General features: G+C 42.4%; 53 protein-coding genes (2 of these 53 only partly in view). 26 read left to right on the top strand and 27 right to left on the bottom strand.

Annotated elements, in window-relative coordinates; translation table 11 throughout:
- A protein-coding gene (locus KXV15_RS02710) for a superoxide dismutase (RefSeq protein WP_476704307.1) crosses the window boundary here: on the top strand, window positions 1–438 show its 3' portion. 303 nt of this gene lie to the left of the window's left edge; only the last 438 of its 741 coding nucleotides appear in the window; its start codon lies off the left edge, out of view; it ends in the stop codon at window positions 436–438.
- 154 nt (window positions 439–592) lie between these two features.
- Here the strand turns inward: KXV15_RS02710 and secA are convergent, their stop codons facing one another.
- The 3 genes from secA to KXV15_RS02725 all read right to left on the bottom strand — a co-directional run bounded on the left by secA (window position 593) and on the right by KXV15_RS02725 (window position 4,746).
- Window positions 593–3,349, bottom strand: coding sequence for a preprotein translocase subunit SecA (gene secA / locus KXV15_RS02715; RefSeq protein WP_240006623.1), 2,757 nt, complete (start codon window positions 3,347–3,349; stop codon window positions 593–595).
- A gap of 153 nt (window positions 3,350–3,502) precedes the next feature.
- Window positions 3,503–4,444, bottom strand: a complete 942-nt coding sequence (locus KXV15_RS02720; protein ID WP_240006624.1) for an alpha/beta fold hydrolase — start codon at window positions 4,442–4,444, stop codon at window positions 3,503–3,505.
- Window positions 4,445–4,449: 5 nt separating this feature from the next.
- Window positions 4,450–4,746: an SCP2 sterol-binding domain-containing protein gene (locus KXV15_RS02725; RefSeq protein ID WP_240006625.1), complete on the bottom strand. Its 297-nt coding sequence runs from the start codon at window positions 4,744–4,746 to the stop codon at window positions 4,450–4,452.
- A gap of 195 nt (window positions 4,747–4,941) precedes the next feature.
- Between KXV15_RS02725 and KXV15_RS02730 the strand changes: the two genes are divergently transcribed.
- The 4 genes from KXV15_RS02730 (at window position 4,942) to KXV15_RS02745 (ending at window position 8,475) form a co-directional block, all read left to right on the top strand.
- Window positions 4,942–5,658 (top strand): FkbM family methyltransferase, encoded by a 717-nt coding sequence (locus tag KXV15_RS02730; protein ID WP_240006626.1) that lies wholly within the window; start codon window positions 4,942–4,944, stop codon window positions 5,656–5,658.
- Window positions 5,655–6,242 carry a glutathione S-transferase N-terminal domain-containing protein gene (locus KXV15_RS02735; RefSeq protein ID WP_240006627.1) on the top strand — a complete coding sequence of 196 codons (588 nt, stop codon included), beginning with the start codon at window positions 5,655–5,657 and terminating at the stop codon, window positions 6,240–6,242. The genes KXV15_RS02730 and KXV15_RS02735 overlap by 4 nt, the downstream gene beginning before the upstream one ends.
- A 112-nt stretch (window positions 6,243–6,354) precedes the next feature.
- Window positions 6,355–7,299 (top strand): bifunctional enoyl-CoA hydratase/phosphate acetyltransferase, encoded by a 945-nt coding sequence (locus KXV15_RS02740; RefSeq protein WP_240006628.1) that lies wholly within the window; start codon window positions 6,355–6,357, stop codon window positions 7,297–7,299.
- Window positions 7,300–7,308: 9 nt separating this feature from the next.
- Window positions 7,309–8,475 carry an acetate/propionate family kinase gene (locus tag KXV15_RS02745; RefSeq protein ID WP_240006629.1) on the top strand — a complete coding sequence of 389 codons (1,167 nt, stop codon included), beginning with the start codon at window positions 7,309–7,311 and terminating at the stop codon, window positions 8,473–8,475.
- A gap of 56 nt (window positions 8,476–8,531) precedes the next feature.
- On the opposite strand, the gene KXV15_RS02750 is transcribed toward KXV15_RS02745, so the two are convergent.
- Both KXV15_RS02750 and KXV15_RS02755 read right to left on the bottom strand, forming a co-directional pair.
- Window positions 8,532–10,304, bottom strand: coding sequence for an acyl-CoA dehydrogenase C-terminal domain-containing protein (locus tag KXV15_RS02750; protein ID WP_240006630.1), 1,773 nt, complete (start codon window positions 10,302–10,304; stop codon window positions 8,532–8,534).
- A complete protein-coding gene (locus tag KXV15_RS02755) occupies window positions 10,304–10,744 on the bottom strand; it encodes a MerR family transcriptional regulator (protein WP_240006631.1) in 441 nt (146 codons plus the stop codon). The genes KXV15_RS02750 and KXV15_RS02755 overlap by 1 nt, the downstream gene beginning before the upstream one ends.
- 180 nt (window positions 10,745–10,924) lie before the next feature.
- On the opposite strand from KXV15_RS02755, the gene KXV15_RS02760 reads away from it, so the two are divergent.
- Window positions 10,925–11,302, top strand: a complete 378-nt coding sequence (locus tag KXV15_RS02760) for a hypothetical protein (protein WP_240006632.1) — start codon at window positions 10,925–10,927, stop codon at window positions 11,300–11,302.
- Window positions 11,303–11,532: 230 nt separating this feature from the next.
- The gene (locus tag KXV15_RS02765) at window positions 11,533–15,312 is read left to right on the top strand and encodes a hypothetical protein (RefSeq protein WP_240006633.1); all 3,780 of its coding nucleotides are present in this window, start codon (window positions 11,533–11,535) and stop codon (window positions 15,310–15,312) included.
- A 19-nt stretch (window positions 15,313–15,331) separates the two neighbouring features.
- Here KXV15_RS02765 and ispG read toward each other — a convergent pair whose 3' ends face one another.
- The 4 genes from ispG to KXV15_RS02785 all read right to left on the bottom strand — a co-directional run bounded on the left by ispG (window position 15,332) and on the right by KXV15_RS02785 (window position 20,667).
- Entirely contained in the window at window positions 15,332–16,444 is a 1,113-nt protein-coding gene (gene ispG / locus KXV15_RS02770; RefSeq protein ID WP_240006634.1) for a flavodoxin-dependent (E)-4-hydroxy-3-methylbut-2-enyl-diphosphate synthase, read from the bottom strand.
- 108 nt (window positions 16,445–16,552) lie between these two features.
- On the bottom strand, window positions 16,553–17,566 hold the full coding sequence (locus KXV15_RS02775; protein WP_240006635.1) for a helix-turn-helix domain-containing protein: 1,014 nt from the start codon (window positions 17,564–17,566) through the stop codon (window positions 16,553–16,555).
- Window positions 17,567–17,870: 304 nt separating this feature from the next.
- Entirely contained in the window at window positions 17,871–20,138 is a 2,268-nt protein-coding gene (gene ptsP / locus KXV15_RS02780; protein ID WP_240006636.1) for a phosphoenolpyruvate--protein phosphotransferase, read from the bottom strand.
- A gap of 106 nt (window positions 20,139–20,244) precedes the next feature.
- Window positions 20,245–20,667, bottom strand: coding sequence for an RrF2 family transcriptional regulator (locus KXV15_RS02785; RefSeq protein ID WP_240006637.1), 423 nt, complete (start codon window positions 20,665–20,667; stop codon window positions 20,245–20,247).
- Window positions 20,668–20,825: 158 nt separating this feature from the next.
- On the opposite strand from KXV15_RS02785, the gene KXV15_RS02790 reads away from it, so the two are divergent.
- Both KXV15_RS02790 and KXV15_RS02795 read left to right on the top strand, forming a co-directional pair.
- The gene (locus KXV15_RS02790; RefSeq protein WP_240006638.1) at window positions 20,826–23,072 is read left to right on the top strand and encodes a nitric-oxide reductase large subunit; all 2,247 of its coding nucleotides are present in this window, start codon (window positions 20,826–20,828) and stop codon (window positions 23,070–23,072) included.
- A gap of 63 nt (window positions 23,073–23,135) precedes the next feature.
- Window positions 23,136–23,528, top strand: a complete 393-nt coding sequence (locus tag KXV15_RS02795; protein ID WP_240006639.1) for a SirB2 family protein — start codon at window positions 23,136–23,138, stop codon at window positions 23,526–23,528.
- On the opposite strand, the gene KXV15_RS02800 is transcribed toward KXV15_RS02795, so the two are convergent.
- The 6 genes from KXV15_RS02800 to purC all read right to left on the bottom strand — a co-directional run bounded on the left by KXV15_RS02800 (window position 23,519) and on the right by purC (window position 28,433).
- The gene (locus tag KXV15_RS02800; protein ID WP_240006640.1) at window positions 23,519–24,196 is read right to left on the bottom strand and encodes a glutathione S-transferase; all 678 of its coding nucleotides are present in this window, start codon (window positions 24,194–24,196) and stop codon (window positions 23,519–23,521) included. The two genes, KXV15_RS02795 and KXV15_RS02800, sit on opposite strands and share 10 nt — an antisense overlap.
- Window positions 24,189–25,010, bottom strand: coding sequence for a heme-dependent oxidative N-demethylase subunit alpha family protein (locus KXV15_RS02805; protein WP_240006641.1), 822 nt, complete (start codon window positions 25,008–25,010; stop codon window positions 24,189–24,191). Before KXV15_RS02805 ends, KXV15_RS02800 begins: the two co-directional genes overlap by 8 nt.
- 16 nt (window positions 25,011–25,026) lie before the next feature.
- Window positions 25,027–25,482, bottom strand: a complete 456-nt coding sequence (locus KXV15_RS02810; protein ID WP_240006642.1) for an OsmC family protein — start codon at window positions 25,480–25,482, stop codon at window positions 25,027–25,029.
- Between the two features lie 65 nt (window positions 25,483–25,547).
- Window positions 25,548–27,344, bottom strand: a complete 1,797-nt coding sequence (locus KXV15_RS02815; RefSeq protein ID WP_240006643.1) for a vWA domain-containing protein — start codon at window positions 27,342–27,344, stop codon at window positions 25,548–25,550.
- 92 nt (window positions 27,345–27,436) lie between these two features.
- Window positions 27,437–27,679: a phosphoribosylformylglycinamidine synthase subunit PurS gene (gene purS / locus KXV15_RS02820; RefSeq protein WP_240006644.1), complete on the bottom strand. Its 243-nt coding sequence runs from the start codon at window positions 27,677–27,679 to the stop codon at window positions 27,437–27,439.
- 4 nt (window positions 27,680–27,683) lie between these two features.
- The gene (gene purC, locus KXV15_RS02825; RefSeq protein WP_240006645.1) at window positions 27,684–28,433 is read right to left on the bottom strand and encodes a phosphoribosylaminoimidazolesuccinocarboxamide synthase; all 750 of its coding nucleotides are present in this window, start codon (window positions 28,431–28,433) and stop codon (window positions 27,684–27,686) included.
- 330 nt (window positions 28,434–28,763) lie between these two features.
- Between purC and KXV15_RS02830 the strand changes: the two genes are divergently transcribed.
- Together KXV15_RS02830 and KXV15_RS02835 are read left to right on the top strand one after the other, a co-directional pair.
- Window positions 28,764–29,075, top strand: a complete 312-nt coding sequence (locus KXV15_RS02830) for a DUF1476 domain-containing protein (RefSeq protein WP_240006646.1) — start codon at window positions 28,764–28,766, stop codon at window positions 29,073–29,075.
- A 193-nt stretch (window positions 29,076–29,268) separates the two neighbouring features.
- Window positions 29,269–29,493 carry a hypothetical protein gene (locus KXV15_RS02835; RefSeq protein WP_240006647.1) on the top strand — a complete coding sequence of 75 codons (225 nt, stop codon included), beginning with the start codon at window positions 29,269–29,271 and terminating at the stop codon, window positions 29,491–29,493.
- 66 nt (window positions 29,494–29,559) lie between these two features.
- On the opposite strand, the gene KXV15_RS02840 is transcribed toward KXV15_RS02835, so the two are convergent.
- A complete protein-coding gene (locus KXV15_RS02840) occupies window positions 29,560–30,627 on the bottom strand; it encodes a ribonucleotide-diphosphate reductase subunit beta (protein ID WP_240006648.1) in 1,068 nt (355 codons plus the stop codon).
- 158 nt (window positions 30,628–30,785) lie between these two features.
- On the opposite strand from KXV15_RS02840, the gene KXV15_RS02845 reads away from it, so the two are divergent.
- From KXV15_RS02845 to KXV15_RS02855, 3 genes are all read left to right on the top strand, one after another.
- Entirely contained in the window at window positions 30,786–31,571 is a 786-nt protein-coding gene (locus KXV15_RS02845) for an alpha/beta fold hydrolase (RefSeq protein WP_240006649.1), read from the top strand.
- Between the two features lie 108 nt (window positions 31,572–31,679).
- Window positions 31,680–32,399 (top strand): hypothetical protein, encoded by a 720-nt coding sequence (locus KXV15_RS02850; RefSeq protein WP_240006650.1) that lies wholly within the window; start codon window positions 31,680–31,682, stop codon window positions 32,397–32,399.
- A gap of 72 nt (window positions 32,400–32,471) precedes the next feature.
- Window positions 32,472–33,170 (top strand): hypothetical protein, encoded by a 699-nt coding sequence (locus KXV15_RS02855; protein ID WP_240006651.1) that lies wholly within the window; start codon window positions 32,472–32,474, stop codon window positions 33,168–33,170.
- On the opposite strand, the gene KXV15_RS02860 is transcribed toward KXV15_RS02855, so the two are convergent.
- Together KXV15_RS02860 and KXV15_RS02865 are read right to left on the bottom strand one after the other, a co-directional pair.
- Complete coding sequence (locus KXV15_RS02860; protein ID WP_240006652.1) at window positions 33,171–33,599, bottom strand: protein tyrosine phosphatase family protein; 429 nt, start codon at window positions 33,597–33,599, stop codon at window positions 33,171–33,173. It abuts the gene before it with no gap.
- Between the two features lie 131 nt (window positions 33,600–33,730).
- A complete protein-coding gene (locus KXV15_RS02865) occupies window positions 33,731–35,641 on the bottom strand; it encodes a ribonucleoside-diphosphate reductase subunit alpha (RefSeq protein WP_338050400.1) in 1,911 nt (636 codons plus the stop codon).
- Between the two features lie 476 nt (window positions 35,642–36,117).
- Between KXV15_RS02865 and KXV15_RS02870 the strand changes: the two genes are divergently transcribed.
- On the top strand, window positions 36,118–36,558 hold the full coding sequence (locus KXV15_RS02870; RefSeq protein WP_240006653.1) for a hypothetical protein: 441 nt from the start codon (window positions 36,118–36,120) through the stop codon (window positions 36,556–36,558).
- Window positions 36,559–36,567: 9 nt separating this feature from the next.
- Here the strand turns inward: KXV15_RS02870 and KXV15_RS02875 are convergent, their stop codons facing one another.
- The 6 genes from KXV15_RS02875 to metX all read right to left on the bottom strand — a co-directional run bounded on the left by KXV15_RS02875 (window position 36,568) and on the right by metX (window position 42,857).
- Window positions 36,568–37,149 carry a hypothetical protein gene (locus KXV15_RS02875; RefSeq protein WP_240006654.1) on the bottom strand — a complete coding sequence of 194 codons (582 nt, stop codon included), beginning with the start codon at window positions 37,147–37,149 and terminating at the stop codon, window positions 36,568–36,570.
- A 97-nt stretch (window positions 37,150–37,246) separates the two neighbouring features.
- Complete coding sequence (gene fba / locus KXV15_RS02880; RefSeq protein WP_240006655.1) at window positions 37,247–38,284, bottom strand: class II fructose-bisphosphate aldolase; 1,038 nt, start codon at window positions 38,282–38,284, stop codon at window positions 37,247–37,249.
- 28 nt (window positions 38,285–38,312) lie between these two features.
- The gene (gene tkt / locus KXV15_RS02885; RefSeq protein ID WP_240006656.1) at window positions 38,313–40,313 is read right to left on the bottom strand and encodes a transketolase; all 2,001 of its coding nucleotides are present in this window, start codon (window positions 40,311–40,313) and stop codon (window positions 38,313–38,315) included.
- Between the two features lie 105 nt (window positions 40,314–40,418).
- Window positions 40,419–41,102 (bottom strand): ribulose-phosphate 3-epimerase, encoded by a 684-nt coding sequence (gene rpe, locus KXV15_RS02890; protein ID WP_240006657.1) that lies wholly within the window; start codon window positions 41,100–41,102, stop codon window positions 40,419–40,421.
- An 11-nt stretch (window positions 41,103–41,113) separates the two neighbouring features.
- Window positions 41,114–41,731: a methionine biosynthesis protein MetW gene (gene metW, locus KXV15_RS02895; protein ID WP_240006658.1), complete on the bottom strand. Its 618-nt coding sequence runs from the start codon at window positions 41,729–41,731 to the stop codon at window positions 41,114–41,116.
- 1 nt (window position 41,732) lies between these two features.
- Entirely contained in the window at window positions 41,733–42,857 is a 1,125-nt protein-coding gene (metX, locus tag KXV15_RS02900) for a homoserine O-acetyltransferase MetX (RefSeq protein WP_240006659.1), read from the bottom strand.
- Window positions 42,858–43,024: 167 nt separating this feature from the next.
- On the opposite strand from metX, the gene KXV15_RS02905 reads away from it, so the two are divergent.
- From KXV15_RS02905 to KXV15_RS02955, 11 genes are all read left to right on the top strand, one after another.
- Window positions 43,025–43,930 carry a response regulator gene (locus tag KXV15_RS02905; protein ID WP_240006660.1) on the top strand — a complete coding sequence of 302 codons (906 nt, stop codon included), beginning with the start codon at window positions 43,025–43,027 and terminating at the stop codon, window positions 43,928–43,930.
- A gap of 1 nt (window position 43,931) precedes the next feature.
- Complete coding sequence (locus tag KXV15_RS02910) at window positions 43,932–44,465, top strand: SH3 domain-containing protein (protein WP_240006661.1); 534 nt, start codon at window positions 43,932–43,934, stop codon at window positions 44,463–44,465.
- 126 nt (window positions 44,466–44,591) lie between these two features.
- On the top strand, window positions 44,592–45,119 hold the full coding sequence (gene fabA / locus KXV15_RS02915) for a bifunctional 3-hydroxydecanoyl-ACP dehydratase/trans-2-decenoyl-ACP isomerase (protein ID WP_240006662.1): 528 nt from the start codon (window positions 44,592–44,594) through the stop codon (window positions 45,117–45,119).
- A gap of 43 nt (window positions 45,120–45,162) precedes the next feature.
- Window positions 45,163–46,377 (top strand): beta-ketoacyl-ACP synthase I, encoded by a 1,215-nt coding sequence (gene fabB, locus KXV15_RS02920; protein ID WP_240006663.1) that lies wholly within the window; start codon window positions 45,163–45,165, stop codon window positions 46,375–46,377.
- Between the two features lie 608 nt (window positions 46,378–46,985).
- Window positions 46,986–47,573: a hypothetical protein gene (locus tag KXV15_RS02925; RefSeq protein WP_240006664.1), complete on the top strand. Its 588-nt coding sequence runs from the start codon at window positions 46,986–46,988 to the stop codon at window positions 47,571–47,573.
- A gap of 51 nt (window positions 47,574–47,624) precedes the next feature.
- Window positions 47,625–48,335: an ABC transporter ATP-binding protein gene (locus KXV15_RS02930; protein ID WP_240006665.1), complete on the top strand. Its 711-nt coding sequence runs from the start codon at window positions 47,625–47,627 to the stop codon at window positions 48,333–48,335.
- The gene (locus KXV15_RS02935; protein WP_240006666.1) at window positions 48,332–49,072 is read left to right on the top strand and encodes an ABC-2 transporter permease; all 741 of its coding nucleotides are present in this window, start codon (window positions 48,332–48,334) and stop codon (window positions 49,070–49,072) included. The genes KXV15_RS02930 and KXV15_RS02935 overlap by 4 nt, the downstream gene beginning before the upstream one ends.
- Entirely contained in the window at window positions 49,069–50,790 is a 1,722-nt protein-coding gene (locus KXV15_RS02940; protein ID WP_240006667.1) for a Gldg family protein, read from the top strand. The genes KXV15_RS02935 and KXV15_RS02940 overlap by 4 nt, the downstream gene beginning before the upstream one ends.
- On the top strand, window positions 50,791–52,434 hold the full coding sequence (locus KXV15_RS02945) for an ArnT family glycosyltransferase (RefSeq protein ID WP_240006668.1): 1,644 nt from the start codon (window positions 50,791–50,793) through the stop codon (window positions 52,432–52,434).
- 84 nt (window positions 52,435–52,518) lie between these two features.
- Complete coding sequence (gene hemN / locus KXV15_RS02950; protein WP_240006669.1) at window positions 52,519–53,850, top strand: oxygen-independent coproporphyrinogen III oxidase; 1,332 nt, start codon at window positions 52,519–52,521, stop codon at window positions 53,848–53,850.
- 253 nt (window positions 53,851–54,103) lie between these two features.
- Complete coding sequence (locus tag KXV15_RS02955) at window positions 54,104–55,624, top strand: VWA domain-containing protein (RefSeq protein WP_240006670.1); 1,521 nt, start codon at window positions 54,104–54,106, stop codon at window positions 55,622–55,624.
- A 159-nt stretch (window positions 55,625–55,783) separates the two neighbouring features.
- On the opposite strand, the gene KXV15_RS02960 is transcribed toward KXV15_RS02955, so the two are convergent.
- The 3 genes from KXV15_RS02960 to KXV15_RS02970 all read right to left on the bottom strand — a co-directional run.
- On the bottom strand, window positions 55,784–56,518 hold the full coding sequence (locus tag KXV15_RS02960; RefSeq protein ID WP_240006671.1) for a helix-turn-helix transcriptional regulator: 735 nt from the start codon (window positions 56,516–56,518) through the stop codon (window positions 55,784–55,786).
- A gap of 66 nt (window positions 56,519–56,584) precedes the next feature.
- Window positions 56,585–57,358, bottom strand: coding sequence for a tyrosine-protein phosphatase (locus tag KXV15_RS02965; RefSeq protein ID WP_240006672.1), 774 nt, complete (start codon window positions 57,356–57,358; stop codon window positions 56,585–56,587).
- A gap of 8 nt (window positions 57,359–57,366) precedes the next feature.
- On the bottom strand, window positions 57,367–57,671 hold the 3' portion of the coding sequence (locus KXV15_RS02970; RefSeq protein WP_240006673.1) for a winged helix-turn-helix transcriptional regulator. The gene runs 49 nt beyond the window's last position; the window shows 305 of its 354 coding nt (coding positions 50–354); the start codon falls outside the window, past its right edge; the stop codon is at window positions 57,367–57,369.

The following is a 57,671-nucleotide window of genomic DNA, read 5'->3' on the forward strand; positions in this document are numbered from 1 at the left end:
GGAACTTTACCGCCAGCAGTTCGCAATAATGCGGGCGGTCATTGGAACCATACTTTTTTCTGGGACAGTATGGCACCAGTCGCAAAATCTGGCACACCTTCACCGGCGCTGAATGCGGCAATTATCAGCAGCTTTGGAAGTATGGATAACTTTAAAGCAGAATTTAAAAAAGCTGGACTTGGTCGTTTCGGTTCTGGTTGGGTTTGGTTGATTGTCGGCGCTGATGGCAAACTTGCAATTACTTCGACCCCAAATCAGGATAACCCATTGATGGACATTGCCGAGGTAAAAGGCACACCTCTGCTTGGCAATGATATGTGGGAACATGCCTATTATCTGAAATATCAAAACAAACGTGGTGATTATATTGATGCTTGGTGGCAAGTGGTAAATTGGGACGCCGTTTCAAAACGTTATGCGAGCGTAACGAAAAAATAAAGCAATTTGCGGGTGGGCAAACGCCCACCATATCGCATGTTTTTATTTTTTGCTTTTTCCGTAAACCGAAGAGCAAGTAAAGTTCGTGCGGGAAGTGCCCCATCCGTCAGCTTCGATGACACCTCCCTCGCTGCGCAAGGGAGGAGAAGTGGGTTTAGGCTATTTTACCGTGGCAATGTTTGAATTTTTTACCACTTCCGCAAGGACAGTCGGCATTCCGCGGGGTATTAAGCCAGCTTCTTGGCATATCGCCCATTGGTGATGGCACAAGGTCATCTGCATCATCGCCCATTTCATCAAGATCGGTATCTGGGCGTGGGTGTGACGCTTTAATATCTGATGGATTGATGAAACCTTCACCAAACTGGGAAATATCCGCACCTTCGATTAAGCCAGGGCTAACTTCTTGTGGTGGGCGTTGCATTATTTGTAGGTTTTGCAGGATTGAAACCACGTCATTGCGCAATTCTTCGCGCATGGTTTCAAACAATGTAAAGCCTTCGGTTTTGTATTCAATCAACGGGTCGCGCTGTCCATAACCACGAAGGTGAATAACTGAACGTAGGTGATCAACAGTTACAAGGTGTTCACGCCATTTTGCATCAATGGTTTGTAGCAATACTTGCTTTTCAACATCGCGTGCTTGATCCGCGCCAATAACCGCAACTTTTTCGGCCCAAAGCTTTTCTGCGGCTTCGATAATGCGTTTTTTAATATCATTATCGTCAACACCTTCTTCGGAAATCCATTCTTTAAGCGGTAAGTCAACACCAAGGCCAGATTTAACCGCCTCATGAAGGCCATCACCGTTCCATTGTTCTGGCAATAGTTTTGGCGGCATAAAGCGGGCGCACAAATCTTCGATAACTTCTTCACGCATAAAGGCGATGGTTTCTTCAACATCATCATCACGCATGAATTCTTTGCGTTCTTCAAAAATTTGCTTACGTTGATCGTTGATAACGTCATCATATTTCAAAAGATTTTTACGAATGTCAAAGTTACGGGCCTCAACGCGTTTTTGCGCGATTTCCATCGCTTTGTTCATCATACGCTCTTCAATTGGTTCATCTTCTGGGATGTTCATTGAAGACATAAGGTTTTTAAATTTATCGCCACCGAAAATACGCAATAAATCGTCTTCGGTTGACAAATAGAAACGTGAACGACCAGGGTCACCTTGGCGACCGGTACGACCACGAAGCTGGTTATCAATACGGCGGCTTTCGTGACGCTCTGTACCCAAAACATAAAGGCCACCTAAATCAAGTGCTTTTTGTTTTGCCTTTTCAATTTCAGGAACGATTTCAGATTTTAATTTTTCGATTTCTTCATGGGTCATTTCACGACCCCACGCAGCCTCACGTTCGCGTTGCTTTTTGGCAAGGCGCATTTCAAAGTTACCGCCAAGCTGAATATCCGTACCGCGACCCGCCATGTTGGTTGCGATTGTTACCGCACCCGGAACACCGGCATCTGCGATAATTTCCGCCTCTTGTTCGTGATAACGGGCGTTAAGAACGTTGTGTGGAATTTTTTTCTTTTTCAAAAGTTCAGAAATAACTTCTGATTTTTCAATTGATGCCGTACCAACCAATATTGGTTGACCTTTTGCATGGGTTTCCTCGATGTCGCGAACAATTGCGCGGTGTTTTGCATCTTCGGTTTGGAATACTAGGTCGTTATCATCAATACGTTGTACTGGGCGATTGGTTGGAATTTCAACAACCGAAAGCCCGTAAATAGATTCAAATTCTGCCGCCTCAGTCTGTGCGGTACCGGTCATGCCGGCAAGTTTTGAATAAAGACGGAAATAGTTTTGGAATGTAATCGATGCAAGGGTTTGGTTTTCCGGTTGAATGTCGGCACCTTCTTTGGCTTCGATTGCTTGGTGTAAGCCTTCCGAAAGACGACGGCCGGTCATCATACGACCGGTAAATTCGTCGATAAGAATTACTTCACCATCTTTAACGATATAGTCTTTATCACGTTGGAATAATACGTGGGCCTTAAGCGCCTGATTCACGTGGTGAACGGTTGACGTATTGGCAACTTCATACAATGAACCTTGGAGTAGGCCATGTTGAACCAACAATTCTTCAATATGTTCGGAACCTTGTTCAGTGAATACAGCAGTACGCTGTTTTTCGTCATGCTCATAATCAGATTTATCGAGAAGATAGATTAATTCATCAACTTTGCGATAAAAATCAGAACGGTCATCGGTTGGACCAGAAATAATTAGCGGGGTACGTGCCTCGTCAACAAGGATAGAGTCAACCTCATCGACAATTGCGAAATGGTGTCCGCGCTGTGCCATTTCATCAAGGCTATATTTCAAATTATCACGCAGATAATCAAAACCTAATTCATTATTGGTTGCATAGGTAATATCGCAATTATATGCCGCACGGCGTTCGCTATCACGTAAATCAGGGACGATGATGCCAGTTGAAAGACCCAAGAAGCCATAAACTTGACCCATCCATGATGCGTCACGTCTTGCAAGGTAATCGTTTACGGTTACGACATGCGCGCCTTTACCTTCTAGTGCATTCAAATAAACAGGTGCAGTCGCCACAAGGGTTTTACCCTCACCAGTACGCATTTCAGCAATTGAGCCAGAGTTCAAAACCATGCCGCCAACAAGCTGCACATCATAGTGGCGTTGACCAAGCGCACGTTTCGAAGCTTCGCGAACAACTGCAAATGCCTCATCAAGGATATCGTCTAACTTTGCGCCGTTTTCCAATTTTTGCTTGAATTCAGCAGTCTTGGCGGCAAGTGCGGCATCAGAAAGTTTGGAAATTTCTGCCTCTAGCGGGTTAATGCGTTGTTGAACGCGTTGCATAAGGGATTTTACTTTGCGATCGTTAGAAGATCCAAAAATTTTAGTAATGGCATTAAGCATGATGTTTTCTTTGCTATATGAATTTTGCGCTTAAATGGCGTATTTATTGTTAATTTGCAAGTTTAAGCATAAGTTTGTTGCCCGAAACTCGTAACATAAAGCAGTTAATTACCTTTTCCCCGAGTTCAATGGGGTTTTTAAAGAATATGCAGTTTAATTGCTTTTCATAAATTCATCGAAATATTGCCAGAATTTTTGCCGATATTCTTCTTTTTCGACCATTATTTCGTGCATCGCGCCATCAATTCGGACTAGGCGGGCGTCAGGAAGATCTGTGGCAATTCGATTTTGGGCATCGTTATCGACAATTAATTCTTCACCGGCCTGATAAATCAAAACTGGCATTTTGACCTTTTCCAATTTTTCTTTGGTAAAACCTGCCATCATTTGAAAAGATTTATTTATCCACTGATTGGTTGGGCCACCCAATTGCAAACGAGGCTCGGAAAGCATTAATGACGAATTGCGCCGAAAATTATGCGGTGAGTGAGTTACGTCAGAGGTTGAAAAAGGTTGCGGTGACCAAATATGGCGTGTTCCCATTGCGGTCTTTTTACGCATTCCAAGGGCGCATACTGCCGCCGATAATTGGCGGGCAAATGGAAGTGGTTTTAACCACCACATAGGCGCATTAAAAATAGCGGCCTTTAACGTTGGGATATAATCTTGCAACAAAATATGCATTGCAATCATGCCGCCCATTGAATGGCTTAGCATGTATAAAGGCTCTGGAAGGCGATCACGAAGTTTTAAAAATGCTGCTTGAATATGTATTGCCGCATTATCAAAACTATCAATATGACCAAGCATTTTGTCATCTAATAACCTATCAGACATTGCTTGCCCGCGATTATCAACAATTAGAACATTAAAACCGCGGTCATTTAATTCTGTGATGGTTTTTGCATATTTTTCAATATATTCGGTACGACCAGGGATAACAATGAATGAACCTTTAGGGATTTGCCTAGTTGGGACAAAGGCAACCCGCATTTTAACTATTTGCCCGTTTTCATTATTTGGCGGTCCATCGACCCAATAAATTTCTGGGTTGTTTAATTGTGCCGTAAGTTCATCAATCAGAAAATCTTGCATTTTTATCACGATAAGAAGGATTGCAATTTCATGGCTGCGCCAATGTCACCATCAATTTTTAATTTCCCGCCCATAAATGCCGCCATTGGGTTTAGATTACCTTTTGCAAGGTCAAGGAAATCAGGAATGCTTATGCTAAGGGTGCAATCAGCCTCTTTATCATCGTTGGAAACTTTGTTTCCATCTGTTCCATCGATAAAAATAATGCCGGCATCAACAAGATTAAGTTTGAATTTTACACCAATTGGGGCATGTGCTTTTGCCTTGGTATCTATTTTTGCTGTTAATTCCTGTAAATTCATGCTTTCATCTCGTACCAGAAAAGAATATTCTAAAGTAAAGAATAATCTATGAATATGAATAATCTTATATTCAATATAAAATCAACTTAATCAGATGTGAAAATGCAAAATTTCGGATATTTCGCTCCCACAAAATTTCAATTATCTCTCATAAATTGGTCACGTGACAATGATGCGAAGGGTGGGGCAAAAATCGTGGCATCAATTGCCCGTCGCCTTACAATGCGTTTAAAGCAACCGCCATATGATTTGGAAACTTTTGGCGTTAAAATGCGCCTCGACCCCAGCCGCAATATTGCGGAGAAACGCCTTGTGTTTTCGCCCAATCGTTTTGACTTTAAAGAGCGTGAGATTTTGTCAGAAACGCTTGTCGATGGTGACGTGTTTGTTGATATTGGCGCAAATATTGGTGGCTATTCGATGTGGGCGGCAAAGTTTGTTGGCTCTGGCAAAGTTATTGCCCTTGAGCCACAGCCAAAAGTTTTTGCCCGCCTTAAGACCAATGCAGACTTAAACCCTGAATTTAATATAATTCCATTGCAAATTGCCGCCGGTGCCGATGATTCGAAAATGATGATGTCGATTTCCGCCGCCAATGATGGTGAGGCTTCTTTGCAGCGCTTGGGACAAGGCGGTGGTTTTGTTGAGGTTGATGTTAAACCATTGCTCGACATATTACGTTCGCAAAACATTACTAAGGTAAAAGCGTTTAAAATTGACGTTGAAGGTTTTGAGGAAAGTGTATTGCTACCATTTTTCAAAACTGCACCCAAAAGCATGTTCCCACAATTAATCATTCTTGAGCGTGGTGACGGTGATTGGGAAACCGATTTGAAACAAAGCTTGATTGGTTTTGGCTATAAAGTCGCCCAAACCCTGCGTATGAATTATGTGATGGAACTTGTTAAATGAAATTATTCTATGCCCCTGCATCGCCCTTTGCCCGTAAATGCAGAATAGTTGCTTTTGAAACCGGACTTTCCGATAAATTAGAGCTTGTGAATGCGCCGCCATCAGAAAACCCGCCTGAATTAATCGCTGTAAACCCAATTGTACAAATTCCAACATTGATTTTAGAAGATGGGCGTTCGGTTATTGGTTCGGATATGATTTGCTCTTATTTAATTGCAATGTCGGGTAATAAATCGCTTTATTCTGATGATTTGGGTCTTGAAGAACGCCGACTTGAAGTTTTTGCCGATGGCGCGTCCGAGGTTGCGGTTAAGTTACGCTATGAATTAATCCGCCCAATTGAAAAGCAATTTACCGATAATATTACCCGCCTACAAAACCATGTTAAACGTGCGTTGGAATTTCTTGATAGTGAAGTAAATCCAGATGCTTATAATCTTGGAACAATTGCCACACTTTGCGCGATTGATTACAATGATTTGCGTCACCCTGATTTAACCGCAACCATCAATATTCCCAATCTCCGGTCATTACAGAAAAATATGGCGGCAAAAGAAATTGTAAAAACCACCGCCCCGCAATAGGTGTTTTTTGCCCTCTCCCCTGCGACAAAGTACTACGACCAAAGTCGTAGATTTGTTAACTAAATTGCATTAATGGGTCTGTTTTATAAATAGTCTTGAGTAGGGGAAAATAATGCATAAAATCGGCGCAAAATATGCCAAAATGATTGATGCTGCAAACGGTCTTGAACCTTTAAGAACCGCGGTTGTGCATCCGGTTGATGTTGCCTCAATCGGCGGCGCAATGGAGGCCAAGGAGGCAGGCTTTATCACGCCAATCTTGGTCGGACCAGAAGCGAAAATCAAACGTGCCGCAGATGAAGCGGGTGTTGATATTTCTGATGTCGAACTTGTGCCAACCAATCACAGCCATGCCGCTGCTGCTGAAGGTGTTAAAATTGTTAGATCGGGGCAGGCCGCAGCATTAATGAAAGGCGCATTGCATACTGATGAACTTATGAGTGCGGTAATGTCATCTACCGAAGGTTTGCGCACTGCGCGCCGTATCACCCATGTGTTTGCGCTTGATGTTCCAAACTATCACAAGCCATTATTCATTACCGATGCCGCAATTAATATTTATCCAACTTTGGAAGATAAACGCGACATCATTCAAAACGCGATTGATCTTTGCCATGCGCTTGATATCAAAGAGCCAAAAGTTGCAATACTTTCGGCGGTTGAAACCATTAACCCGCGCATCAATTCTACTATTGAGGCAGCAGCATTATGCAAAATGGCAGAACGTGGACAAATTACCGGCGGTATTCTTGATGGCCCGCTTGCATTTGATAACGCAATCTCGCGTGAGGCGGCGGACACTAAACACATTGTTTCAGTGGTTGCGGGTGATGCCGATATTTTGGTTGCCCCAGATTTAGAAGCCGGAAACATGCTTGCCAAACAATTGATTTATCTTGCGGGTGCCGATGCCGCAGGGATTGTTTTGGGGGCACGGGTTCCAATCATGCTTACCTCGCGTTCGGATTCGCTTTTTGCCCGTCGTGCCTCTGCGGCTTTGGGTGTGCTTTTGGCACGCTTTAAGGCATTGAATGAAAAAAATGTTGCTGCTGAATAGGGGTGAATGATGAAAGATGTTAAAGGGATAATTGTATTTAACACCGGCTCATCATCCGTTAAATTTGCGCTTTATGGCATGGATTGCCTAAATCAATATTTGCACGGCACGATTGATGAAAAACCTGATGGCGCGGTTTGCAGTTTTGTTGGCGACAAGGCGGATGAATTTATCGATTTTGTGCCGCCAAAAACTGGCGGCCATGCGGTGATGATTGAGGCATTATTGGATGGTTTTAAAACCTATCTCCCAGAAGTAAATACCGTTGCCGCCGGTCATAGGGTGGTTCATGGCGGTGATTATTTTGATGGCCCCGTGATGGTAAATGATGACAGCATGGCAAAAATGGAAGATTTAATCCGTTATGCCTTTGTGCATCAACCCCATAATATTCAGGCAATCAAGGCGGTGAAGGACCATTTCCCCGATTTGCCACAAGTTGCGTGCTTTGACACTGCCTTCCACCGGACGCAGCCACAATTGGCAACCATGATGACGATCCCCAAGGAATTTTATGCTCGTGGAATTAAACGTTATGGTTTTCACGGCTTATCGTATCAAAATGTCGCTGATGTATTGGCAAATGAAGAGGATAAAGGGGGTCGTGTTGTTGCGGCGCACCTTGGCAATGGTGCAAGTATGTGTGCCATTAAAAATGGAAAAAGCGTTGCCACCACAATGGGCATGACCGTTCTTGATGGTTTAATGATGGGGACACGTTCGGGTTCGGTTGACCCTGGTCTTTTACTTTATTTGATAAATCAAGAAGGTTATAGCCCCAAAGATATCGAAGCCATGTTGACCAAAAAATCAGGGCTTTTGGGGGTTTCGGGTATTTCCAATGATATTCGTGATTTAATTGCCGCCAATTGTGATGATGCAAATATTGCAATTGATTTGTTTGCCTATCGTGCGGCGCGTGAAATCGGCTCTTTGTCGGTGGCATTGGGCGGGCTTGACCGCGTTGTCTTCACAGGTGGTATTGGTGAAAATGCGGCATTGGTACGCGAGAAAATTATCGAATATCTTGGGTTTTTGAACGTAAAACTCGATAATGATAAGAATAATTCCAAAGCGGAATATATTCATTCCGAAAACTCCGCCGTAAGGATTCAGATTATCAAGGCCGATGAAGAATTGGTAATCGCCAAGGCTGTAAAGGCACTTTTAGGATAAGAAAAAAAGGGCGAAAAAATCGCCCTTTTTTAATTCTTGAATAATAGCCAGATTGACTAAAACTCATCAACGCCCATTTCCATCATGGTTTTTGAACCAGCCTTGATTTTGCCAAGGTGGGCATCAACCATTGGAACGATACGTTCCATGAAATATGTGCCAGTTTTGATTTTGGTTTTTGCAAATTCGCTATTGTCATTGCCAAGTGCCAGACCTTGTTTACACCAGCTAAAGGCAAGGGCCGTAATGCCAAACAAATGCATATAATCATATGAAGAGCCAGCGGCATTGTTGAAATTGGTTAGACCATTTTTCATCATCCAAAGGCTTGCATCAAATAATGCATTTTTTGCGGTTTTTAGACCTTCTTTGAATTTTTTCAATTCGCCTCTTTTGCCAACTTCATTCGCCAATTTATCGCATTCACCAAAGAAGCGTTGAATTGCGCGACCATTATTAGCACCAATTTTACGCCCCACAAGGTCAAGTGCCTGCACGCCATTTGCACCTTCATAAATCATGGCAATACGCGCATCACGCACAAATTGGCTCATGCCCCATTCTTCGATAAAGCCATGGCCGCCATAAACTTGTTGCGCCATAACCGCATTATCAAAGCCTTTATCGGTGAAATAGCCTTTCATAACTGGCGTCATAAGTGCCATATAGTCTTCGGCAATTTCTTTTTGCTTTTTGTCATCAGATAGATGCGCAATATCAGACCATAATGCCACCCAATATAAAAGGCCGCGCGCACCTTCATTGAATGATTTAATATCCATCAACATGCGGCGTACGTCGGGGTGAACAATGATTGGATCCGCCGGACCATCTTTATTAACCGCACCAGTTAATGCACGACCTTGAATACGATCTTTGGCATAGGTAAGCGCATTTTGATACGCGATTTCAGATTGGGCAAGACCTTGAAGGGCAACGCCAAGGCGCGCCTCATTCATCATAACAAACATGGCTTTTAGGCCTTTGTTTGCTTCACCGACTAAATAACCTTTTGCGCCATCATAATTCATGACACAGGTTGCGTTGCCGTGGATGCCCATTTTTTCTTCAAGCTTGCCGCATTTAACTGGGTTACGCGCGCCGAGAGAACCATCTTCATTGACCATGAATTTTGGAACGATGAAAAGAGAAATCCCTTTTGTGCCTTCTGGTGCGCCTTCGATACGGGCAAGAACAAGGTGGATAATGTTTTCCGCCATGTCATGTTCACCCGCCGAGATGAAAATCTTTTGACCAGTAATATCATATGAACCATCAGCATTTGGTACGGCTTTGGTACGAAGTAAGCCCAAATCGGTTCCGCAGTGTGGCTCGGTAAGGTTCATGGTGCCAGTCCAGGTGCCATCAACCATTTTTGGAAGATATTTTTGCTTTAATTCATCATTAGCATGAACCAAAATCGCCGCATATGCACCACGGCTTAGACCCGGATACATTGCCCAAGACATATTCGCAGATGATACCATCTCGCTTAAGGCAACAGAAAGATAATATGGAAGGCCTTGCCCACCAAATTCCGGCAATGCGCCAATGGTTGACCAACCGCCTTCGATATATTGATTATATGCATCTTTGAAACCATCTGGTGTGGTTACATTACCATCGGCATCTAATTTACAACCCTGATGATCACCAACTTTGTTAAGCGGCGTAAGAACCTCAGAGCAGAATTTTGCCATTTCTTCCAAAATTGCCGAACGTGTATCTTGGTCGGCATCGGCAAAACCGGCAAGATTTTGATATGCATCTACATTGAGTGTTTGATTAAGCAAAAATTCAATGTCTTTTACTGGTGCTTTATAATCCATTACTTTACCTCACCTTTTGTATTAGTTTCCGTTTGACGGATAATTTCAAGTTCATCTTCAACCCGTTTTGTATGGGTAATTAGGTCGTTGATGGTTTCTTCGAGATCGATTTTTTGTTGTTCAAGAGCTTTTATTTGCGCCTTGAAAATAAGAATTGCTTCTTCGATTTGCTTTATTTTGCCGCCTTTAAGGTCATAAAGATTTAAAAGCTCGGCAATCTTTTCTAGCCTCAAGCCAATGCGTTTCCCCTGAAGTGCCAACGAAAGACGTGCGCGGTCGCGCGGGGAATAAATTCGGCTGGTGCCACGGCGTGTCGGGAATAAAATGCCCTTGTCTTCATAAAAGCGCAAAGTCCGCGTAGTCGTGCCAAATTCCTTGCACAACTCACGGATGGAATAGGTTTTTCGCTCCCTGTCATTATCGGATATTTTTTTGTCCATGTGACAGCCATAAAATATATTTACGTTTACGTCAACGTAAATTTTATAACACTTCAACAATTATTACGCGCAAAATGTGGTCAAATTTTGAAATCGCACACCAATGAAGGGAAAAGGGGTGATTAAAATAATTTTTCTTTTATGGTTAATAAAAAGTTAATTAACAATCGGTGTGTGGTTATGAAAAAAGTAGTTTTGTTTGCATTTGGTGGCTTAAGTTTAATTGCATCTGCATCATTGGCGCAAAGCTATCAACGTGTATCGCAGGCAATGAATGTTTCTGCGCCGCGTAATCAAATGCGAGAAACCGTAATTGCATCAAATGGCTATGAGGCCGCACCATATGCCTATGGTTATGTTACCAATTTACCAGAAGATGGAAAATGGCGTTATATTGAGGCACGTTGTTATCAATCACAAAATGGCCAAACTTGTGTTGATGGGCATTGGGCACGCAAAGAACGTGGCAAATGTGAACAGGTTACACAACATAGTGTAAAACAAGGTCAATACATACGTATTGTTTCCGGCGGTAAAGTTTCTACTTGCCGTGACTAGTTTTTAATATATTTTTATTTGTCCTTTAATGTTGAAAACTATTTAGTCTTTACATTTCAACATAATAAAACTTGGCGAATATATTATGTTTAATATCTATTAACCATATTTTTACCAACTCATTTCATTTCTCAATGAATCGAAGAAGTCGAACTATATCCGAATTGTGTCTGTGAAGCAGATTTTGTTGGTTTGGCGCTTTGATAACGATGTAAAGTTATTTTTGAGCAATGAGTATGAATCAAACAAAAGAAAATACGGAACCGCTTAAAAACCCCTGGAGTATAAAGGGGATAAAACCAAATAACCGCGAGGCTGCAAAGCAAATCGCCGGTGAAAATGGTCTTACCATCGGTGAATGGATTAATAATTTAATTGAAGAAGCCGATAGTAAAAGTGATTCGGAAAAAGCTCTTTTGCAAGCTCTCGATAACCAACCCATTAGTCGCAACGAAGCAGAAATTCAAAAGCCCAAGGCTGAATCTTTGCGCGATATTTATAAGCAATATAGCTCTAATCAAAATGAAGCCCAAGATATAGGTGAAAAACCCCAAAATATAGGGGAAAATCCTTTGTCGGGTAATGCTATTAAAGACGTAAGCACGTCACCTTTTTTCAGCAAAGCAGACGATATGAACCAGCCAGAAAACCTTGGCATCAATTATGATGACATGCCAAAAGCCAATTCCGTTCAAAATGAAACTTCAAGACTAGCACTTGCTATGGAGATGTTGAACCGAAAGCTTGAGACAGTGGCACAACCGGTTGCGTTTGCTCAACCTGCGGCGGTTCCTTTTGTACAACCTGCACCAATTGCCAATAATAATGCTTATGCCCCAATCCCGTTGGTTGGCGGTGACAGAAATGTTGAAAGCCTTGCCCGCCGCCTTGAAGATGGCGAAGCGCGCATCGAAAGAAAAAACGAAAGAATTGCCAATACTCTTGAAGATTTAAAAGAAGCGCAAAATACAATTAATGAAAAATTGCGCCGTATTGAAAGCAATGACAATAATCAGCGCACTATTCATTCATTACAAGCGCTTGAAACTTCGCTTGATTCAATTATGCGCCAATTAAGTGATACCAATTTGCGCACCACTCGCATCGAGCAGGATTTGGTAAGCGAAAAAAGCAATCGCTTGACGCCAGCGGATGTTGAAAAAATCCTCGAAAAATCTGTGAATGAGATTAATTCGAGCGTGGCAACAGAATTTAGCAAATTCAACACGCGCCTTGCAAATGTTGAGGATTTCAACAATAAAACTCTTGAACATACTGAAAAAACCAATGCTTCTATGCGTGATGCATTGGTTGAATTGTCTGCTCGTCTTGCCAATCTTGAAGGCGATGACAATGAGCGTATTCGCCAAGATATTGAAAGTCGTATTTCATCACTTATTGGCAGAATTTCCGATATTGAAGACAATATTGAAAGCATTGTTGCCAAAACCCAGGCCGAGGCGCAGGAGAAATACTCTGGCATCATTCGTGAATTAAACGACCGTATCGAAGCCAATGAAAGAGGCACTGTTAGTGCGATTGAAAATATTGGCAATAAATTAGTCAGTACCGCGGAATCTATGGACAGAAGAATTCGCGAAATTGAAGATATTAATGCCAATGCCAAAGATTCACACCTCGCGATGCAAATGGAAATTGGCAAACTTAGCAGCGCAATTGATGAACGTCTTAACGATCTTGAAAGCGGCTCTTCGACAGTAGTCAATCAAGCTAATGCACATTTGAACACAATTGCCGAGCAGTTGAATACACGCTTAAGCGTTTTTGAAAGCCGTAGCCGCGAATTAGAAGACCGAATTAAAAAGCAAGAAAATGTAATCGAACAACGCTTTGAAAGCGCGCACGAAGATATTTCTGAGCTTATTGGTAAAAACACTGCCGTTTCAAATAAGCTTATTGATGATAAACTAAGCATTTTTGAAACCCGCCTAAGTGCGGCACAAGATATGGCGCAATCGATAACTAAGCCATTGCATGAAACCTTGGTTGATTTGGTGGAACGCCTAGAAAATATGGAATTGGGCAATAAAAATAATGTTTATTCCGAAGCCATTAAGCCATCAAATTATTCATACCAACTAAGTCCATCAAAAGATGCGCCATCTGATATCAAGCTTGCAATGATTGATGAGGCAGAAGAACCTTCTCAAGACTTGGTAATTGCGCATGAAGAAGAGAAAATACCTGACGCGCATATCGATGCGGTTAGCATGCCGTTGGAAATGGAAACCATAACCCAAGAAGAGGTCGATCCATTTGGCATGGGCGGTTTTGCTTCTGCTGATGGTCATGATGCATTGGCATCTGAACTCGATAGTATTTTCGGACATGATAAATCTGAAAAATCAGAGCCACATTCAGAAATTCAAGAATTTGAAGTGCCTGAATATTCGGTTCCAGAATATGAAGTACCTTTAAGTGATGCACTAAATGATAGTGAAAATGCGGCACTTGAAGAAGCTTTAAAAGCGCCAAAAGATTTTAAAATCCCGTCTGAGGGTCGCCTTTTTGCGAGTGAAGAAAAGGCGGATGATACCTTTATTACGGATAATGAAGATAGTGATGACTTCAATTTCTTTAACGAAACCACCGTTGATGAAAATGACTTTATCCGTCACGAAGATGGCGACTTTGACGAAGATGTCTTAGGCAAAATTACCGAAGGTAAAAATAACGACGATCTTACTCTATTGTCTGAATTTGAAGGTGATTATAACCCTAATACACAAGAGTTATTGCAAAACAAAACCTATGAATTCGATAACGAGTTGCACGATACACAAAATAAGTTGCAACAAGAACGTAAACCTTTCGGGCAAGAATATTTAGAAAAGGCCCGTAATGCAGCTATGTCTGCTGCTGATGAGAAAGGTAAAAAGCAAGGTAATGTAAAAAAAAAGCCTATGGCAGCTTCTTCCAAACCTGGTTCGGAAAAGACAAACAAGTCAAAACAGGCAAATCCAAAGGAAACCAAACTAGCAAAGCTGTATGATCTAGATGCAAAACATGCGGATCACAAACCGGTGGTTTCACCATTAGGCGTGGCGTTGGCCGGGGTTCTGGTGGCATCTGGTGCATATGCTGGTTACAATTATCTGCAACAGCAAAAAGTGGTTAAAACTAGTTCTGAATTGCCTGCGGCAATCAAGAACCATGAGCCGGTAACAAATGGTCAAATTGCTGCGCCAGCTTCAACTGAGGCTCTGCCGGTTGCGGCGACTGATGCTCAGTCTCCAACAAATCAGGCACCAACAAATCAGGCTGCAGTACAAACGCCGGCAAATACAGAAGCAAAGCCGCAAGTGGCGATAAAACCTGAAACAAGTGTAACAAAAGCACAAGAAGTTAAACCGACTACACCAGAGGCAAAGAAAACTGACGCAAGAAAAGTTGAGGCCAAAAAGGTTTCTTCCAACGCTATGCCGGCGATTGCGACTGCTACAAACCAACCTGCTGCAAAAACCGTTTACGGGCAGGCATTGGCACTTGAACAAGCGGGAAACTTTAAAGGTGCCGCTGAAATTTATGTTAAGGCAGCGTCCGCAGGTGATACGCGCGCCATGAATAAATTGTCAAAAATGTTTGAACGTGGGCAGGGTGTGCCAAAAGACATTAAAAAGGCCAAAGCACTCACTGAACAGGCGGCTCTTGCTGGTTCAAGACAAGCGCAACACAATCTTGGCGTCTATTATGCCGATGGTGAGGGCGGTGAGAAAAATTACGCAAAGGCGGCCGATAATTTCCGTAAAGCAGCAAAGCGTGGCATGACTGATAGCCAATTTAACCTTGGCGCCATGGCGGAGCGCGGTATTGGAACCGATAAAAACCCGAAAGAGGCTTATTATTGGTATTCGCTTGCCGCAAAAAGTGGTGATGCCGATGCCAAGTCACACGCACAAGATCTTGCAAGCAAGCTTAGCGCAGCCGATAAAACTGAAACTGATCGCCGCATAAATACCTTCCGACCAGAACAAGGCGGGTATGAATAAATCATAACCCACTTTGTGATTATTTCATTTCTTCGGCGCGTTTTTCGACCATTTCAACAATGCGGTCTATCATTTCTTCATTTTCCGCTTTGGCAATGGTTTTTCCATTAAGATAAATCATGCCAGAGCCTTTACCGCCACCGGTAAAGCCAACATCTGTAAACAATGCTTCACCTGGTCCATTAACAACACAGCCAATCACTGAAAGCGAAATTGGCTTGGTGATATGTGCCAGACGCTCTTCGAGTTTTTCAACGGTTCTAATGACATCAAATCCTTGGCGGGCGCATGAAGGGCATGAAATAATATTGACGCCACGCGTCCGTAGGCCAAGTGATTTTAGAATATCAAAACCAACCCGAACCTCTTCTTCGGGTTCTGCTGATAATGAAACGCGGATTGTATCGCCGATACCCGCCCATAATAAATTGCCAAGACCAATTGATGATTTAACAGTGCCAATTCTTTTGCCGCCCGCCTCGGTAACACCAAGGTGTAGAGGGCAATCAATCGCATCGGCAAGCGCCATATATGCAGCAACCGTTAAAAATGCATCTGATGCTTTGACCGAAATTTTAAACTCGTGAAAATCATGATCTTGCAAAATTTTGGCATGGCTTAGGGCGCTTTCAACCATGGCTTCTGGGCATGGCTCACCATATTTTTCCAATAAATCAGGTTCTAAGGAACCAGCATTAACGCCAATGCGTATCGCGCAACCATAATCTTTTGCTGCCTTGATAACTTCTTTTACACGGGATTCATTGCCAATATTGCCAGGGTTAATCCTAAGGCATGCAGCACCCGCCTGTGCGGATTCAATGGCGCGCTTATAGTGGAAATGAATGTCGGCAATGATTGGAACTTGTGCCGCCTTTACAATTTCTTTCAATGCATTTGATGAATCAACATCGGGAACCGATACACGCACTAAATCTGCGCCCGCATCTTCACATCGTCTAATTTGGTCAATGGTCGCTTTGGCATCTGCGGTCAAAGTGTTGGTCATGGTTTGCACTGAAATCGGTGCATCGCCACCAATTTCAACATTACCTATTTTGATTTTACGAGACTTACGACGCTCGATATGGCGCCAAGGGCGAATTGTATCAATATTATTATGATTGCTCATGTGGTGCGTTTTCTTTTAATTGCCGCTTTGAAAGTGGTGACGCTCTATAAACCAATTGAAATAAATTTCACAGAAGTTTTTGAATATAAAATTATTGTACGATTAAAATTATTGAACGGGCGCATTTGCCGGTTGTTGCGGGGCAGGTTGCGCGGCATTAGGTGCTGTTGGTGTGGTTACAACAGGTGTAGTTGCAGCCGGTGCAGAACCAGATTTTGCATTAGCTTGAGCCGGTGCTTGTTTAGCGGCCTTTGCAGCTTCTGCTTGTTGTTGCGCGGCAATGGCTGCTTCTTCCTCTTTGGCACGGGCATCGGCCATAGTTTTTAAATCTGGCACGCGCCACATTGAAATTGGGGTATGTCCTGCGCCAACTGGTATAGAGAAGCCATAACCATTTACAACAAACGCACCTGCGTCATCGGCAGAAATTAGGAAACGACCAAGTCCATCGGTTGAAACATTTTCGCCAGGGTTAATATATCTGTCCATAACCAATGCGCCATCTTCGGAACGCAAAACAAGGCGCGCCTTACGTGACGCTTGGATGCCAATAATCGGGTCGATTGCAACGATTGGGCGTGATGCGGTCTTAACATCCTTGTCGGACCATTCTTTAATGGCCTCATCAGGGGCTTTTATAACTTCATCGGTTTTTGGCGCGGCAATATTATTAATCACAGATGTGGCAACCAACCACACAATAAGACCAAAACCTATGAAAATACCAAATGGCAATGCAAACTGATTTTTTAAAACCTTACGATTTTCTTCTGCACGTTTTTGCTCTGGCGACCATGCTTCTTTATAATCATCAACAATTGCTTTGATGTCGGCAAAATCTAGCAACTCGGCATAGGCTTTTACATAGCCCAATGCATAGCCAAGGCCGGGAAGGCGCGAAAACTGCATGGATTCTATGGCTGCTATCTGGTCGGGTCTAAGTTTTAGAGCCTGTGCAACCTGAACTACGGATAATCCCATTTCGCGGCGTCTTTGTTGTAGTTTTGCACCGGCACCATCTGCTTCAGGATTGTCGATTGAACTTACTACGCGCAAACGTACCTGCGAGGGCGACTTCGTCCTTGCAAAATCAACTAATTTTTGCGCTTCTTCGGGAGTCATTCGAATTCCGTACTGTTTTACTTAAGTATTAAATTAATTAATCGTTAAAGTTTAAATTAGGGTTAAGCACAAATTTACACCAAAACCGCACTGCGTGTGGCGATTTAAAGTTATAATTTGTACGTTTACTGTCCTTAAATACACAATAACATAGATTTATTATTAATTTATGTCACTAAATATGATTTTTGCACTGCAAACAAGCTCTATTTGATGTGATTTGAATGAAATGTCACATATTTATGCAGAAAACCCATAGTGGTTGCACAAGTGTTACAAGTAATATTACAATATTGAAACCTTATTAAGCAATATAGCCTTGTTCGATTGCAAATTCTTTTAAGGCATTGCGAAGGTCAAAGTTCTCAATTTTGCTTTCATCGGCAAGATATTGACAAACAAAACTATGCACTTTTTGGGTGTCTAGTTTAAGAATTAGCTCTTTGATTGCACCAATCGCAGTGGGGGCCATTGAGAAATTGCGATAGCCAATTCCGATAAGTGCCAAAACCTCAATCAGTCTTCCGGCATGTTCGCCGCAAACCGATAATGTGGTGTTATTTGCATTGTCTTTAATGAATTTTAAAAACCCTAAAGCAGGGCGCGATAAAATATCGTACCTATCATTAACGTGATTAGAGCCGCGATCAGCGGCAAAAAAGAACTGCATCAAGTCATTAGTGCCGATTGATAAAAAATCACAATATTTGGCAATTCGTGCGACATCCCAAGCAATCGATGGCGCTTCTATCATGGCGCCAATTTCAAATTTGGACGGCGGGGTGCGACCTTGTTTTTTTGCCCATTGCATTTCATCAAGCAACATGTTGCGGGCATCAAGGAATTCATCAACTGTTGAAACAAGTGGGAACATGATGCGCAAATGTTTGTCTTCTGTGGCGCGCAAAATTGCCCGTAATTGGTATGCAAGCACGGCCTTTCTATCAAGGCCAAGGCGAAGTGCGCGCCAACCCATTGCCGGATTTTCTTCCTTAAAACCTTTCATGAAACGTGCGATTTTATCGCCGCCTAAATCAAGCGTTCTAAAAGTAACCGGAAGGTCGCGTGAATTATCAATTATGTTTTTATAAAAGCGGGTTTGCGCATCAACGCGTGGCAATGAATTGGCGACCATAAACTGAAATTCAGTACGGAAAAGGCCAACCCCATCGGCACCAGTTTTGCCAAGTTGATCCATGTCATGGGTCAATCCGGCATTAATATAAAGCCCGATTTTTTCACCATCCAAAGTAATGTTTGGAACGTCCTTTAATGCCCCAATACGTTGCTTTTCAATTGTATCAGCTTCTAGACGGCTTTCAAACGCCTCGGCAACCATTGGATCATAGCGCAAATAAACACTTGCCGCCTGACCATCAACAATTATTGGGTCGTTATTGGCAACCAATGATACAAGACCATTTATTTGCCCAATCATCGGCAAGCCCATTGCGCGCGCAATAATTGCAGAGTGGGACGAATTTGACCCCTCTTCGAGCAAGACGGCCTTTAAATCTGAATTGGCGTATTCAAGCAATTCAGCAGGGCCAATATCACGCGCTACAAGAATTGCATCCGGTCCAAGGCTTTGCGTAATATTTGTGCCTGCAAGGTGGCGTAGAAGGCGGTTATCAAGCTCTTCTAAATCGTGGAGGCGATCGCGAATATAGCTATCTTTGGCGGTTGCCATTCTTGCCCTGTGTTCAGAGCGAACTTGTTCAACTGCGGCCTCTGCCGTAAGACCTGCGCGAACCCCCTCAAGCAAGCGATGTTCCCAACCGCGATCGCGCGACAATAATGAAAACATCTCCAATACTTCGAGTGGAACCGCCCCAAGAGAGGTTGTTTGCCCAGTCAAAAGATTTTCAAGGCCACTTCTTAATTCACGTAAGGCGTTATTAAGGCGCGCTTCTTCTTCTTCCAAATTGTCGGCAAGTAGGCGTGTCGCGGCAACTTCGGGCGCATGCAAAACCGCATAACCTTTGACAAGACCGCTTGAAAAAGTCTTGCCCATAAGGTTCAACGCCTGACGTGGTTTAATGTCAAAATCATCAAGTGAGTCGGACAAATCATTGGTGGTAACAATTTCTGCAAATACTGTGGCGATGGTCTGCAGTGTCTCAACATCATCTTCTGGATAAGTTTTTGCGGCGCGATTCTGAACCACCAAAACCCCGATTAAACGGCCACCTTTAAGCATCGGAACGCCTAGGAAGCTTTGATATGGGTCTTCACCAGTTTCCGGTCTATAAGAGAAACGTTTATGGTTTGGTGCATCTGAAAGGCTAATTGGTTCTGCACCTTCGGCAACCAAACCAACCAGACCTTCACCTTGTTTCATGCGGGTGTTGTGAACTGCTTGTCTGCTCAAACCTTCGGTGGCGCACAATTCCATTGTGCCGTCATTGCGGCGTAGGTAAATGGAGCAAACATCCGCCACCATTTCATTGGCAATTTGCGTCACCATATGGTCAAGACGGGTTTGGGTATCAGTTTCTTCAACCATGAGTTCGCGCAGGCTTTTTAAAAGTCTGCGTGAAGAACCAAATGTTGTTGACCCCGATTGTGCCATTTAAAACAAATCCACCCTGTAATTCCCAATTAGGGTAATTATTGTAAATTCGCTAGTGTAAAATATGAATTTTAATTCTGAAATTCCTGCAATGAACAAAAATAAGCTATTTTGCCCCATTTCCGAAAATTGTTGAAAGATTTTCGCTGGAATCAATAATATCTTGCAAACTATATTGATTTAACTCCTTAACAAAAGCAGCAAGTGCCTTGTGCAAAGGTAATGGTAACGAACACGACCCCGCAATTTTACAACCAATACAGTCAATAAGCCTCATGTCAGGTTCAAAACGTTTTACAAATTCACCAAGATTGATTTTATCTGGCGCTTTTGAAAGCCGCATTCCGCCACCGCGCCCTTTGAAACTTTCAATATATTCATATTTAACCAAGTCTTGGACGATTTTTACCAAATGGTTTTGTGAGATTTTATAGAAATCGGCAATTTCACCAACAGTTGTTAGTTCTGTACGTGGTGCCAAGAATAGCAAAACCCTTATTGCATAGTCAGTGTAACGTGTAAGCCTCATATAATTCCTTTAGATGTAAATCCCAACAAAATAATGCGACATAAACGCGCAATATGCAAATCAAATATGTATTTAAAATAAATATTATAGTATTGCATAAAAATATGTAGAGAAAATACATATTAAGTCATTGTGGTGACTTATTACAGGAGGCAAAAATGACAACAACTAAAAAATTGTGGCTGGGGCTGATAAGTCTTTTAATAGTCACTTTTGCAATTATGTTGGGGCTTGGGGGCGATCTTTTCCGTACCAAGCCGCCAATTCCCGAAAAAATCGTCACTCAAAGTGGGCAGTTGCTATATAGCAAAGATGACATCCAAAATGGTCAAAAAGTTTGGCAGTCTATGGGTGGTATGGAGCTTGGCTCAATTTGGGGGCATGGCGCATTGGTTGCGCCTGATTGGTCAGCAGATTGGTTGCACCGTGAAATCGTAAATATTCTTGATGAACGGGCGCAAAAGCAATTCGGCAAAAATTTTGCGGCACTTGATGAGGGGCAACAAGCGCTTTTAAGCACAAATTTAAAAATTGAATTCCGTAAAAATACTTATAACCCAAATAGTGGGGTTTTGATTGTTTCAGATGAACGCGCCGATGCAATCAAAAAAACTGCGGCTTATTATGACAGCTTATTTTCTTCTGATGTGAAAACCCATCAAGATAGAGAAACCTTTGCCATGAAAGAAGGCACAGTTCCCGATGCGGCGCGCCGTCATGAAATGACCGCCTTTTACTTTTGGACCGCATGGGCCGCGGGGACAGATCGCCCTGAAAAAGTGGGTGTAAGCTATACTAATAACTGGCCTTATGAACCATTGATTGGCAATAAGGTTACTTCTGGCGCTTATGTTTGGTCATTATTCTCAGTTCTTTTCTTGATTGCAGGTATCGGCCTTTTGGGTTGGCATTATGCCGGATGGCATGCCAAAGAAGAGCATTTGGTTCCGCCAAAAACTGATCCGTTAAAAGGGATTCAACTAACCCCATCAATGAAGGCAACCGCCAAATATTTTTGGGTCGTGATTGCATTGATGTTGGTGCAAATCTTATTGGGTGCAACCACCGCGCATTATCAGGTTGAGGGACAAGAGGCTTATGGTCTTAAAATCGCGGAATTTTTGCCATATAGTTTGACACGTTCTTGGCATACACAATTGGCAGTATTATGGATTGCAACCGCGTGGCTTGGCACCGGATTATACATTGCGCCGGCAATTTCCGGTCATGAACCAAAGTTTCAGGCATTGGGCGTAAACTTCTTATTTTTATGTTTATTGATTATCGTTGTGGGCGCATTTGCCGGCCAATGGTTCTCAGTGATGCAAAAAATGGGTCTTGCCCAAAGTTTCTGGTTTGGTCACCAAGGTTGGGAATATGTTGATATTGGTCGCTTTTGGCAGATGTTCTTATTTATCGGGCTTATCTTGTGGTTGTTCTTGGTTGGTCGTGCATTATTGCCAGCCCTAAAACGTAAAGACGAGCTAAAATCAATCGTCAGCCTTTTATTCCTTTCAACAATCGCCATTGGTTTGATGTATGGTGCGGGTCTTATGTATGGATCAAACAGCCATATTTCAGTTGTCGAATACTGGCGCTGGTGGGTTGTTCATTTGTGGGTTGAAGGCTTCTTTGAGGTTTTTGCCGTAGCCGTTATTAGCTTCTTATTTGTTAAATTGGGCTTGGTACGTGGCGAATCCGCAACCAAAAACGTTTTATTCGCAACCATAGTGTTTATGGCGGGCGGCGTGATTGGTATGTTCCACCATCTATATTTTGTGGGAACTACAACTGCGGGTGTTGCATTTGGTGCGGCGTTCTCTGCGCTTGAAGTTGTACCATTGGCATTGATTGGTTTTGAGGCCTATGAGACTGTGCAACAATCAAAATCAACCGAATGGATGAAAAGATATAAATTCCCAATCCTTTTCTTCCTTGCAGTTTCATTCTGGAATTTGGTTGGCGCTGGTCTATTTGGTTTCTTAATCAATACCCCAATCGCGCTTTATTATATGCAGGGGCTAAACCTTACTCCGCTTCATGGTCATACCGCATTATTTGGGGTTTATGGCATGTTGGGAATTGGCTTGATGTTATTCTGTTTGCGTGGTTTGCGCGATGAATATCAATGGTCAGAAAAACTTTTGAACGCATCATTCTGGGCATTTAATATTGGTCTTTCCTTGATGGCATTATGTACATTATTGCCGATGGGCTTGTTGCAGCTAAGTGCAGCTTTTGACCACGGATATTGGTATGCCCGCTCTGCTGAATTTATGTCTAAACCAATTTTTGACTTATTGGTTTGGATGCGCATGCCTGGTGATTTAATTTTTGCCAGTGGCTCTGTCCTTTTGGCGCTATTCGTACTTAGCCAATGGACAATTGCAAAAAAAGATAAATAACACACTCCAAAGAACTCGGGGGTGCAGATTTTGTACCCCCGATTTTTGTGTTAAGAGGAAATGATGATTGAATTTTATCCGCAGATTTTATTGGTGCACATTTGGGCGATTTCTTTGTCGGGTGCATTGTTTTTTACACGCGCATTGGCGTCATTATTTGGTGCAAAATGGTGCCATTTGCTTGGGGTAAGAATTCTAAGCTATTTGATTGATACAACCCTTTTGACTGCGGCGGCGATTCTTTACACAATTTTACCCAAAGAGATTTTTGCCAATGGTTGGCTTCATTTAAAATTATTATTGGTGGTTTTATATATCGTCTTTGGCTTTGTCGCGATGCGTAAAAGCAACCCAAAAAACATTCGGGTTATATTACTTTTGCTGTCCGCAATTTGTTATGTACTAATCATTGGGATTGCGATTAATCACCACCCATTAGGTTGGTTTTATTCGTAAATCGTGTCCCACGGGCCAGCATTAAATGGCTTCCACCCCTCTAGTGCAGATTGTTCCCATTCCAGCCAATCAGCATGTGATAAAAGGGTTTCGCAATATTCACGTGCCGCATCAGAAATTGTAACATTATAGGTGCGAAGGCGTGACGCAATTGGCGTATAAAAGGCATCAACAATCCCTGGTGTGTCGCCAAACAAGAATTTACCACCAAAATCGCTGCGGGTTATGGTGAAAATATCTTCGACACGCTTTATTTCAAATCTTGTGTCTTCATCCCAATCTTGTTCTTTGACACGGCGTTTTAAATTATGCGCCATATTATTTCTTAATGACGAAAAGCCTGAATGCATTTCACAAGTTAGTGCGCGGGCAAAGGCACGTGCCTTGGCATCTTTGGGATAAAGATTGGCATTGGGTGCAATCTCGTTAATATATTCGGCGATTGCCAATGAATCCCAAATTAAAAGGTCCTTATGCTGTAAAATTGGGACGCAGCCAGTTGGTGATAATTCAAGAACATCTCTTATTTGTCTTTTGCCATAGCCAGCTTGGTCAAGGTCAATATCAATAATATTAAAATTCAACCCCGAATATTTCATAACTAAATAGCCGCGAATTGACCATGATGAATAAACGCGGTTGCCAACATAAAGGGTTAAATCAGACATGGTTTTCCTTTTTATAAGTTTGTAATAAATGATTTACGTGACGTTCAAGATGTGACCATTTTTTATAGGTTCGGACATTTTGCGGTGCATTTTCCCACGCATTGGCGAAATATTGGCGCGCCACATCATCCTTTAAAATATCGCTCACTTTGGTAAGGCGTATACGGATTGTGAATAATAAAGCGCCAGTTTCAGGAAGTAATCTTATGGTCTGTCGCTCGACACGTTCAAACAACATTTCACCGGCATTATTAACATCGCCATCATCAGCCAATTTTCGCAAAATTGCGCCATCGGGCGTATAGCGTTGGTTTGACCATTGCACTGTCCAATTAAAGCGCTCAAGAATGCTTTCTGGTTTTAAATTATCAAAAATTCGCGCAATCCTGTCGGAAAGTTTGAAATCACCGGTCGGGATTGGTTCATGTAATAAATGAAGTGATTTACCAAGTGCATATTCGGCATTAAAAAACGTTGGTGAACACAATGACAATGCAATTAATTGCCATTCACCACCCCGTTTTGCCATAATGATTGTATCATCAGAAATATGGCGTGATATTGCCTTTAGGGGTGGTTCATCACTCCTATAATCTTTGCCAATATTCTTCGCGATAATTTTTGCGGCCTCAATTTGTTCGGGCATTGAATCGTCAAAGGCGGCAAATACGGGCTCATTATCAAGAAGGGCTTGCTTTTCCGCCAAAAAATATGCGCCATCATCGGGCAAAAGCCATTCACTTTCCAAAATTGGTTTTAAACCAACTTGAAACTGCGGTGGTGTTTTTAAATTCTCACTTACATGATAGCGCAATTAGCCCAAACCCTATCTATAATTCAACTTCGACAGGGCAGTTAAGCGTATTGGCAATGAAGCATGCCTCATGTGCCTTGTGATGAATTTCGTGCAATTGTTCGCTTGATGGTTCTTCGCCCACAAAAACCATTTTTGGGTGAAGTGTGACAAGGGTTATACCAACTTTGCCATCCTCACGTTTGGTCATTTTGCCTTCGGGATTGTCTTCGTATGAATCAACCACAAACCCTGCCTTGCGCGTGAAATCGAGGGCAAACAACATATGGCACGATGCAACCGCTGCCACCAATAATTCTTCGGGGTCGGCGGCATCAACCTTGGACAAGGGGGGGCGAACTGATTCCGGCGCAGATGAACCCGCAATCGAAACCCCGCCGTCAAATGAAATTAAATGCCCGCGTGAATATTTGGCGTCTGAAAATACGGCATCGCCCCGTTCCCAATTAATTTTTGCGGTATGTAAAGACATTTGGTTCCCTTTTATTTAAAATAATGCCGAATATTTATTTCATAAATATCCGGCATTACAAGTCATTATTTATCTTTATCCCCATTAAGATGTGACAAAGATTTTGCCTTTTCAACTAGTTTTACAAATTCTGCTTTATAACCAAATTGGTCGTTTGCCTTTGCACCATTAGCAAGTGTTGCAATGTCATCATAAGAATAATTACCAATCCACGGGTCGCCGCGTAGCTTTTGACCAAAGGCAGCAACCGCAAGGGCAAAGCGGGTTTTATCAGGCGCATCACTTAAATTATCATAGACATCTTTTCGTGTAATCGCGCGCTCAGTTAGCTTTGAAGTGGTTTCACCAGGTAATTTATAACGTAACCTTAAAAATGCGATTTCACCGTTTTTATTTGGTTTGGTTGCACTTTCTTTTTGATAACGCAGTGGGTCAACCGATTCTTTACCGCCAACCGGGGTGATTTCATAAATTGCGGTTACTTGGTGGCCTTTACCAATTTCACCAGCATCAACCTTATCATTATTGAAGTCTTCGCGGTTCAATTTGCGGGTTTCATAACCAATCAAGCGCCATTCAGAAACATAGGCGGGATTAAATTCAATCTGTGCCTTCACGTCATTGGCAATTGGGAACATATTACCTTGGAAATCATCGCGTAATACGCGGCGCGCCTCGGAAAGGCTATCAAGATAGGCGGCAATACCATTTCCATTTTGCGCCAATTCTTGCATCATATCGTCATTATAATTGCCGCGTCCGAATCCAAATACTGAAAGATAAATGCCTTTGTCTTTTTTCTCGGTAACAAAGTCTTTTAATTTACGCGGGTCGGTGATGCCCACGTTGAAATCACCGTCGGTCATAAGTACGACACGATTAACCGCATCCTTTTTGAAGTTCTTTTCAGCAAGTTTATAGGCAAGCTCGATACCCTCTGCCCCTGCCGTAGAGCCGCCGGCCTCAAGCCCCTCTAATGCGCAGACAATAGTTCTTGTATCGCTGCCTTTGGTGGGTTCAAGTAATGTACCACTTGCACCCGCATAAACCACAACTGAAACCCGATCATCGGCGGTCAATTGTGGAAGCATGGTATAAATCGCCTTTTTGGCAAGCGGCAATTTATCTTCTGAATACATTGATCCCGAAACATCAAGCAATAGCACAAGGTTTAACGGTGGTCGTTTATCGCTTGGTGCTTCATAGCCATTAACACCGATATGGATAATTTGCTTGTCTTTATTCCAAGGTGAGGGGGCAATTGCAACATCGGTTGCAAATGGCACGCTTTTGTCATGGGTTTTTGAGTAATCGTATTTGAAATAGTTCAAAAACTCTTCAACCCGCACCGCATCAGATGGCGGTAGACGCTCATCTTCATTAATAAATCTTCTGGCGTTGGTATAAGATGCAGTATCAACCTCCATTGCAAAGGTTGAGGTTGCCTCCTCGGCAACACGTTTTACGCTATTGATGGCGGCATTAGGGTATTTTTCAGTGTCTTGTACTTTTTGCGGCGCTATTTGCCCATTCGCTATTTTGCTTCCGGTAACAATAATACTATTTGACGGGAGCGCCCTTCTTTCAGCAATAGGTGCCGGTGGTGGTGGCGGTGGGGCCATTACCGCAACAGAAGGCTGCGGCATTGGTGAAGGCATCCCAACCATCGGCGGATGTTTGCTATATGGATATGAATTGTCGGCTTCTTTTACTTTCGGACACTCAAATTTAGAAACATCAATTTCTTTTGCGGTGTCTTCTTTAATATCAGCACTTTTTGCTTCATGCGCGCAAGCAACTACTTGCGACGCCAAAAGCGAAACAATTGCAATATTGCTTATGATTCTATGACTTCTGCCCATTTTTTCGACCTTCCTTAATTCCCATATTAATTAAGGTTAATATGCCATAAAATTTGACACTTAAAAGGCTTAAATGGGGCGAAAAAAAGAATTTAACCTAAAACTTCAACCGTATATGATTCGATTACAAGATTGGCCAAAAGCTTTTGCGCCATTTCAACGGCGCGGGCCTTGGCCTTTTCTTTATCGGTTTCGTTAACTTCAAGCTCAATAGCCTTGCCGATGCGCACATCCGCAACTTCATCAAAGCCCAGTGTGTGAAGTGCATGCGCAACCGCGCGGCCTTGTGGATCTAGCACACCGTTTTTAAGTTTTACATCAACACGAATTTTCATAAATCTAACCTTCTACGAATGCACCATTTGGATCTTTGAATATGCCAAGGCGGGTGGCAACTTCGGTATAGGCTTCTGAAAGCCCGCCCAAATCCTGACGGAAACGATCTTTATCAAGTTTATTGCCATCACGCGCGTCCCAAAGGCGGCATGAATCTGGGCTGATTTCATCGGCAAGAACTGTTCTTACCATTTCACCTTCAAACAGACGACCAAACTCAAGTTTGAAGTCGACAAGGCGAATACCAACACCGGCAAATAAGCCAGACAAATAATCATTAATTCTAAGTGCAAGCGCCATAATGTCATCAAGCTCTTGGGTTGCAGCCCAATTGAATGCAGTAATATGTTCTTCGCTTACAAGTGGGTCACCTAATGCGTCATGTTTATAATAAAACTCAACGATTGAACGTGGTAAAACCTCGCCCTCTGGGATGCCAAGGCGTTTAGAAATAGAGCCAGCGGCGACGTTACGCACAACCACCTCAAGCGGGATGATTTCCACTTCACGAATAAGCTGCTCACGCATATTTAGGCGACGAATAAAGTGGGTTGGAATCCCAATTGAATTAAGCTGGGTCATAATGAATTCGGAAATGCGATTATTTAAAACGCCTTTTCCTTCGATTATGGCATGCTTTTGCGCATTGAATGCGGTCGCATCATCCTTGAAATATTGGATATAAGTACCCGGTTCAGGGCCCTCATAAAGAATTTTTGCTTTACCTTCATAAATTTTCTTGCGCCGTGACATCCGAAGCCCTCAACAGGTTAAATTTTAATAATAGTGCAACCGGTACATTGCGTATTTTGATTTCGCCAAAATACAAAATGTACCGGTTTCCTTTATTTGTCGCATTATTTAATGCAAAAAATCGCACACACCTTTTTCGCAAAATGCTCTATCACATTGACTATATGTGAAGCAATCTGGCTTATACGCTTTTTATACTGTTTTGTGCAAGCAAAGGCGGTAAAAATACATAAATATTCACATTTATACTCTAGTCTGCCTTGATTATGAAACAGACCTTGAATATTGGCATCACTGCGATATATTTAAAGTATAAACCGGGGATAAATTATGAGCAATTTCGAAGATCGTGAAAGAGCTGAAGAAAGAAAATATGCATCTGAAGAAGAAAAACTCTTCAAGGCAACTGCGCGCCGTAACAAAGCATTGGGTCTTTGGGTCGCCGGTCTTTTAGGTTTAGACGGTGCTGCCGCTGAAGAATATGCAGAACATGTTGCACTTGTGGATCTTAAAGAAAAAGGCGAAGAAGATGTATTCGCTAAAGTATTTGGCGATCTTCAAGCAAAAAACATCGATATCACCGAGCATGTGGTTCGCCGCGAAATGAGCGCCCTTCTTGAGGCTGCTAAAGCGGAAATTTGATGATGAAACAAACAGCCAGTAATGCAACTTTATTAATTTTATTTAGTTTGCTTTGTGGCTGTGTTTCTGGTTCTCCTAATCATGATGCAAATAATGTGAAGCGCATAAATGCCTGCAATGATGCCGGCGGAAAATGGGTTTCTGAATACAATTATTGTGAGCCAAGCAAAAGCGCGCAAAAGGATCAGGAGAAATGGATAAATATAGAATTAGACAAAATCCGAAAACAAAAACATTAGCTTTCTTGCTTTTGCTAATTGGGGTTTCACAAACTGCTTGTGCGCTTGGTCCGGTCGAAACCGACCCTGAAAAAGCTGCTGAACGCAACGCAATGATGCGTGATGATTGCTATAAGCGCGGTGGCGTTTGGTATGATGACAAGGCAGTTTGTGTTGGTGCGGATGGGCCGCGAAGATAATCAAATCCAAATTTAAAAAGGCTTGCCAATGGCAAGCCTTTTAAGTTTCTATTGTGGTGAAATAGATTAAACGCCGACGTAAATCGTATCAGGATTATAATCAGGGTCTTTTTTACGGTTTTCCTGAAGTTGGTCAAACATATCCCAAACACCGCCTTGACCGCCCCATTCGCCTTTGGTTGCGCCTTTTGAATATTCAGTTGCGCGCGCTTCAAAGAAGTTGGCATGTTCAACACCGTTCAAAAGTGGCACTAGCCAAGGAATTGGGTGCTCTTTTACGCCGTAATAGGTTGGCAAGCCAAGCTGATCAAGGCGCCAATCGGCAATATAGCGAATATATTGTTTGATGTCCTGGGCTTCCATCCCTTGAACAGGGCCCATTTCAAATGCAAGGTCGATAAATTTATCTTCAAGGCCAACCGTGGTTTTGCACATATCCATAATGTCATCTTTGATGGATTGATTAAGCTTTCCGGTTTCGCGCGCGAACTGGTGGAACATTTTAATCATGCCTTCGCAGTGAAGTGATTCATCACGTACTGACCAAGAAACAATTTGTCCCATGCCTTTCATTTTGTTGAAACGTGGGAAGTTCATCAACATTGCGAATGATGCAAACAATTGAAGACCTTCGGTAAACGCGCCAAACATTGCCACGGTGCGAAGAATATCTTCATCAGTGCCAACGCCGAATGTTTGCATATAATCGTGTTTGTCGCGCATTTCTTTATATTCAAGGAATGCGGTGAATTCAGTGTCTGGCATACCAACGGTTTCAAGCAAAAGCGCATAAGCGGCAATGTGAATGGTTTCCATATTGGAAAATGCCGAAAGCATCATTTTAATTTCGGTTGGGCGGAACACATGGGCGTATCTGTCCATGTAATTATCGTTCACCTCAACATCTGATTGGGTAAAGAAACGGAAGATTTGCGTTAGCAAATTACGTTCTTGATCCGAAAGGCGGGTTGCCCAATCTTTACAATCTTCGCCCAATGGCACTTCTTCTGGCAGCCAGTGAACCTGCTGCTGCTTCTTCCAAAAATCATACGCCCAAGGATAACGGAACGGCTTATAGGCATAAGAAGGTGTTAAGAGACCGACTTTGCTTAATTTTGGATTTATAATAGACATGACAGCACCTACATATTGTGGAGAGGTTAAACACTAACCACTAAATATTGTGATTTGTATTTAAGAAAAAGTTAAGATTGACACTTTGTTCACAGATTCTTGCTTTAAGGAAATAGCCAAACCTAAATTTAGCCACAAAGATTTGCAGAAGTTAAAACATGCTCAAAATAAACGTAAATCGTCGTGTTATTGCGACTTCAATTTTTGCCTCCAGCCCGCTTTTCATGGGGTCGAATTCATTTGCCCGCGACAAAATGCAACAGGATAAAATCATCCTTGGGGCAGGAACCCCAACAATAGTTTTAATTCATGGTTTGGGTAGTGATATTTCATCATTCAAGAAAATCATCAAACCGCTTTCCGAGCTTTCGCAAGTAGTTGCTTTTAACCGCAAAGGTTATGGTGGTGTAAAATTTGATGGGCAACCGCGTGGCGCAAGCAATATAGTGCGCGAATTGCACGAACAATTATCAGCAAATGGAATTAAACCGCCATATATTTTGGTTGGTCACTCATTGGGTGGCAGTTTTGCCCGACATTTTGCCTTAAGCTATCGTGATGAAGTGGCGGGAATGGTTTTGATTGATCCATCGATTCCTTATCAATCAAAAACCCTTAGTGAAATTGCGCCCAAAGATTTTGCAGTCTTTAAAAAAATAATCAAACTAGGATCTCCTGCGGTGCGTGATGAGTTTTATCATAGCGATTTTAACGATGACCCCGTGATGAAGTATGAACCATTCCATTTGGATAAAACCATAATCCTTGCCGCCGATAATGTTGGTAAAATGCAAAATGCCGATGAATATCTTGCCATAAGGCATTCCGCGATGCGGCAGATGGTGAATGATTTTGGCGGTAAGGTGGAAATCGTGCATTCAGGGCATTTCATTCAGAACGAACATCCTGAAATAGTGGTTAATGCGGTTAAATCGCTCTTGTAATTAAAGTTTCAAATTTTCTTTAAATCCGTGTTGCACTGCGGCACTATTTTTTGATTCCGATAGATGGGGTGGCAATTTGCAATGCCTGTCCAATTACCGGGATTTGATATGAAAAAATCGCAAATATTCGTAAAGCGCGTCTGGCAAGGCGTTTTTGCCCTTATAACGATTTGCTTTCTGTGGTGCTTTATAAATCTTTCAATTCTCGCATTTTCTTGGCTAAAGTCATATTCGATGACGGTTGATAACACGCCGCAAACTTATTATGCCGATATACGTCATGATAAAGGCCAAGTTGGCAAAACCCTTATTATTTCAGCAATAAAGGCGCAACCAGATAAAAAAGTTTGGTTTGGGCATATTTGGGTGGTGTGGGATAAAGCCCCGCCACATGCCCATGGTGAAAAAGAGGCCGGTTTTTATGCGGCATCAAAATCACAAGCGGCACGCGCCTTAATCCTATCCATTATATCGCCATCAGCACTTATTACAGGGCAAAAGCCAATTGCCGGCGTTATGCGCAATGATGAAGGGCTTTATCGCCATTGGCAGTTGGTCTTGCGGGTCGATAATGCCCAATATGCCCGCGCGCTTTTGGTGGATGATAAATGGAGAAACCAAAATCAATATTTATTGCGCCCATCAATAAGTGGTAAAACCATAACTTGCCGCGATTATGTTTTTGAGGTTGCACAGGCGGTTGGCCTAAAAGTAAAGCAAAATGATTGGGATAAATTCCCACCCGAATCATTTGCCGAATTGGTAAAGTTAAACAATATCGAAACCCCAAATCGGGTTTATTCTTACCTTGCAATGCGTAATCCATAGTTGGTATTATTTGGAGGGTGGGATTTATTTTTAAATCCAATATGCTAATCATTGCGCCAAAAGGGGCAAGATTTGGCAAAAGCAAAAGCAAGTATTTTAACAAAACTTATATTTGTTTGTGGCCTTTGGGTTTTGATAAATATATTTGCCATTATTTTTATTTGGTCAAAATCATATTTTGTTGATTATGGCGCAATTCCCGCCACTTATTATCTTGATAAAAGAAGCGACCATTCAAAGCCTGGGCATATAATTACCATTGTCGCCACCCATGCTGAGCCTTCAAAATATTGGTTTTTTGGGCATATGTGGGTGGCCTTTGACACCACGCCCCCTAATGAACCAATGGGAACCCATCAATATGGCTATTATTCCCAAAATAAGGAAAAGGCCGCTATCGAATTGGTGAAATCTATATTTAACCCAGTGGGATTTTATTTTGGTCAAACCCCGGTTAAAGGGCAGATTCAGATTGACGACCCGTGGCGCCACCATCTTGAATTAAAAATACAGGTTAATGATGATGTCTATCAATCGGCAATTGCCGAACATGAAAAATGGCGCACACAAGAGGTTTATATTAACCGCCCCAAATGGGGTGGTAAATCCTATGCTTGTCAGGATTATGTTTATGGGATTGCAGGCGCAATTGGATTAAAAACCCCAAAAACAAGTTTTGGCGAATTTCCCCCCGAAAGCTTCGTAAAATTTGCCGCGCTTAATGGTGTTGATGTTGTGCATCGCCCAAGCATTAAAAACCTATTGAAATAATTATTCCCATTTAAGGAATTTGTGCCAACTTGGATATGGATCCCAAATACGCTCCAATAGTTCGCGTGCCTTTGCTTCTTCCCAACCTAAGACGTCGCGGTGATAACGGTAAAGAAATGCACTAGACCTAAAATTAAACCTGTCATGAATGTGGATTTTTTCGCCCTTAAGGGTTTCAAGAACGCCGCAGAATTCTTCGAAATTTTCTTCTGTTGGATTATCATATTTAACAAAAATATGGATATAATCCATGCCATGGCCCATGATGGTTGCAACTTTTTCTGCTAAATCATCACTCATACTAAGGTCAACAATATGACCAATACCCATGTCCGCCAGACGTTTAATATTATCATTTTTTAGCATTCCGGACGTGGTTATATAATCATCAATCCGTAGCCAGTTATAAATTTCAATTGGCTCAGCCATTTAACCAATTCCCTGATTTTTTAGTCCCCAGAATCAATTAATATAAAAAGGTTATTTTTTACTTATCAAAAACAAAAGGGCGGAAAATTATCCGCCCATCTATTTGTTTATATAGACATTTTTTAGATAAACTATTGGCAAGCCAAACATTCATCATAATCGGTTTTTGCCGCCGATTTCATGTCAACAACATCGGGGTTTTCACCTTTGTCATAGCCATCACGACCCGCAACAGCAGCACGTTGCACAGATTTTGAACGACAATAATAAAGCGATTTAATGCCTTTTTCCCACGCTGACCAATGCAGCATATGAAGATCCCATTTATCTGCATCACCAGGAATAAATAGGTTTAATGACTGACCTTGGCAGATATATGGCGTGCGGTCTGCGGCAAGTTCGATAATCCAACGTTGATCAAGTTCGAAAGCAGTTTTGAAAACAGCTTTTTCATGTTCATCAAGACATTCAAGATGTTGAACCGAACCTTCATGCTCAAGGATAGAGGTCCAAGTTGCAACATCATCCTTACCTTTTTCGGCAAGAAGTTTTTGCAATGCGCGATTTTTTACCGAGAATGAACCCGACAAGGTTTTGTGGGTATAAATATTGGCAGGGATTGGCTCGATACCAGCAGAGGTGCCGCCGGCGATGATTGAAATCGATGCGGTTGGTGCGATTGCCATTTTATGGCTAAAGCGTGCCATAACACCGCTTTCTGCCGCATCAGGGCAAGGTCCACGTTCTTGTGCAAGTTTTACAGATGCCGCATCGGCGCCCTTACGGATGTGTTGGAACATGCGGTTATTCCATGATTTCGCCATTGCTGATTCAAACGGGATACCCATATTTTGGAAGAAGCTGTGAAGACCCATAATGCCCATGCCAACCGAACGTTCACGGAAAGCGGAATATTTGGCATTATCCATTTCACTTGGTGCGCGGGCAATGAAATCCTCAAGCACGTTGTCAAGGAAGCGCATTACGTCTTCGATAAATCTTTCATCATCTTTCCATTCAAGGAATTTTTCGGCATTCAATGATGACAAGCAGCAAACCGCAGTACGATCATTATCCAAATGGTCCTTACCAGTATGCAGCATGATTTCCGCACATAGGTTTGATTGGCGTACTTTAAAGCCAAGGTTACGTTGGTGCATTGGCATTGCACGATTTACGTTATCAACGAAAAGCAAATACGGCTCACCGGTTGCCATGCGAACGTCAAGAATTTTTTGCCATAAATCGCGTGCTTTGATTGTGCGAACTTGTTCACCAGTTTTCGGGCTGATTAATGCAAAATCGTCACCATTACGAACGGCTTCCATAAATTCATCGGTGATGTTAATGCCGTGATGTAGGTTCAATGACTTACGGTTAAAGTCACCAGCAGGTTTACGAATTTCCAAGAATTCAACGATTTCTGGGTGGTGAACATCAAGATAAACCGCCGCCGAGCCACGACGTAGTGAACCTTGTGAAATTGCAAGCGTCAATGAATCCATAACGCGGATAAACGGAATAATACCAGAAGTATGGCCATTGGTTGAAATCTTTTCACCAATTGAACGAACCCCACCCCAATATGTGCCGATACCGCCACCATTTGATGCCAGCCAAACATTTTCATTCCAAGTTTGCACAATGCCATCAAGCGAATCGTCAACCGAATTCAAAAAGCAAGAAATTGGCAAACCGCGCGCCGCACCACCATTTGAAAGAACAGGGGTCGCGGGCATAAACCAAAGGCGCGAAATATAATCATAAATTCTTTGGGCATGGTCGGCGTCATCGGCATAGGTGGTTGCAACGCGCGCAAACATATCTTGGAAAGATTCGCCTGGTAAAAGATAGCGATCTTCCAAAGTGGTTTTGCCGAAATCGGTCAAAAGATCATCGCGTGAACGATCAATTTCAACCTTTTGCACTAGGCTAAGTTTGAATGGCTTGGGCTTTCCACGGCGTATTTCGCTTTGTGAAACAGGTGACAAATTATCTTTATCTTCACTTGCTTGTGCCGTTGCATTGTCGTGCTGCGCCATCGTTATTTATTCCTTCGCCCAAACCTAAATATTGTTTCAAAATCCCGTGAAATACGTGTAATTTAAAAAATGTTTAAATTACAAATATTTGTCACAATTCCCATATAGTGTGTATGTCTTTAGCCCCAAGACACAATATATAGTGTGTCCTAATCGCCCTTTTGGTCAATATGCAATTTCATGTGAAAATCATTTTTTTTATGAAATTGATTAACGACCCCTTAACAATAGGCTTTCTTGGTAAGAATTTATTCACAATTTTTGCAGTTGGAAATAGTGGCACAAGTTAGAATCTGTGCACAAGTCGGGACCTGTCTGCTTTGGGGAAATTTGCAACTGAAAAGATACACAAATTGCAGATTCGTCCACAGCTTTTTTAGCGCATGTGAAATTCATGCGACATTCATTTAATGGTGCGTAAAATAGTAAAATATTTTTTATTCGACATATGTCGTTTTTTGTGGCGTAATAATCATATGAAAAAGCTTGTATTAATTCCCACCCTTATTGCTGTCCTTGGCTTAGCAGCGTGTGAAACCGTTCCATACAAAGATCGGGCTGCGTTGTACCAAAAACAGGTTTCGGACAAATATGTCGGTCAATCGGTTGATAATGTTGTGCTTGACCTTGGGCCACCATCTTCAACTTATCCATTGACCGATGGTCGTGAAATGCTTCAGTTTGAAACCAAAAAAGATGGCTATTACCCGCGTACTTCTGGTTATGTAAGTGTTGGAACCGGTTGGGGCGGTGGTTGGCACCGTGGCAATTATGGTGGTATCGGTATTGGCATACCTTTCCCAATGGAATATCCAGATGGTTATAATTCCAACGAGGCCAAATGCGTTAAACGCTTTATCGTCAATAAACAGAAATTGGTCGAAAGCTTTGCCTTTGAAGGTAAAGGCTGTTTCTAGGCACTTCTTTTAATAAGAATATTCAACATACATCTCAGATATAAGTGGGTTGTTGCGCTTAACCGCTTTGTCATTAGAGCTTATGGAAATGTCACCGATTATATTATCAAAATCAGTGGCATTTTCCGGAAGTTCAAAGCGCAAACCATATTGGCAGGTTTTTGTCCCCGATAATTTACCCTTATGAAAATCACCGGTATAACCGCCATAATCCCAATCAAAGCCAGACATTGAAATTGGCGCCCCATTGATTGCCACGGCTTTGTTAAGGCGATCTGAATTAGTTAGACCTTTTAATTTCCAATCGCTTTTGTCGGTGCGCACGGTAACGCTGCCAACGCGGGTCATTTCTTCATCATCAAAAAGAATTTCGATACGTTTTAATTTGTTTTTGGGATAAAGGACGATGCCCTTTGTGGTTTCTCCTTCGGGCAAATAGATTGTATCGATTACGGCATTTTTGCCAAAACGTGCCTTTATTGATTTTGCGCTATCACCATGTTTAACAGGGTAGTTGCAGCTTAAATCCTCAGCAAAGCAATTGGTGGCAAATGCGGTGCTAATGGCGATAATGAAGACACGTTTTAACAAATGAAACCCCTTTAATATTTCAATATAAAATATAATGGTTTGCAAAATAAAAAAGGGTGCAAAATGCACCCTTTTGAATTCTTTTATAATCAATTGATTATTTATAAATCGAAACCATTTTTTCCAATGGAATTGGTTTGATTTTTGAAGCCTGACCAGCAGTGCCAAATTCTTCAAAGCGTGCAAGACAAACTTTTTTCGCAGCTTCTTTCGCAGGGCCCAAATATTTGCGCGGGTCAAATTCAGATGGGTTGGTTGCGAATACTTTGCGGATCGCACCAGTCATTGCAAGGCGGATATCGGTATCGATATTGATCTTACGAACGCCGTGTTTGATGCCTTCTTGGATTTCTTCAACCGGAACGCCATAGGTTTCTTTCATGTCGCCGCCGAATTCACGAATAATCGCCAATAATTCTTGTGGTACAGAGCTTGAACCATGCATAACAAGGTGAGTATTTGGAATTACCGCGTGGATTTCTTTGATGCGTTGGATTGAAAGAATGTCACCAGTTGGTTTTTTGGTGAATTTATATGCGCCGTGTGATGTACCAATTGCAATTGCAAGGGCGTCAACGCCGGTTTTTTCAACGAAATCTTTTGCTTCGGCTGGGTCGGTTAGAAGTTGTGAATGATCCAATTTGCCTTCTGCGCCAACGCCGTCTTCGGCTTCGCCCATACCGGTTTCAAGTGAACCAAGGCAGCCCAACTCACCCTCAACAGAAACGCCAATCGCGTGTGAGAATTTAACAACTTCGCGCGTTACTTCAACGTTGTATTCGTATGATGATGGGGTTTTGCCGTCGCTCATTAAAGAGCCGTCCATCATTACCGAAGTAAAGCCAGAACGAATTGATGCTTGGCAAACCGCAGGTGAAGTACCGTGGTCTTGGTGAAGAACAACAGGAACATCTGGATAAAGTTCAACGGCAGCAAGCATAAGATGGCGTAGCATTGGTTCAGAGGCATATTTACGTGCACCGGCAGATGCTTGTAAAATTACCGGAGAATTGGTTTCCGCCGCAGCCTCCATAATCGCAACGGTTTGTTCCATATTATTTACGTTAAATGCGGGAACACCGTAATTATTTTCTGCTGCGTGGTCTAAAAGTTGGCGTAGTGATACGAAAGCCATCAATAACTCCCTAGGTTTAAAATTAAAGCTACAAAACTACTTTGACTTCTTGCACCAAATTGTCAACCGTCAGACCAAAGTGTTTGTATAAATCTTTAGCAGGTGCCGATTCCCCAAAGGTTGGAATGCCCAAAACTTTACCAGAACGGCCAACATATTTATGCCAAAGGTCTGGTTGAGATGCCTCAATCGCGACCACAGGAAGTGCATTTGGCAATACGCTTTCTTGATATTCTTTTGATTGTTTATCAAATACATTGGTCGACGGCATTGAAACGACATTGATCGCAATTCCTTGATCTGCAAGGGCATTTTGCGCACCGATTGCAATCTCAACTTCGGAACCAGTTGCAAGGATAATTGCCTTGGCACCATCTTTTGCGCTTAGGACATAGCCACCTTTTTTAATGCCTTCGACATGTTCGGCATTTGCCACAACCGCAAGATTTTGGCGTGAAAGGCAAAGTGCGCTTGGACCATCCTTGCGCGAAATAGCCGCACCCCAAGCAACAGCAGTTTCCAAGCTGTCGGCTGGGCGCCAAACCTCAAGATTAGGGATGATGCGAAGTGAAGGAATATGCTCGATTGATTGGTGGGTTGGGCCGTCTTCACCAAGACCAATGGAATCGTGGGTAAAGACATGAACCACACGAATTTTCATCAATGCAGCCATGCGAATTGCATTGCGTGAATAATCACTAAAGGTCAAGAACGTGCCGCCAAACGGCAAATAACCACCATAAAGTGCCATGCCATTCATCATTGCCGCCATGCCGAATTCGCGCACGCCATATGACAAATGATTGCCCCATTTATCGCGACCTGCAACCACGCAACCTTTGAAATTTGTAAGGTTTGAACCGGTTAAATCCGCAGAGCCACCAAAGAATTCTGGTGCATGTGGTGCAAAGGCAGAAAGCGCATTTTGGCTTGCTTTGCGGGTTGCAACAACTTGCGGGTTTGCCGCGATTTCGGCATAGATTTTATCCGCAACAGCATCAAAATCAGGAATTAAATCACCATTGATACGGCGTTCAAATTCAGCAGCCTCTTTTGGATATGCAGCCTTATAAGCGGTAAATTTTTCATTCCATTCCGCCTCAAGTTTTGCACCTTTTTGCGATGCATCCCATGCCGCATAAATTTCTTGCGGGATTTCAAACGGCGCATTTTCCCAGCCCAAGGCCGCGCGGGTTGCCGCGATTTCATCGCCACCCAAAGCCGCACCGTGAACATCGTGGGTTCCCGCCTTGTTTGGTGAACCTTTTCCGATTACGGTTTTGCAAATAATAAGGGTTGGTTTGCCGTCTTCTTTAACAGCTTGTGCTTTTGCGGCCTCAATTGCGCTTGAAACAGCGGCAACATCATGACCATCAACGGCGCGAATTACGTTCCAGCCATAGGCTTCAAAACGTTTTGCTGTGTCATCATTAAACCAGCCTTCGACATGGCCATCAATTGAAATGCCATTATCATCATAAAATGCCACAAGTTTAGAAAGGCGCAAAGTTCCGGCAAGACCACAAACTTCGTGGGAGATGCCCTCCATCATGCAGCCATCACCAAGGAAAGCATAGGTAAAGTTATCGACGATTTTGTGATTGTCTTTGTTAAACTCGGCGGCCAATAATTTTTCAGACAGCGCCATCCCAACCGCATTGGCAATACCTTGACCAAGTGGACCGGTGGTCGTCTCAACACCTGGTGTAATACCATATTCAGGGTGCCCCGCAGTTTTTGAATGTAGTTTGCGGAAGTTTTTAATCTCATCCATTGGCAAATCATAGCCAGTGAAATGTAGTAATGAATATATAAGCATAGAACCGTGACCATTTGACAATACAAATCTGTCGCGACCCGCCCATTTAGGGTTTTTTGGGTTGTGGTTAAGGTATTTGCCCCACAATGCCACCGAAATTTCCGCCATACCCATTGGTGCACCTGGGTGGCCTGATTTTGCCGCCTCAACTGCATCGACGCTTAAAATACGAATGGCATTTGCCATTTTGGTTTCAATTTCGCTATTCATGAAATACCCCGATAAAAACGCTAAAACCTTTGCGGGGACGCATGACGGTTTACGACCCATTTTTCAAGGAAAAATGTGAGTCTGCTGCAATTTTTTATGGTTTGGCTAAATTCCGGCGTTTGTCTTTAGGGTTGAAATGATGTTTTTATAGCCGCCATCCGGATCTTTTGCGCCAAAAACCGCAGAACCCGCAACAAAAGTATCCGCACCCGCCGCCGCGATTTGGGCGATATTATCGGCCTTTACGCCGCCATCAACTTCAAGCCAAATATCGTGCCCACCGTTTGCCTTGTGGGCATCGATAAGGGCGCGCACTTTTTTAAGTTTGGTAAGGGTTGACGGAATGAATGATTGCCCACCAAAGCCAGGGTTAACCGACATCAAAAGAATCATGTCCAGCTTGTCCATAACATATTCAAGGCATTCGACAGGTGTTGCCGGATTTAAAACCAAACCTGATTTGCAACCATTATCACGAATAAGTTGCAATGAACGGTCAATATGATCCGATGCCTCGGGGTGGAAAGTGATGATATTTGCACCGGCCTTGGCAAACATTGGGATAATGGCATCAACCGGTTTTACCATCAAATGGACGTCAATTGGAATTGAAACATGGGGGCGGATTGCCTCGCACACCAATGGGCCAATGGTAAGATTGGGGACATAATGATTATCCATCACGTCAAAATGCACCAAATCCGCGCCCGCAGCCTCAATGGCACGAACTTCCGCGCCTAAATTGGCGAAATCGGCAGAAAGTATTGATGGCGCAATGCGTGCAGTCATTTAATTAACCCCTAAAGTTTTTCTAATGCGAAAACCACTTTTTGCGCAAATAGATTTACAAAAAAATCAACATGCGGCTTTTTTTGCCCTTTGCGGTCGTTGGTGGTTGGCGTGACGGAAATAATTTTAAACCCGCATTCAAGCGCAAGTTTTTCAAAATCTCGTGCGGTACAAAAGTGAATATTCTTGCTGTCATACCATGTGTCGGGAAGTTCTTTGGTAACAGGCATTTCACCTTTTATGAAAAGGTATGAGCGCACTTTCCAATATGCGAAATTGGGAACTGAAACAATTGCGCGATTACCAATTCTTTTAATCTGTTCAAGAATGTCTTTGGGTCTTTTTGTTGCCTGTATAGTGTTTGACAAAATCACCATATCAAAGGTATCGGCGGGAAAAATGCCAAGATCTTTATCGGCATCACCCTGAATAACCGATAATCCGCGGGCAACCGCACTTGCAACACCTTCGTCAGAGATTTCAAGCCCACGCACATCGGCGTTTTTATGGGTTTGCAAAAGTTCAAGCAATTCGCCATCACCACAACCCACGTCAAGAACTTTTGCGCCTTGTGGTACATTTTCAATAATTGCATCAAAATCTGGTCTGGTTTTTAGGGTCATTAACATCTTAATTCCCCTCTATACCAAAAATGCGTGCCGATGAATCGATAAATCCACCAAGTGCGCGGTGAAAAATCGGCTCATCAAGTAAGAATGCGTCATGCCCTTTGTCGGTTTCAACTTCTAAGGCAGAAACTTTAACGCCGGCCCCCATCATTGCGCGAACAATCGTGCGGCTTTCAGATGGTGGATAGTGCCAGTCAGAAGAGAATGAAACCACACAGGCACGACCTTTGAATTTGTCAAATGCCTTTATCAAATTATTATCAAAGCCAGAGGCAAGGTCAAAATAATCCATTGCCCTTGTGATATATAAATATGAATTGGCATCAAAACGGTCAACAAAACTTGTGCCTTGGTGGCGCAAATAGGATTCAATCTGAAAATCGGCATCAAAACCAAATGTAACCGCATCACGGTTTTGCAGATTGCGCCCAAATTTACGGTGCAAAGCCACGTCGGACATATAGGTAATATGCGCCGCCATGCGTGCCACAGAAAGCCCTTTTGACGGGAATGTGCCGTTTTTATTGTAATGCCCATCTTTCCATTCTGGGTCTGCCATAATTGCCTGACGACCAACCTCGTGGAAGGCGATGTTTTGTGCGGAATGGCGTGCCGCCGTGGCAATTGGTACGGCGCAATTTAACATGTCGGGATAATCGGCAATCCAGCGTAAAACCTGCATTCCGCCCATTGAGCCGCCAATTACGGCAAATAATTTTTCAATACCCAATGATTGCACCAAAAGATATTGGGCATGAACCATATCGCCAATGGTGATAATCGGAAAATCAATCGCGATTTGGTTGTTGTCTGCATCCAAATCAGTTGGCCCAGATGATCCCATGCAGCCACCAATAACGTTTGAGCAAATCACGAAATATTTATCGGTATCAATAAGTTTGCCTTTGCCAACAACATCAGACCACCAACCATTTCTTTTAGTTACAGGGTTGGTTCCAGTTACATATTGGTCGCCGGTCAAGGCGTGGCAGATTAAAATCGCATTATTCTTGGCATCATTTAGCTTTCCCCACGTTTCATAGGCAACGTGCAGGGTTGGGATTTCACTTCCACCCTCTAGCTTGAAAACTTCTGATGATTGAAAAATACGATGCTCGTTTGTCATTGGTTGTTCCGTTTGCTGCAAATATCTCAAATGCAACAAAAGTCAATCATAAAGCCCGTATTATAAAGAAGAATAGGGGGATACAAAAAAATATTTGTATTTTAATCAGTTTGGTAATCTAAAATTAATGATGTTGGCATTATCTATAGTGGTGATAGGAGCGCATTTTGACAGTAATTAGTCGAAAAGGCAGAAGTGTAAAGTATAATCAGCTTTCGGTGTTAGTGGTTGATGATCAGCCATTTTACCGCAATCTGATGAACGAAATCATGCGCGTTCTTGGTGTGCCTATTGTGTCGTTTGCGGTTGATGGATTCGATGCGCTTGATGCAATGGAAAATGCGATTCCTGATGTAATTTTCCTTGATTGGGTTATGCCTGATATGGATGGTATTGAGTTTACCACCAAGGTCAGAAGTATGCGGAACGAAGTTGCCCGCATGACGCCAATTATCATGGTGACATCCAACAATAAAAAAAGCCAAATCGAACAGGCGGTTAATTGCGGCGTTGATACCTTTATCCTTAAACCGCTTGCGATACAGTCAATCATCGCCAGAATTAAAGAAGTTATTGAAAGACCGCGCGATTTCGTGGTTACTGATACATATATTGGCCCGTGCCGCCGCCGTAACAAGGCCGCCGCAGGACAATATTTTGGCAAGTATCGCCGCTATGATGATCCATTGGAATTGACCCAAGGCGGTGTTGCCGAAAAACGTGCAAAACAATATCTAAAAGGCCTTACAACTGGTCTTAATGCATCGCTTGCATCATTATATACTAACGATCCATCGGCGATTGAAGAATTACATAAGACTGCACAGAAAATTTTGGGCATCGCTGGTCAGATTGGTGACACACACCTTAGCAAGGTTTGTTGGAGTGTTATCACATATATGGAAAAATTTGGCAGAACCCCAAGAATGCGTCCTGATATTGTTGCCACGCACTTCCAGTCTATGGAGGCACTTATTAACACACCATCATCTGAAGTATTGGTTCGTGATGAAGTTGTTAAAGGCTTGAACAAAGTTGTTATGCAGGCGATACAATCAATCAAAGTTGCGTAATATGATTGGCAAAACCATTACATCAAAACTATTTATTGGCATTTTTGCGTGTTCATTAATGTTTAATGGCGCAAACGCACAACAAATCATTGACGGTAAGCGTTTTTATGACCGCGCCAAAGGCGAAACCCCATCTCACCTTCCGGTTCCGCGCTTTGTTTCTTTGAAATTCAATAAAATTAATGGACGCGCCGGCCCAGATGAGGATTATCCGGTTAAGTTTATTTATCATCGCCAAGGTCTTCCGGTAAAAGTAATTGCCGAGACCGAGGAGTGGCGTAAAATCCAAGATCCAGATGGCACCACTGTTTGGGTGCATAAGCGTATGCTTGACGCGCGGCGGACGTTAATGATCCGTCCAAATGGCGCAAATTCGGTGGTTTTGCGTGATAAGCCCCGCGATGACAGCAAGGCAATAGCAAACCTTGCCAATGGTGTTGTTGGTGAAATTATTGAACAAACCCCCGGTTGGTGCCGCATAAAAGTTGGCGGCTACAAGGGGTGGATACGTGCTGTCGATGCGTATGGCGCATAAATAAATACGAATTTCATTGTATGCTACTAATCGATGATGCAAAATTTACATCAAAATATTTGGCAATTTGTTACAATTGGTGCTAAGCGGTGCAGGTTTATAATTTGAATCGCTTACGGAGCAACTATGGAAAGACCATCATCGTTTTCTTATGAAGATTTAATCGCCTGTGGCGAAGGTAAAATGTTTGGCGAAGGTAATGCGCAATTGCCACTGCCTAATATGCTTATGATGGATAGGATTACATCTATTGCAGAGACAGGCGGCGCATATGACAAGGGTCATATTTCTGCTGAATTAGATATCAAAGACGATTTATGGTTCTTTGGCTGCCATTTCCAAGGTGATCCAGTAATGCCTGGCTGTCTTGGTCTGGATGCAATGTGGCAATTGGTTGGCTTCTTTTTGGGCTGGTCTGGTTTGCCAGGCAAAGGCCGTGCATTGGGTGCAGGCGAAATTAAATTCACCGGTCAGGTTACGCCTGATGTTAAACTTTGCCGTTATGAAATTGATCTTAAGCGCGTGTTCAAATCCAAACTTATTTTGGGCATCGCCGACGGTGCATTATACGCCGACGATAAATTAATTTACGTCGCAAAAGATTTGCGTGTTGGTCTTTTTGACCCGCAAAATCTAAAGAGCCAATTAGGTTAATCGGCCAAATAGCTTAACGAGATTAGGGGCAGGACGAATAAAAATGAGACGTGTTGTTGTTACAGGTTTAGGTATCGTTTCTTCGATTGGTAATTCAATTGAAGAAGTGAAAAATTCGCTATTTGAAGCAAAATCAGGCATTATTAAAGCCGATGAGTATGAAGAACATGGCTTTAAGTCACAAGTTCATGCCAAACCAATTTTGAACTGGCTTGAAATGGTTGACCGTCGCGCGGCACGTTTCTTGTCTGAAGGTATGGGCTGGGGCCATATTGCAATGGAACAGGCTATCAAAGACGCAGGTCTTGAAGAAAGCGATGTTTCCAATGAACGTACTGGCATTATTGCTGGCTCTGGTGGTCCATCAACTCGTTCGATTGTTGCCGCTGCGGAAACTACTTTGAAAAACAATAGCCCGAAGAGAATTGGGCCTTTTGCTGTGCCAAAAGCAATGTCATCAGGTCTTTCTGCGGTTCTTGCGACTTGGTTTAAAATCAAAGGCATCAGTTATTCAATTTCTTCTGCTTGTGCGACTTCGGCGCATTGCATTGGCAACGCATATGAAAACATCAAATATGGTCGCCAAGACGTAATGTTTGCCGGTGGTTCAGAAGAACTTGATTGGACGTTGTCTGATATGTTTGATGCCATGGGTGCAATGTCTTCAAATTATAATGATCGTCCTGCGGTTGCTTCACGTGCATATGACAGAGACCGTGATGGTTTCGTTATCGCAGGCGGTGCTGGCATGATGGTTCTTGAAGAATATGAACGTGCCAAAGCGCGTGGTGCCAAAATTTACGGTGAAATCATCGGTTATGGTGCGACTTCTGACGGTTATGATATGGTTGCCCCATCTGGAGAAGGCGCGGTTCGTTGCATGAAACAGGCCATTGAGATGACCGGCGGCAGAACAATTGATTATATCAATCCGCATGGTACTTCGACACCTGTGGGTGATTCCAAAGAAGCGGGTGCATTGCGTGAAGTTTTTGGCAGCAAAATCCCATTCTTCTCATCAACCAAATCATTAACCGGACACTCTTTGGGTGCTGCGGGTGTGCAAGAGGCGATTTATTCGATTTTGATGATGGCCAATAATTTCATGGCTAAATCAGCGCATATTGAAAATGTTGACCCTGAGTTTGCCGATTTGCCAATTCTTTTGGAACGCAAAATGGGTGAATTCTCAACCGCATTGTCAAACTCATTCGGTTTTGGCGGAACCAATGCCACTTTGATTTTTGGCAAGGTTTAATAAGCCAAAACCAGCGCCCAAGGGGCACCGGCGCGAGTGCGCCGCCCTAACGGAGGCGTGAGGGAATAGCATGAGCGACAAGCGAATGCCCCGAACTAGCCGTGAGTTATAATTTAATGCTTTTGGCGGAACCAATGCCACTTTGATTTTTGGTAAAGTGTAAATTTTTCACCACTCCCGCGCCTCAAGCGCTTTGTGTCTTATTTGGTCGGATGCTTATTTTCAAAAGCCCTGCATCGCAGGGCTTTTTTGTCATCAAGTTTTTTATTTTTGCAATAAAATATTCATTAGACTGGCATGAATCTAATTTAGCCTCACGGATAGTCCAAAGGAGGCTAAAATGTCTGAAGAATTAGAACCTGAAAATCTTGTTGAAGCAGATGAACTTTCATTTGAAGATGTTGCCGATGATTTTGGCGAAGAGCCAGAAGCAATCGAAGAAGCCACTGAAGAATAAACCTTGGCTTTAAAATACTTACCCCATTAGTTAAGCTCTACTACCCCGCTTGTGCGGGGTTTTTTGTTTGCAATTATAGGTATTAGGTAATAGGTTTGATTAAATTATCTGGAACGGTGCTATGCTTAGATATTATTTTATAATTTTGGCTTTGTTTTTACCTTTAGCATCGTTTGCCCAAGAGGCGGCAAATTCGCAATATGTTTCAGATAATTTCTTTGAAAAATTATATCCCAAAATACCTGATTTCAGGGCTTTGTTAATCCGTGATAGAATATTCGGCTGTGGTCAAGAGGATGAAAAAAATATCCCGATTGATTGCAAAAACCCTGATACCATAATTGCAACAAAATTAATCCTCGAAACCGGACGCATGGACGGTTTTTTGTGGCAGTGCGGCTCAAATGAATGGCTATTATATATGGGCAACGAAACCCGAAGAATTGGCCCGATTTTTAGAAACGTTAATGAAGATGAAAAGTCTATGTACTCAGGGATGATGCACGGGTTGATACAGGGGGCAGAGGTTCAAAATGTCGCCGAAAATGATCTATGCTCGAAAATTCCTGCGGGGGTTGATAAAAATGAATGGCTCAAAGAACAGGCGATGTTGTTTTTTAACTCTCGTTTGCTGCCAATCGAGAGCGAATTAAGTTTTCCTAATCCGCCTTTACCACAAGAGGTTCTTGATCAAATCGAAAAAATGGAAAAGGAACAGCGCAATAAATCGGGAAATTAATTTCCCCCAATTTCATTTGACTAAACCCCATTTTTTTGCCAATTGAAGGTGATGTCAACCACGCTTTCACTTCAAAATATTGAATTTGCCATTTCGGGTAAAAAGATATTGAAAAATATTTGCTTTGACGCAAAGGCGGGGGAAATAATAGGCTTTATTGGGCCGAATGGTGCGGGCAAAACCACGACCATGCGTCTTATAAATGGTATTTATACCGCAAATTCCGGCGCAATTAAAATTAACGGCAAAGAAATCGATGAAAGGTCACGCGCAAATCTTGGTTATTTGCCAGAGGGTGGGCCGTTATGGGGTGATATGACCCCAAAAGAGTTTCTTGAGTTCATGGCCGATGTGCGCGGTCTTAAAGATGCCAAGACCCAAATTATTTCTGCGGTGGAAAAAGTCGAAATCCAAGGGGTCTTTCATCAACGCATAGATACATTATCAAAAGGCTTTAAGCGCCGTGTTGCCTTGGCGGGCGCAATATTGCACGACCCAGAGATTTTGATACTTGATGAACCAACTGACGGTCTTGACCCCAATCAAAAACTGCGTGCGCGGCAAACCATAAAAGCCATTGCCAAGGATAAAATCATCATAATTTCGACCCATATTCTTGATGAAGTTACCCAGATTTGCGACCGCGTAATTTTAATAAATAATGGCGCGATTATTGCCGACGAAACCCGCGATGAATTTTTAAAGCGCGGGAAAAATATTGATGAAATTTTCAATACTTTGACAATTGGGGCGGGCGCATGAATGGTTTGAACGCTGTTTTCAAGCGTGAATTTGCCGCCTATTTTGCAACCCCGCTTGCCTATATTTTTATTGCGGTTTTTGTTGCGGTGTCGGTTTTATTTGCGGTGCATTTCGGACAAATTATCGAACTTAACAAGGCAGATTTACAAAGCTTTTTCCAATTTCATCCCTTTTTATATGTGGTGTTTATTCCGGCATTGGGCATGAAAATCTGGTCCGAGGATTTTAAAACCGGCACTTATGAAATTTTGTTTTCGCTTCCGGTTTCAAATATTACTTTGATAATTGGGAAATATCTTGCGGGGCTTGCGGTTATCGGGCTGACTTTATTATTTTGCGTACCTTTATGGGTGGCGATTAATATTTTGGGCAATGTTGATAATGGGGTGGTTGCCGCCGGGTTTTTGGGTTCATTTTTGATGGCGGCGGCATTTTTAGCGGTAACGCTTGCCATAAGTGCGGTTTCAAACAGCCAGATAGTGGTTTTTGTGCTTTCTTGCTTTGTCTGTTTTGTGTTTGTGGCAATGGGAATGCCGGTGGTTTTAAACAGTATCACACTATTATTTGGTGAGGGTGCGCGCGGCTTTGCAACAATTTTTTCAATTGCCGATTATTTTGATCTTTTTAGCCGTGGGTTCATCCCGCTTAATGGCATAATATTTTTTATAAGTTTTATTGCGTTTTGGCTTGGCCTTGGGCTTGTAGTGATTTTGGGTAAACGCGGGGTTTTAAAATGAAAAAATTAAAACCCCTATATTTAATTTTGATTATGCTTTTTGGGTTTGTGCTTGTTAATTGGGGCGCCAATAGCTTCACCAAAGGGATTGGCATTGATACAAGCGCCGATAAATTATTCACCCTTTCCAAGACATCAAAGGATATTATAAAATCAAATAAAGATCCGCTTTATTTAGATTTTTATTTTTCCAAAACTGCGGCGGCGCAAAACCCGCCCTTGCGTAATTATGCCCAAAGGGTGGTTGATTTACTTCAATCATATGCGCGGGCATCAAATGGTAAAATCATTTTCCGCGAACATGATGTTGAACAATTTACCGAAAATGAAGATAAGGCCATTGAAAGCGGCCTCGTTGCCTATAAGGATAGCGAAAATATCGAAAATGGGATTTATTTTGGCCTGATTGCAAAGTCGGCTGGGCGGCAGGCGGTTATTCCATTCTTCGCACCCGAGCTTGAAAATAATCTTGAATATTCAATCACCAAAATGATTAGCGATTTTTCAAAAACCAGCGCGCCACGTGTTGGGGTTTTAACCGGATTGCCGTGGTTTTTTAGTGATGGAAAGCCGCAAAACTCAATCGCCAAAAATATTGCCGATAATTATGATACTATTCTGATTAATAATGATTTTTCATCACTGCCGCCCAACCTTTCTGTGCTTTTAATTGCTGAGCCACAGGTTTTGAATGATGCGCAGATGGCAATGCTATCAGATTATATTGCGCGCGGAGGCAAGGCATTAATTATGGTTGATGGCGCATCATCAATTTCATTTGATGGTAAATTGGGGGCAATTGGCTTTGACCCGTCATTCAATAAGGTCTTGGCACCATTGGGGGTTAATATTTCACCCGATATTGTGATTGATCGCAAAAGTGCATTGCCGGTGCAAACCAATATTGATGGTCGTAATATGATTGCGCCGCAACCGCTTTATTTCAATGCCACAAAAGCTGGCGATAATGCGATTGTAAATGGCCTTTCAAAAGGGCTGAATGTGGCAAGCCCATCATTAATCCATAATATTGGTGGGAGTGATTATTCATTCACTCCACTTTTTGTCACCAGCAAAGATACAATGTTAATCAACAAGGATTTGGCATTATCATCACCCAGCCCGCAAAGATTATTAGAAGAATACACACCATCAAATGAGGCATTCCCAATTGCCGCCTTCTTAAGAGGTAAAACTGGGCAGGATGTGGTTTTGGTTGGTGATGTCGATTTTTTAAACGAGACCATGTATGTTAATGACAATCAACAAGTTGCCGATAATTCGGACTTTGTCCTTAACTCACTAGAGGTTTTGTGTGGTGAAAATGCGCTGTTATCCTTGCGCTCCAAAACTGCAGTGCCGCGAACTTTGACAATGGTTGAAAATATTCGCAATGATGCCGAACAACAAATTCTATTAAAGCAAACCCAATTGGGTGAAGAATTAAAACAATATCAGGCTGCTATGGCACAAAACCAGTCATCGCAAACTGCGGGGGCATTATTTGGGAAAGAGCCAAATTCACAAAATCTAAAGGCCACGCAACAGCATTTATTGCAAACCCGCAAAGACTTGCGTGATTTGCAGAATAAAGTGCGTCACGATATCGATGGAATAAAGAGCCTATTGATTATCTTCTGTGCGATTTTATTTCCCCTTGGCTTTGTGATTTTTGGATTTATTCGTTATATTAAAAAAGTTCGGGTCTGGAGTGTTTAGATGTCGATTTTATCATCATTATCCAAGGGTTTCAGACCGTATTTTATTATTATCGCGCTGATTTTTGCCTATGCGACAATGCCGGCATTAAAACTGCAACCGCTTGACCGCGATGAAAGCCGCTTTATGCAGGCAACCACCCAAATGTTTGAAAGCCATGATTTTGTGCGTATTTCATTTCAGGATGAACCGCGCAATAAAAAGCCTGTTGGCATCCATTGGCTTCAGGCTCTAAGTGTGGAGGCATTTGGCGCGGTTGGTGAACGTAATCCATTCCCATTCCGTATGGTGTCATTACTTGGTGCATCTCTTGCGGCTTGTGCAGTTTTTATGATTGGCAAAAAACTATTTAGCGCGGAAGTTGGCTTGGTTGCGGGCGTAGCTAATGCCGTTACCTTGCTATTATCGACCGAGGCGCACATTGCCAAAACCGATGCAACCTTGACCGGATTTATAGCCCTTTCGTTTTATGCGCTTGCTGCATTGCGATTTGGGGAAAAGTCACTGTGGAAGGTGATTTTATTCTGGTTTGCATTTGGCATGGCTTTTTTAATCAAAGGTCCGGTGCCATTGATGATTATTGGCCTTGCAATAATTGTGTTTAGCCTGTGGGATAAAAATTGGAATTGGCAAAAACCTATATGGGATCCACGTGGGCTTTTGCTATTTGCAGTGATGATTTTGCCGTGGTTTATATTAATCGGCCTTAAAACCAATTGGCAATTTTATACGGATGCAATTTCACAAGACTTAACCCCGAAATTATCGGGTCATGCCGAAACCAAATCCACACCGCCAGGGCTGCATTTATTATTATCGCCATTATTGCTTTATCCATCATCAATTTTGATGGGCTTTGCCGCATGGGTTGGGTTCACCAAAAACACCGATGCACGGGTGAAGTTTTTATTGGCATGGCTGATACCGGCATGGATAATATTTGAATTAAGCCCTGCAAAGCTTGCCCATTATACGATGCCACTTCATGGTGCGATATTGCTTTTGGGGGCATATGGATTGTTTGAAAATGGCTTCAAGGGGTGGCAGAAATGGCTTGGCATTTGTCTGTTCACCTTTGCGAGTTTGTTTGTTGTGGCATTGCCAATCGCATTGGTTTATAAAGATATGCCGAAAATGATGCCATCGGCCACGATATTATCGGGCATTATTGGCATTGGCTCTTTAAGCGCGCTTTTGTTATTTGTAATAAACTCAAAATATTCGGGTGTGATGGCGATTTTCACGGCATTAATGTTTTCCGTGCTTTTCAAGGGGCAGTTTTTGCCAAATGTGCCGGCACTTGATGTTTCGGGGCGGGTTTCCAATCAATTGGCGGCGTTAAATCTTCATCCGCGTTTATCCCAAGGCGGCAAATTACCGCCGCTTGTAGGGGCAGGGTATCAAGAGCCAAGTCTTATCTTCCTTACCCGCACGGATTCCAAACTTGATAGTGTTGATAATGCCGTAAAATTTGCGCAAATTGGTGCGCCGGCAATTATTGAAGATGCTTTGAAGGATGAATTTACAACGAAATTGAACGCCAATGGTCTAAAGTTTGATGAAATTGGCAATCCTGTATCAGGACTGAATTATTCAAAAGGCGATAAGGTAACAATCCATATTGGGCGTATTGATAAGAAATAAGCGCGTAAAACAATATAAAAAATAAGGTTTATGCGCCATCTTTACACACTTGCATATTTTGTCTTTTAGTGATTAGGGGATGTGATGGATATTAATTTAGAAGAAATCGCGCAAAAGGTTGCCCCGCGTTATACATCATACCCTACGGCACCTTTGTTTAGCGCCAATGTAACCTCGCAGACCCATAAAGAATGGCTGAATGAATTATCGTCTGATACTTCGTTAAGCCTGTATTTCCATGTGCCTTATTGCAAATCGATTTGTCTTTATTGTGGTTGCCATACATTTGCGTCGCGCAAAGAACAGCCAATTCTTGATTATGCCGATACATTGGTAAAAGAAATCGAATTGGTGGCAGAAAATACCAAAGCCCGCAATGTACAGTCTATCGCATGGGGTGGCGGCACGCCAAATATCCTTTCGCCAGAAACATTTTTGAAAATTGTAAATACCGCAAAAGATAAGTTTGATTTCTCAAATATCATCGAGCATGCGGTTGAAATGGACCCGCGTCTTTTAAACGACAACCATATCGCAGCCTTTGTTGAAGCAGGCGTAAATCGTGCGTCATTGGGTGTGCAGGATATGAACCACCACGTCCAAAAAGCCATCGGACGGGTACAGGATACGTCACTTGTAAAACGCGCGGTGAAAAAATTACGTGCGGCGGGGATTAATTCAGTAAACCTCGACTTGATTTATGGCTTGCCACAGCAATCATTAGAAGATGCGATTAATTCGGCAACCACTGCGGCATCATTAAACCCAGATAGATTGGCAATTTTTGGCTATGCCCACGTTCCTTGGTTCAAAAAACGCCAAAGATTAATTAATGAGGCGGACTTACCTGATACCGCACTTCGTTATGATCAAGCACTGGCAATCAAAGAAACCTTGGAAAAGCTTGGCTATGTTTCAATTGGCTTTGACCATTTTGCTCGTTCTGATGATCCATTGGCGCAGGCGGCATTGAATAAAACCGTAAAACGTTCTTTCCAAGGTTATTCTTGCGAAACTGCGGATGCGATTATCGGCATTGGTTGCTCATCAATTTCGACATTGCCACAAGGCTATGTACAAAATAACCCAGAACCTGGCGCATGGGCGCGCGCCATTATCGCCGGTGAGTTCCCGACAGTTCGCGGTGTGCCAACATCTCAACGCGATAAAAAGCTACGTGAAATTATTGACCGCCTTCTCGGTGATTTTGAGGTTGATTTGGCGCCGTTTGGTGGGTTTAAAGATTTTGAATTTGCCCGCAACGCGTTAATGGTACCGCAAAGCGATGGTTTATGTATTATTGATGGTGACAAAGTAATTGTTACAGAAAAAGGCAAACCATTTGTGCGTTTGGTGGCAATGGCATTTGATGAATATATCGAAAAATCAGGCGGCAAACATTCACGCGTTATATAATTTTAAACTCATAAAATTATCTGGTTTTTTGTTTTTGAAATAAAATTGGTATTATTTCAATTGCTTGCACATTGGGCAACGTGCGTAAAATATTGCCACCTGTCCTTAAATCGATAAAATCTGGGGCCTTCTGTGAAAAGCCTTACCTGACAGTATGTATTAGAAAAATCTAATGCGTGTTTAAGGTAGGTTAACCATATTTCTTTGCATAATTTTACTGAATAAATGGTAATATACGCGCAAGGAAAGAATTATGATTAAAAAACTCTTATCATCAGTTCGTGGAAATGTTGCCATGACATTTGCGTTGGCGATGATACCTGTTGGCGGTGTAATGGCATTGGGATTTGATATTTCCCAGCTTTCTAGTGCGCATTCAAAGGCGCAAAATTTGCTCGACTCTGCGCTTTTAAACCCATTTACTGATAAGCAGGCTTTCCTTGATCAAGTTACTGTGCAGCAAAAAGTCAATGAATTTATTCAACTAAGCAATCATGACTCTAGCTTTAAATTGTCTGACGCTACTGTGACTAAATCCGGTGATACATGGCATGCCGCAGCAACTTTTAAAACCAAAACACTTTTTGCTGGTTTAATCGGTATTTCTGAAATGAATGGCAAAGTGGATAGTGATATTACTATCGGAACCAGAAACCTTGAAATCGTGTTCGTACTCGATACTTCTGGATCTATGGCTGGTGCAAGGATTGATGCGCTAAAAGAGGCTGTTAAGAAAACCGTCACCGACTTGGAAAACTATCAAGCGCAAAACATCAATCTTAAAATAGGTATGGTTCCGTTTACTGATAACGTTAATGTTGATCCGGCCAATGCCAATGCAAGTTGGATGGATGTTAACGCATTATCGCCAATGCAAGATAATGGCTTTGCCAGCCACGTTAATAGGTGGCAATTATTAAACCATTTGGGCGCAAATTTCAGTGGATGCATTATGGAACGTCCAAATGATATGGACATGACCGATGAACCGCCAAATGCCGGCAATCCAAAAAGCCTTTTTGTGCCGTGGTTGTGGCCTGATGAGCCGGATGATAACGTACTTTATCCAAATAGTTATATTCAAGACAAGGGTGGCTTTGACGATATAAGCAAGGCACAAGACCTTAGCAAATATGGCATTAATGGTCCTAACCCTGCGACATGGACTGCACCGATAACCCGCTCAAGTTATACTTTTTATTCAAACTATTTTGAATCACAGGGGCCAAATTTCGGTTGTGATTCTCAACCTATTACGCCACTAACCGCAAATTATAGCGGGTTTTCAACCAAGGTTGACCAATTGAACGCTTTGGGTGGTACTAACCTTGCGCATGGTTTGGCGTGGGGCTTTAAAGTTATTTCCCCTGGGATGCCGTTTGATGAAGGCGCCGCATATGGGGCAGGGGTCCAAAAAGTCATTATCTTCTTTACCGATGGTGAAAATGCGGTGAATGCGTTTAATACACCGCTTACAAGTGCTTACACACCGTGGGGCTATGCCAAAGATTTTATGTCTGGTGGTTCATATACTGCCGCAGATATTAAAGGCTATCTTGATAATAAAACTAGCCAAATTTGTAACAATATCAAAGCCAAAGGGATTGAGGTTTATACGGTTGGTCTTTCAATTCCAACAGAAGAATCTAAAAATCTTTTGATGAGCTGTGCTTCAAAAAATACAAACTTCAAAGCAGTTAATGACGCAAGCGAAATCGGCGATGCTTTCAAGGATATTTTCGTAAAAGTTACGGAATTGCACGTAAGTAAATAGAAAAAATGTGGCCCAAATAAACTGAATTTACAAAGAAATTTAATCTAGTGGGCCACGAAGTGATCTTCAACGAGGTTAGAAGATTAGAACAGGCAAATAATTGCCTACACCGCATATTTAAAAAAATTTGACTTAAAAAAAATAGGCAATTTTCTTAATTTATAGGTCGATTTCACCATGAATCATTGCTTCTGCAACCAATTCAGCAATTGTCTTGCAGTTCATGCGCTCTTTTGCCTCATTAGTTTGGTTGAATACGGTGGAATGCGATATTTGTAGTAGAAATGCGCATTCTGCCTGGGTATTGCCATGGCGTAACAGCTCAACAATTTGTCTTTGCCGCTTGGTCAGCCTATAGTCTTTTTTTACGATTTCCGCTTTGCTTTTAAGATACATCCCACGGCGGGCAAAAAACTGTGCGGCTAAATTTAGCGCATCTTTAATTTCGTGGTTTTCTGTATCTTGATCCGAAGTTAAAAGGCAGCTCCAGATACTTCCGTCTGCAAATTTTAGGGGGACGGCAAAGCCATTATCGTGCCCAAATGATTTCGCTTCTTCAAAAATGCGAATATGCTTATCTTCAAGTGGAAAAGTGTCGATAATTTCACTCCACCAAAAGGGCTTTTGCAAGTCCATAACCATTTTTGCGGCATAATCGTCAAAAATAAAATTACTATCGCGGTAATGGTTGAACCAATCTTCGGGAATATTGCCAAAGGCACGCCTAAGCGGACTTTTGATCTGCTTTTTTGCCGATGAAATTTGGATACAGCCCCACTGACCGAAGCCAAATTCGTTAATCATATTGCCAAATCTGGCGTTTAGATCTTCGAAATCGTCCGAGTAGTTAATCTCTTCTATGAAGCCGTAAATTTGTTCTTCATACTTATGCATGTTTTACCCCGCGTAAGGATAAACCGCATTAAAAAAAAAGAAAAGTATCCTAAAGGTTTATTTTGGCTAAATTAAATTCTTACGTATTTGTAATAATTGATTTTCTTTTATTCCAATTGCATTTAAATAGCCAAGTAATGAGCCATTTTTATTAATAATTTCGTCAAATGCAGTTTGAAGATATTCTTCACTTACAATACCCAAAGGTCGCATAGCTTTAGAATCAATTTTTTTGCCCAAGCGATTGGAAATGCTTTCGGCATATTTTTCCACTAATTCATCAAGGTTGTGAACTTTGTTGGTTAAAAGATAATCGTCCATAATATCATCATCATGAACATCAAGAGTTTTTAAGATTAAGGCACATAATATGCCGGTTCTGTCTTTTCCCGCGGCACAATGAATCAATATCGGGTGTTCAGGCTGTGTAAGTTCGGCGAATGCCTGATTGAATATTTCAACGTGCATAGGTTCATAGGGGAGGCGCCGATAGGTCTGAAGCATAAAGTCGTGTGTTTTTTGCGTCGTAACTTCTTCATCCCTTAAATATTGTAGGTGCGGTGGTAGGGTTTCACCATCATCACTTTTACTGCTTCCAGTTATTTGTTTGATTGTGCCTTTTATTTGATTGGGTTGTAATTTCCGCTCATTGGTCTTGCGAAGATCAACAATTGTTTTAATTTTTAATTGGGATAGTTCCGCATGTCCATTTTCAGTTAGATTAGATAATTGCCCCGAACGAAAAAGCAATTTTTCGCGCACTTTCTCGCCGGTTTTGGTTTTATATTTACCAAAGTCCCGAAAATTGTGGACCCCATCAATTTTTATAAAGCGGTGCATGAAACCCCCTATTTGCCATTTTCACTATAATCACGAAGCCTAGCGCCAATTTGTGCCATTTTTTCTATGGCTGGCAATAATTCTATACCTAAATCAGTAAGTTCATATTCAACCGATGGCGGTTTGGTATCCATAACTATACGTTTTATCACGTTTTTCTTTTGTAATTGCGATAGGCGTGAACTAAGCATTTTAGAGGAAATCGGCGCAAGATATGATTTAAGCTCACTAAAGCGGCGCGCGCCATCAGAAAGATTCCATAATAATGCGGGTGTCCATGTGCCGCCCAAAAGCTCCATAATTTCTGTAATAT

Source organism: Pseudaquidulcibacter saccharophilus, assembly GCF_019455445.1.
In the GTDB taxonomy this organism is placed as follows: domain Bacteria; phylum Pseudomonadota; class Alphaproteobacteria; order Caulobacterales; family Aquidulcibacteraceae; genus Pseudaquidulcibacter; species Pseudaquidulcibacter saccharophilus.

Excerpts from the sequence above, each read along its gene's own strand:
- fabA (WP_240006662.1), top strand. The coding sequence starts at position 44,592 with ATGGAAAGACCATCATCGTTTTCTTATGAAGATTTAATCGCCTGTGGC.
- purS (WP_240006644.1), bottom strand. The coding sequence starts at position 27,679 with ATGAAAATTCGTGTTGATGTAAAACTTAAAAACGGTGTGCTAGATCCA.
- KXV15_RS02845 (WP_240006649.1), top strand. The coding sequence starts at position 30,786 with ATGCTCAAAATAAACGTAAATCGTCGTGTTATTGCGACTTCAATTTTT.
- KXV15_RS02860 (WP_240006652.1), bottom strand. The coding sequence starts at position 33,599 with ATGGCTGAGCCAATTGAAATTTATAACTGGCTACGGATTGATGATTAT.
- KXV15_RS02930 (WP_240006665.1), top strand. The coding sequence starts at position 47,625 with ATGTCAACCACGCTTTCACTTCAAAATATTGAATTTGCCATTTCGGGT.
- secA (WP_240006623.1), bottom strand. The coding sequence starts at position 3,349 with ATGCTTAATGCCATTACTAAAATTTTTGGATCTTCTAACGATCGCAAA.
- KXV15_RS02725 (WP_240006625.1), bottom strand. The coding sequence starts at position 4,746 with ATGAATTTACAGGAATTAACAGCAAAAATAGATACCAAGGCAAAAGCA.
- KXV15_RS02940 (WP_240006667.1), top strand. The coding sequence starts at position 49,069 with ATGAAAAAATTAAAACCCCTATATTTAATTTTGATTATGCTTTTTGGG.
- KXV15_RS02840 (WP_240006648.1), bottom strand. The coding sequence starts at position 30,627 with ATGTCTATTATAAATCCAAAATTAAGCAAAGTCGGTCTCTTAACACCT.
- KXV15_RS02835 (WP_240006647.1), top strand. The coding sequence starts at position 29,269 with ATGGATAAATATAGAATTAGACAAAATCCGAAAACAAAAACATTAGCT.
- KXV15_RS02965 (WP_240006672.1), bottom strand. The coding sequence starts at position 57,358 with ATGCACCGCTTTATAAAAATTGATGGGGTCCACAATTTTCGGGACTTT.
- KXV15_RS02935 (WP_240006666.1), top strand. The coding sequence starts at position 48,332 with ATGAATGGTTTGAACGCTGTTTTCAAGCGTGAATTTGCCGCCTATTTT.
- KXV15_RS02850 (WP_240006650.1), top strand. The coding sequence starts at position 31,680 with ATGAAAAAATCGCAAATATTCGTAAAGCGCGTCTGGCAAGGCGTTTTT.
- KXV15_RS02765 (WP_240006633.1), top strand. The coding sequence starts at position 11,533 with ATGAGTATGAATCAAACAAAAGAAAATACGGAACCGCTTAAAAACCCC.
- KXV15_RS02945 (WP_240006668.1), top strand. The coding sequence starts at position 50,791 with ATGTCGATTTTATCATCATTATCCAAGGGTTTCAGACCGTATTTTATT.
- KXV15_RS02910 (WP_240006661.1), top strand. The coding sequence starts at position 43,932 with ATGATTGGCAAAACCATTACATCAAAACTATTTATTGGCATTTTTGCG.
- KXV15_RS02810 (WP_240006642.1), bottom strand. The coding sequence starts at position 25,482 with ATGTCTTTACATACCGCAAAAATTAATTGGGAACGGGGCGATGCCGTA.
- hemN (WP_240006669.1), top strand. The coding sequence starts at position 52,519 with ATGGATATTAATTTAGAAGAAATCGCGCAAAAGGTTGCCCCGCGTTAT.
- ptsP (WP_240006636.1), bottom strand. The coding sequence starts at position 20,138 with ATGGCACAATCGGGGTCAACAACATTTGGTTCTTCACGCAGACTTTTA.
- KXV15_RS02790 (WP_240006638.1), top strand. The coding sequence starts at position 20,826 with ATGACAACAACTAAAAAATTGTGGCTGGGGCTGATAAGTCTTTTAATA.
- tkt (WP_240006656.1), bottom strand. The coding sequence starts at position 40,313 with ATGAATAGCGAAATTGAAACCAAAATGGCAAATGCCATTCGTATTTTA.
- KXV15_RS02800 (WP_240006640.1), bottom strand. The coding sequence starts at position 24,196 with ATGTCTGATTTAACCCTTTATGTTGGCAACCGCGTTTATTCATCATGG.
- KXV15_RS02735 (WP_240006627.1), top strand. The coding sequence starts at position 5,655 with ATGAAATTATTCTATGCCCCTGCATCGCCCTTTGCCCGTAAATGCAGA.
- KXV15_RS02830 (WP_240006646.1), top strand. The coding sequence starts at position 28,764 with ATGAGCAATTTCGAAGATCGTGAAAGAGCTGAAGAAAGAAAATATGCA.
- fabB (WP_240006663.1), top strand. The coding sequence starts at position 45,163 with ATGAGACGTGTTGTTGTTACAGGTTTAGGTATCGTTTCTTCGATTGGT.
- KXV15_RS02720 (WP_240006624.1), bottom strand. The coding sequence starts at position 4,444 with ATGCAAGATTTTCTGATTGATGAACTTACGGCACAATTAAACAACCCA.
- KXV15_RS02755 (WP_240006631.1), bottom strand. The coding sequence starts at position 10,744 with ATGGACAAAAAAATATCCGATAATGACAGGGAGCGAAAAACCTATTCC.
- KXV15_RS02870 (WP_240006653.1), top strand. The coding sequence starts at position 36,118 with ATGAAAAAGCTTGTATTAATTCCCACCCTTATTGCTGTCCTTGGCTTA.
- metX (WP_240006659.1), bottom strand. The coding sequence starts at position 42,857 with ATGACAAACGAGCATCGTATTTTTCAATCATCAGAAGTTTTCAAGCTA.
- KXV15_RS02745 (WP_240006629.1), top strand. The coding sequence starts at position 7,309 with ATGAAAGATGTTAAAGGGATAATTGTATTTAACACCGGCTCATCATCC.
- metW (WP_240006658.1), bottom strand. The coding sequence starts at position 41,731 with ATGTTAATGACCCTAAAAACCAGACCAGATTTTGATGCAATTATTGAA.
- KXV15_RS02775 (WP_240006635.1), bottom strand. The coding sequence starts at position 17,566 with ATGACTCCCGAAGAAGCGCAAAAATTAGTTGATTTTGCAAGGACGAAG.
- KXV15_RS02815 (WP_240006643.1), bottom strand. The coding sequence starts at position 27,344 with ATGGGCAGAAGTCATAGAATCATAAGCAATATTGCAATTGTTTCGCTT.
- fba (WP_240006655.1), bottom strand. The coding sequence starts at position 38,284 with ATGGCTTTCGTATCACTACGCCAACTTTTAGACCACGCAGCAGAAAAT.
- purC (WP_240006645.1), bottom strand. The coding sequence starts at position 28,433 with ATGTCACGGCGCAAGAAAATTTATGAAGGTAAAGCAAAAATTCTTTAT.
- KXV15_RS02865 (WP_338050400.1), bottom strand. The coding sequence starts at position 35,641 with ATGGCGCAGCACGACAATGCAACGGCACAAGCAAGTGAAGATAAAGAT.
- KXV15_RS02760 (WP_240006632.1), top strand. The coding sequence starts at position 10,925 with ATGAAAAAAGTAGTTTTGTTTGCATTTGGTGGCTTAAGTTTAATTGCA.
- KXV15_RS02785 (WP_240006637.1), bottom strand. The coding sequence starts at position 20,667 with ATGAGGCTTACACGTTACACTGACTATGCAATAAGGGTTTTGCTATTC.
- ispG (WP_240006634.1), bottom strand. The coding sequence starts at position 16,444 with ATGAGCAATCATAATAATATTGATACAATTCGCCCTTGGCGCCATATC.
- KXV15_RS02955 (WP_240006670.1), top strand. The coding sequence starts at position 54,104 with ATGATTAAAAAACTCTTATCATCAGTTCGTGGAAATGTTGCCATGACA.
- KXV15_RS02740 (WP_240006628.1), top strand. The coding sequence starts at position 6,355 with ATGCATAAAATCGGCGCAAAATATGCCAAAATGATTGATGCTGCAAAC.
- KXV15_RS02750 (WP_240006630.1), bottom strand. The coding sequence starts at position 10,304 with ATGGATTATAAAGCACCAGTAAAAGACATTGAATTTTTGCTTAATCAA.
- rpe (WP_240006657.1), bottom strand. The coding sequence starts at position 41,102 with ATGACTGCACGCATTGCGCCATCAATACTTTCTGCCGATTTCGCCAAT.
- KXV15_RS02960 (WP_240006671.1), bottom strand. The coding sequence starts at position 56,518 with ATGCATAAGTATGAAGAACAAATTTACGGCTTCATAGAAGAGATTAAC.
- KXV15_RS02795 (WP_240006639.1), top strand. The coding sequence starts at position 23,136 with ATGATTGAATTTTATCCGCAGATTTTATTGGTGCACATTTGGGCGATT.